At 68.7% G+C, this 57671-nt stretch carries 47 protein-coding genes and 1 pseudogene (1 of these 48 running past the window's edge); 25 read left to right on the plus strand and 23 right to left on the minus strand.

The window, feature by feature from the left end:
- Together AB4Z09_RS14740 and AB4Z09_RS14745 are read left to right on the plus strand one after the other, a co-directional pair.
- On the plus strand, window positions 1-779 hold a 779-nt coding region (locus tag AB4Z09_RS14740), incomplete at its 5' end, for an ATP-binding cassette domain-containing protein (protein ID WP_442240074.1).
- Entirely contained in the window at window positions 776-1405 is a 630-nt protein-coding gene (locus tag AB4Z09_RS14745) for an ABC transporter permease (RefSeq protein WP_442240075.1), read from the plus strand. The genes AB4Z09_RS14740 and AB4Z09_RS14745, both read left to right, overlap by 4 nt.
- Window positions 1406-1477: 72 nt before the next feature.
- Here AB4Z09_RS14745 and AB4Z09_RS14750 read toward each other — a convergent pair.
- Window positions 1478-2319, minus strand: a pseudogene (locus tag AB4Z09_RS14750) (IS30 family transposase); the annotation flags it as partial.
- Between the two features lie 420 nt (window positions 2320-2739).
- Between AB4Z09_RS14750 and AB4Z09_RS14755 the strand changes: the two are divergent.
- Window positions 2740-3108 (plus strand): hypothetical protein, encoded by a 369-nt coding sequence (locus AB4Z09_RS14755; RefSeq protein ID WP_174910731.1) that lies wholly within the window; start codon window positions 2740-2742, stop codon window positions 3106-3108.
- A gap of 240 nt (window positions 3109-3348) precedes the next feature.
- Here AB4Z09_RS14755 and AB4Z09_RS14760 read toward each other — a convergent pair whose 3' ends face one another.
- On the minus strand, window positions 3349-3471 hold the full coding sequence (locus tag AB4Z09_RS14760) for a hypothetical protein (RefSeq protein WP_302675455.1): 123 nt from the start codon (window positions 3469-3471) through the stop codon (window positions 3349-3351).
- 285 nt (window positions 3472-3756) lie between these two features.
- On the opposite strand from AB4Z09_RS14760, the gene AB4Z09_RS14765 reads away from it, so the two are divergent.
- Window positions 3757-4200, plus strand: a complete 444-nt coding sequence (locus AB4Z09_RS14765) for a hypothetical protein (protein ID WP_217487133.1) — start codon at window positions 3757-3759, stop codon at window positions 4198-4200.
- 131 nt (window positions 4201-4331) lie between these two features.
- Here AB4Z09_RS14765 and AB4Z09_RS14770 read toward each other — a convergent pair whose 3' ends face one another.
- Together AB4Z09_RS14770 and AB4Z09_RS14775 are read right to left on the minus strand one after the other, a co-directional pair.
- Window positions 4332-4916 (minus strand): DUF7822 domain-containing protein, encoded by a 585-nt coding sequence (locus AB4Z09_RS14770; protein WP_442240076.1) that lies wholly within the window; start codon window positions 4914-4916, stop codon window positions 4332-4334.
- Window positions 4917-5324: 408 nt separating this feature from the next.
- Complete coding sequence (locus tag AB4Z09_RS14775; protein WP_442240077.1) at window positions 5325-5783, minus strand: DUF2867 domain-containing protein; 459 nt, start codon at window positions 5781-5783, stop codon at window positions 5325-5327.
- A 260-nt stretch (window positions 5784-6043) separates the two neighbouring features.
- Between AB4Z09_RS14775 and AB4Z09_RS14780 the strand changes: the two genes are divergently transcribed.
- From AB4Z09_RS14780 to AB4Z09_RS14800, 5 genes are all read left to right on the plus strand, one after another.
- Window positions 6044-6970: a poly(ethylene terephthalate) hydrolase family protein gene (locus AB4Z09_RS14780; protein ID WP_254622530.1), complete on the plus strand. Its 927-nt coding sequence runs from the start codon at window positions 6044-6046 to the stop codon at window positions 6968-6970.
- 76 nt (window positions 6971-7046) lie between these two features.
- Window positions 7047-7505: a HEAT repeat domain-containing protein gene (locus tag AB4Z09_RS14785; RefSeq protein ID WP_174910739.1), complete on the plus strand. Its 459-nt coding sequence runs from the start codon at window positions 7047-7049 to the stop codon at window positions 7503-7505.
- Between the two features lie 157 nt (window positions 7506-7662).
- On the plus strand, window positions 7663-8109 hold the full coding sequence (locus AB4Z09_RS14790) for a hypothetical protein (RefSeq protein ID WP_174910742.1): 447 nt from the start codon (window positions 7663-7665) through the stop codon (window positions 8107-8109).
- 82 nt (window positions 8110-8191) lie between these two features.
- On the plus strand, window positions 8192-8710 hold the full coding sequence (locus AB4Z09_RS14795; protein ID WP_174910745.1) for a hypothetical protein: 519 nt from the start codon (window positions 8192-8194) through the stop codon (window positions 8708-8710).
- Between the two features lie 161 nt (window positions 8711-8871).
- Window positions 8872-9720: a hypothetical protein gene (locus tag AB4Z09_RS14800; RefSeq protein ID WP_174910747.1), complete on the plus strand. Its 849-nt coding sequence runs from the start codon at window positions 8872-8874 to the stop codon at window positions 9718-9720.
- Between the two features lie 83 nt (window positions 9721-9803).
- On the opposite strand, the gene mqo is transcribed toward AB4Z09_RS14800, so the two are convergent.
- Window positions 9804-11312, minus strand: coding sequence for a malate dehydrogenase (quinone) (gene mqo, locus AB4Z09_RS14805; RefSeq protein WP_174910750.1), 1509 nt, complete (start codon window positions 11310-11312; stop codon window positions 9804-9806).
- Between the two features lie 91 nt (window positions 11313-11403).
- Between mqo and AB4Z09_RS14810 the strand changes: the two genes are divergently transcribed.
- The gene (locus AB4Z09_RS14810; protein ID WP_174910753.1) at window positions 11404-12318 is read left to right on the plus strand and encodes a LysR family transcriptional regulator; all 915 of its coding nucleotides are present in this window, start codon (window positions 11404-11406) and stop codon (window positions 12316-12318) included.
- A gap of 10 nt (window positions 12319-12328) precedes the next feature.
- Here the strand turns inward: AB4Z09_RS14810 and AB4Z09_RS14815 are convergent, their stop codons facing one another.
- Window positions 12329-12913 carry a TetR/AcrR family transcriptional regulator gene (locus AB4Z09_RS14815; protein ID WP_114724487.1) on the minus strand — a complete coding sequence of 195 codons (585 nt, stop codon included), beginning with the start codon at window positions 12911-12913 and terminating at the stop codon, window positions 12329-12331.
- Between the two features lie 85 nt (window positions 12914-12998).
- On the opposite strand from AB4Z09_RS14815, the gene AB4Z09_RS14820 reads away from it, so the two are divergent.
- Window positions 12999-14054 carry a beta-ketoacyl-ACP synthase III gene (locus AB4Z09_RS14820; RefSeq protein WP_114724488.1) on the plus strand — a complete coding sequence of 352 codons (1056 nt, stop codon included), beginning with the start codon at window positions 12999-13001 and terminating at the stop codon, window positions 14052-14054.
- A gap of 64 nt (window positions 14055-14118) precedes the next feature.
- On the opposite strand, the gene AB4Z09_RS14825 is transcribed toward AB4Z09_RS14820, so the two are convergent.
- Entirely contained in the window at window positions 14119-14709 is a 591-nt protein-coding gene (locus tag AB4Z09_RS14825) for a TetR/AcrR family transcriptional regulator (RefSeq protein ID WP_217487134.1), read from the minus strand.
- A gap of 64 nt (window positions 14710-14773) precedes the next feature.
- Here AB4Z09_RS14825 and AB4Z09_RS14830 point away from each other — a divergent pair, with 64 nt between their 5' ends.
- Complete coding sequence (locus AB4Z09_RS14830; protein WP_114724490.1) at window positions 14774-15484, plus strand: lysophospholipid acyltransferase family protein; 711 nt, start codon at window positions 14774-14776, stop codon at window positions 15482-15484.
- Here the strand turns inward: AB4Z09_RS14830 and AB4Z09_RS14835 are convergent.
- The 4 genes from AB4Z09_RS14835 to bioB all read right to left on the minus strand — a co-directional run bounded on the left by AB4Z09_RS14835 (window position 15462) and on the right by bioB (window position 19767).
- The gene (locus tag AB4Z09_RS14835) at window positions 15462-17774 is read right to left on the minus strand and encodes an FdhF/YdeP family oxidoreductase (protein WP_174910755.1); all 2313 of its coding nucleotides are present in this window, start codon (window positions 17772-17774) and stop codon (window positions 15462-15464) included. The genes AB4Z09_RS14830 and AB4Z09_RS14835 overlap by 23 nt on opposite strands.
- Window positions 17775-17952: 178 nt before the next feature.
- Entirely contained in the window at window positions 17953-18507 is a 555-nt protein-coding gene (locus tag AB4Z09_RS14840; protein WP_254622531.1) for a DUF2567 domain-containing protein, read from the minus strand.
- 11 nt (window positions 18508-18518) lie between these two features.
- Window positions 18519-18767, minus strand: a complete 249-nt coding sequence (gene bsaP / locus AB4Z09_RS14845; RefSeq protein ID WP_114724492.1) for a biotin synthase auxiliary protein BsaP — start codon at window positions 18765-18767, stop codon at window positions 18519-18521.
- Window positions 18754-19767 (minus strand): biotin synthase BioB, encoded by a 1014-nt coding sequence (gene bioB / locus AB4Z09_RS14850; protein ID WP_114724493.1) that lies wholly within the window; start codon window positions 19765-19767, stop codon window positions 18754-18756. Before bioB ends, bsaP begins: the two co-directional genes overlap by 14 nt.
- Before the next feature lie 171 nt (window positions 19768-19938).
- On the opposite strand from bioB, the gene AB4Z09_RS14855 reads away from it, so the two are divergent.
- The 7 genes from AB4Z09_RS14855 (at window position 19939) to AB4Z09_RS14885 (ending at window position 26276) form a co-directional block, all read left to right on the plus strand.
- A complete protein-coding gene (locus AB4Z09_RS14855; RefSeq protein ID WP_174910758.1) occupies window positions 19939-20568 on the plus strand; it encodes a TetR family transcriptional regulator in 630 nt (209 codons plus the stop codon).
- A gap of 149 nt (window positions 20569-20717) precedes the next feature.
- On the plus strand, window positions 20718-21233 hold the full coding sequence (locus AB4Z09_RS14860; protein WP_442240078.1) for a hypothetical protein: 516 nt from the start codon (window positions 20718-20720) through the stop codon (window positions 21231-21233).
- Between the two features lie 457 nt (window positions 21234-21690).
- Window positions 21691-22539 carry an MOSC domain-containing protein gene (locus AB4Z09_RS14865; RefSeq protein WP_442240079.1) on the plus strand — a complete coding sequence of 283 codons (849 nt, stop codon included), beginning with the start codon at window positions 21691-21693 and terminating at the stop codon, window positions 22537-22539.
- Window positions 22476-23471, plus strand: a complete 996-nt coding sequence (locus tag AB4Z09_RS14870) for a 2Fe-2S iron-sulfur cluster-binding protein (RefSeq protein WP_442240080.1) — start codon at window positions 22476-22478, stop codon at window positions 23469-23471. Before AB4Z09_RS14865 ends, AB4Z09_RS14870 begins: the two co-directional genes overlap by 64 nt.
- An 80-nt stretch (window positions 23472-23551) precedes the next feature.
- A complete protein-coding gene (locus AB4Z09_RS14875; RefSeq protein WP_114724510.1) occupies window positions 23552-23977 on the plus strand; it encodes a DUF6325 family protein in 426 nt (141 codons plus the stop codon).
- A gap of 15 nt (window positions 23978-23992) precedes the next feature.
- A complete protein-coding gene (locus AB4Z09_RS14880) occupies window positions 23993-24316 on the plus strand; it encodes an SHOCT domain-containing protein (protein ID WP_114724498.1) in 324 nt (107 codons plus the stop codon).
- Window positions 24317-24371: 55 nt separating this feature from the next.
- The gene (locus AB4Z09_RS14885) at window positions 24372-26276 is read left to right on the plus strand and encodes an alkyl/aryl-sulfatase (protein ID WP_442240081.1); all 1905 of its coding nucleotides are present in this window, start codon (window positions 24372-24374) and stop codon (window positions 26274-26276) included.
- A 30-nt stretch (window positions 26277-26306) separates the two neighbouring features.
- On the opposite strand, the gene AB4Z09_RS14890 is transcribed toward AB4Z09_RS14885, so the two are convergent.
- Window positions 26307-27284 (minus strand): helix-turn-helix transcriptional regulator, encoded by a 978-nt coding sequence (locus AB4Z09_RS14890; RefSeq protein WP_174910772.1) that lies wholly within the window; start codon window positions 27282-27284, stop codon window positions 26307-26309.
- Between the two features lie 119 nt (window positions 27285-27403).
- Here AB4Z09_RS14890 and AB4Z09_RS14895 point away from each other — a divergent pair, with 119 nt between their 5' ends.
- A complete protein-coding gene (locus AB4Z09_RS14895) occupies window positions 27404-28840 on the plus strand; it encodes an amidase (protein WP_174910774.1) in 1437 nt (478 codons plus the stop codon).
- 31 nt (window positions 28841-28871) lie between these two features.
- Here the strand turns inward: AB4Z09_RS14895 and AB4Z09_RS14900 are convergent, their stop codons facing one another.
- Window positions 28872-29207 carry a hypothetical protein gene (locus AB4Z09_RS14900; RefSeq protein WP_114724502.1) on the minus strand — a complete coding sequence of 112 codons (336 nt, stop codon included), beginning with the start codon at window positions 29205-29207 and terminating at the stop codon, window positions 28872-28874.
- A gap of 186 nt (window positions 29208-29393) precedes the next feature.
- On the opposite strand from AB4Z09_RS14900, the gene AB4Z09_RS14905 reads away from it, so the two are divergent.
- Window positions 29394-30524, plus strand: a complete 1131-nt coding sequence (locus AB4Z09_RS14905) for a lipase family protein (RefSeq protein ID WP_442240082.1) — start codon at window positions 29394-29396, stop codon at window positions 30522-30524.
- Window positions 30525-30537: 13 nt separating this feature from the next.
- Here AB4Z09_RS14905 and AB4Z09_RS14910 read toward each other — a convergent pair whose 3' ends face one another.
- Window positions 30538-31134, minus strand: coding sequence for a TetR/AcrR family transcriptional regulator (locus tag AB4Z09_RS14910; protein ID WP_174910779.1), 597 nt, complete (start codon window positions 31132-31134; stop codon window positions 30538-30540).
- Between the two features lie 170 nt (window positions 31135-31304).
- On the opposite strand from AB4Z09_RS14910, the gene AB4Z09_RS14915 reads away from it, so the two are divergent.
- Window positions 31305-31880 (plus strand): pentapeptide repeat-containing protein, encoded by a 576-nt coding sequence (locus tag AB4Z09_RS14915; protein WP_442240093.1) that lies wholly within the window; start codon window positions 31305-31307, stop codon window positions 31878-31880.
- Window positions 31881-32101: 221 nt separating this feature from the next.
- Window positions 32102-32539 carry a GNAT family N-acetyltransferase gene (locus AB4Z09_RS14920; RefSeq protein ID WP_114724512.1) on the plus strand — a complete coding sequence of 146 codons (438 nt, stop codon included), beginning with the start codon at window positions 32102-32104 and terminating at the stop codon, window positions 32537-32539.
- Between the two features lie 77 nt (window positions 32540-32616).
- Here the strand turns inward: AB4Z09_RS14920 and AB4Z09_RS14925 are convergent, their stop codons facing one another.
- Complete coding sequence (locus tag AB4Z09_RS14925; protein WP_174910782.1) at window positions 32617-32898, minus strand: SDR family NAD(P)-dependent oxidoreductase; 282 nt, start codon at window positions 32896-32898, stop codon at window positions 32617-32619.
- Between the two features lie 241 nt (window positions 32899-33139).
- Here AB4Z09_RS14925 and AB4Z09_RS14930 point away from each other — a divergent pair, with 241 nt between their 5' ends.
- Entirely contained in the window at window positions 33140-35485 is a 2346-nt protein-coding gene (locus tag AB4Z09_RS14930; protein WP_442240083.1) for an ATP-binding protein, read from the plus strand.
- A 123-nt stretch (window positions 35486-35608) separates the two neighbouring features.
- On the opposite strand, the gene AB4Z09_RS14935 is transcribed toward AB4Z09_RS14930, so the two are convergent.
- Window positions 35609-36109, minus strand: a complete 501-nt coding sequence (locus AB4Z09_RS14935) for a DinB family protein (RefSeq protein ID WP_174910788.1) — start codon at window positions 36107-36109, stop codon at window positions 35609-35611.
- Window positions 36110-36326: 217 nt separating this feature from the next.
- Between AB4Z09_RS14935 and AB4Z09_RS14940 the strand changes: the two genes are divergently transcribed.
- A complete protein-coding gene (locus AB4Z09_RS14940; protein WP_174910791.1) occupies window positions 36327-36932 on the plus strand; it encodes a helix-turn-helix domain-containing protein in 606 nt (201 codons plus the stop codon).
- A gap of 113 nt (window positions 36933-37045) precedes the next feature.
- Here AB4Z09_RS14940 and AB4Z09_RS14945 read toward each other — a convergent pair whose 3' ends face one another.
- From AB4Z09_RS14945 to AB4Z09_RS14975, 7 genes are all read right to left on the minus strand, one after another.
- Entirely contained in the window at window positions 37046-37903 is an 858-nt protein-coding gene (locus tag AB4Z09_RS14945) for a hypothetical protein (RefSeq protein WP_442240084.1), read from the minus strand.
- A 598-nt stretch (window positions 37904-38501) separates the two neighbouring features.
- The gene (locus AB4Z09_RS14950) at window positions 38502-38903 is read right to left on the minus strand and encodes a DUF1801 domain-containing protein (RefSeq protein ID WP_174914770.1); all 402 of its coding nucleotides are present in this window, start codon (window positions 38901-38903) and stop codon (window positions 38502-38504) included.
- A gap of 96 nt (window positions 38904-38999) precedes the next feature.
- A complete protein-coding gene (locus AB4Z09_RS14955) occupies window positions 39000-39614 on the minus strand; it encodes a hypothetical protein (RefSeq protein ID WP_174910796.1) in 615 nt (204 codons plus the stop codon).
- An 11-nt stretch (window positions 39615-39625) separates the two neighbouring features.
- Complete coding sequence (locus AB4Z09_RS14960) at window positions 39626-40372, minus strand: Mut7-C RNAse domain-containing protein (RefSeq protein WP_442240085.1); 747 nt, start codon at window positions 40370-40372, stop codon at window positions 39626-39628.
- Window positions 40373-40433: 61 nt separating this feature from the next.
- A complete protein-coding gene (locus tag AB4Z09_RS14965) occupies window positions 40434-40817 on the minus strand; it encodes a VOC family protein (RefSeq protein WP_174910802.1) in 384 nt (127 codons plus the stop codon).
- 102 nt (window positions 40818-40919) lie between these two features.
- The gene (locus tag AB4Z09_RS14970; protein WP_442240086.1) at window positions 40920-57392 is read right to left on the minus strand and encodes an amino acid adenylation domain-containing protein; all 16473 of its coding nucleotides are present in this window, start codon (window positions 57390-57392) and stop codon (window positions 40920-40922) included.
- A 218-nt stretch (window positions 57393-57610) separates the two neighbouring features.
- On the minus strand, window positions 57611-57671 hold the end of the coding sequence (locus tag AB4Z09_RS14975) for a hypothetical protein (protein ID WP_174910808.1). The gene runs 296 nt beyond the window's last position; the window shows 61 of its 357 coding nt (coding positions 297-357); its start codon lies off the right edge, out of view; the stop codon is at window positions 57611-57613.

Below are 57671 nucleotides of genomic sequence, written 5' to 3' on the forward strand. Positions count from 1 at the left end.
TACCATACCACCAGCTGAAGCAGCCGCTGCGCACCGTCGGCGCGCTGCTCGACGCAAAGTGGGTGCACCCCAACCGGTCGGCCAAGGCACACCTGCAGTGGATGGCGGCGGCCAACTCGCTGCCCGCGTCGCGCGTCGACGAGGTGCTGCGCCTGGTGGGCCTGAGCGAGGTCGCGAACAAGAAGGCGGGCGGATTCTCGCTCGGCATGTCGCAGCGGCTCGGCCTGGCCGGCGCGCTGCTGGGCGACCCGAAGGTGCTGCTGTTCGACGAGCCGGTCAACGGTCTCGACCCCGAGGGCATCGTGTGGATCCGCAAGTTCATGCAGAGCCTCGCGGCGGAGGGGCGCACCGTTCTGGTGTCGAGCCATCTGCTGTCCGAGATGTCGCTCACCGCAGAGCATCTGGTGGTGATCGGCCGCGGACGGCTGATCGCGGACACCAGCGTCCGGGACTTCGTCGACCGCTCGTCGGATGCGTCGGTTCGGGTGCGCAGCCCGCAGCTCGACGCGCTGCGCAGTCTGCTCACCGCGCAGGGGTTCGCGGTCCGCGAGGACGCCGGGGTCGATCACCAGCCGGCACTGCTGGTGTCGGGCGTCGCGACCGACGACATCGGTGTGCTCGCCGGCTCCAACGGAATCGTCCTGCACGAGCTGTCGTCTCAGCAGGGCTCGCTCGAGGACGCGTTCATGAAGCTCACCGGTGACGACGTGCAGTACCACGCTCAGGTCGCCGGACAGCCCGTCGACGCTGCGCAGAACATGGGAGGTGCGCTCCGATGAGCGTGTTGAATGCAGAACGCATCAAGCTGACGACCACGAAGTCACCGATCGCGGTGCAGTTCGGCGCCATGCTGGTGATGATCATGTCGGCGCTCGCGGTCACCACCGAGTACCGCTTCGGTGTCATCCGCACCTCGTTCCTGGCCAGCCCGAATCGTTCGGCGGTGATCGCAGGCAAGGCGCTGCTGTTGGCGGGATTTGCGGCTGTCCTCGGCCTGGTCGTCGCCCTCGCGGCGTTCTATCTCGGCCAGGCCGCTTCGGGCCTGACCATCCCGCTCGGTGACGGCGACAACGCCCGCATCGTCCTCGGTGTGCCGATCTACTTCGCACTGGTCGCGGTCTTCGCGGTGGGTGTGGGCACGTTGATCCGCCAGTCGGCGGGTGCCATCTCGCTGGTGTTGCTGTGGCCGCTGGTGATCGAGAGCATGGCGACGGTGATCCCGAAGGTGGGCAAGTACATCGGCGAGTTCGGTCCGTTCAACAACGCCACATACTTCCTCGGACAGCAGAACGGCGGGCAGTTCGACTTCCACTGGGGTCCGTGGGGCGCGCTGGTGTACTTCGCGGCGTTCGTGGCGGTCGTCTTCGGCACAAGTCTGGTCGTGGTGAACAAGCGCGACGCCTGACACTTCCACGATCGGAAGCCCTTCCACGTCGGGTCGGGACACCGATCCTGCCGCTGAACAGGTTTGTCTGCTAGCCGCGACGACAGTAGCGAAACGCTCGGCTGGGGTGTCCCAGCCGAGCGTTCTACGTGGGCGGTTGTTGAGTTCGGTAGTGACAGCGTCGAGATGCGCGCGGGAGTGACCTTCCAGGCTAGTTCCTTTCGGGAAGTACTGGCGCAGTAGCCCGTTCGTGTTCTCGCTCGTCCCGCGCTGCCAGGGCGAACGAGGATCACAGAAGTAGACGGGAATGTCGGTGGCGGCGGTGAATTCATGGTGCAGGTTCGTCTCGGAGCCCTGGTCCCACGTCACCGACCGCTTCAAGTGCGCCGGCAGATGCCCGATGGTCCCGGCGATTGCGTCCCGGACCCGGTCGGCGGTACGGCCGTGGGGCAGGTGGACGAGCATCACGTGGCGGGTGGAGCGTTCGACGAGGGTGCCGATCGCGGACTGGTTGTTCTTCCCGACGATCAGATCCCCTTGCCAATGCCCGGGCACGGCCCGGTCGTCGACCTCGGCGGGGCGCTCGCTGATCAGGACCATGGGGGCCGCCATCCGCTGCACCCGCTGCGGCCCGCGGCGCCGCCGGCGAATCGTCCGTCCAGTACGCAGGAATCGAGCGACCTCGCGGTGCAGTTCGCCATGGCCTGCTGGTAGAGGGCCGGATAGATCATTTCGTGGCACACGTGCATCTCCGGACGGTCGGGGAAGTCCCGGCGCAGCCTGCGCATTATCTGTTCCGGACTCCACCTGACGTTCAGATATTCCTGCACCACCTGCCGTAGCGCTGGCTGCGCGGCGAGCTTGCGGGTCTTCGGCCGCGGCCGGCCGGCTGCGGCCCGGGCCTGGGCGGCGTGCGGCCGGTACCGGCCGGCTCCCACATGTTCATCGGTGGCTTGCCCGACGGTGAGCCCACACCGCGGAGATCGCTACCAAAGCCCAGCCCGCGAGAGCAGTGACCGAAGCCGGCCAGTCAAACACGAAGTGCTGAACGTGAACATCGTTGGAATGGGCATACGTACAGCTCGCGCCGACCACAGGCAGCCACGAACGCGTTGCCTTATAGACAGGACCCCCGTCGCTGACCGAGTCCTGGACACTGACACAAAGATCGGTCGCTGAACTTCCGACGCCGAGGAATGACAAGGCACCGAACCCGACCAGCACCGACACCACACCGGCCGCCGCTAGAACCGCCGGCAGCCACGACGCTCCCCTCACACGAACCCCCATCACATCGTGCCGGCCCGGGCGGAACACGTCATCTGCCCAGGTCACGAACGATATACCGTGCCATCATGCCCACAACCCTGCGCCGCGCAATCCGATACGGCGCCCGCGCCCTCGCCGCAGTGTTCGCCGCCGGGATCCTCTACACGATGTTCGTCTACCACAGCCTCAACATCTTCACCCCACCCGAACGCCTCGAATCCCTCGGCAGGACCTACCAACTCGGCAACCTTCCCCCACTCACTCGTGAAGAGATCCACCAGCGACACCCACCCAGCCACCGCGAGTACTACACCCTCGAACACGTCAGCAACCTCTGGCCCCGCCACCCCGTCTACCAATTCCAGAACGACACCATCCGAGGCCAAGCCACCACCAGCGCCTACCTCAAATGGGGCGACCACTACATCACCTACAGCCTCTCCGGCGCACCCTAAGACCCACCCGGGACATCTCGTCTCCCCTGGTCAAGGCAAAGAATCGGCCCCCACACCCGAAAGGGTGTGAGGGCCGAGCCGCACCGCGCGAACGCGATCGGTGAGACTGACAAACGGGACCGGCCCGCTTCCGACGAGCCGTCCCTCCTGCATCAGGTCTGGTCGAACAGCAGCGCCGCCGCGTCGTGCTCGACGGGACGGACCGCGATCCCCTCACGCTCGACGCCCGTGAACCCCGCGTCAGACAGGGCCGCGCCAGATCCACACCCTCCAGATCGATTCCGGGAGAGCCACGTTCACCGTCGCCCGGTGACGCGAGACCTCGGTCCACACGATCTCCACCGTCTGCATCCTCGTGTTCATCGGCCTACTCCTTCCCCCACCCGCCGTCCGGTTCCCAGCGGTCTTCGAACCATTCCGCATACCGCCGCCGGCGTGATGGGCACGTCAGGCCGGCGAACAATTGCCGTCTATGGCGGGGACCTTCAGCAGGGGCTCTCGTCACCGTGGTTGTCGATCCCCAGGTCAGGACGGCGGGGATCTGTCATCCACAACGACCTGAGTCTGCAAACCATGAATCCGGCCGTCCACCACCTCGATCCCGGTTACCCGCGTGATCCGTCGTACCCGGCGTGCACAATGACTTGCGTGACATTGAAGGAAACGCAGGGACCGGGGCACGGCGTGGATTTCGCCGCCCTCGCCGCGTATGTGAAGCAGTACCGCGCCGGTGGCTACGACGTCGACACCGTCACCGAGTCGGTGTGCGCGAAATGCGGCGGACGAGCCTTCGCGATCGGCGTAGACGACGAGGCGGGTTGTGCCGAACGTCTCTGCGTGGCCTGCGACGACGCCGTCCTGATCGCCGACAGCGTGGACCACTGGCCCGAGGCCGAACCGTCCCAGTGCGAATGCCCTTGTGGCGGGGACGAGTTCGCCGTCGCGGTCAGCTTCGCCCCGGTCGGCGACGGGAGCGACGACGTGCGCTGGGTGAGCATCGGGCTGCGGTGTCTGCGAGACGGGATGCTCGGCGTGTACACGGACTGGAAGATCGACTACAGCCCTTCGGGCCACCTGCGAGGCATGGCGTAGGCGGGACGTACCCGAAGGGCGTCGCCGGACCGAGCATCCGCGCCCGGTCCCAAAGACGCCTCGCCCATCACGGCGTCCAAGTCGCGGCGACCGCCTGCAGGAGACGCACCCCAATCGGCACCGACGCGCGGTCACGCCTGTCGCGGGCCGTCGAGCTCGATGTACAGCGTGTCGGACCAGTAGCCGAGACCGAGCTCGCGGAGGGGTTCCTCGCTACTCTCCTGCGACGGCGTGAACACCCGCTGCCAGAAGTTCGGCTTGGCGGGTGCGAGCCTGACCAACGCCGCCTCCATCTCTGTGTCGATGTCCGCCAGCCCAGCCATCAATGTCCGGCCCTGGTCAGCGAACGGCTCGTCGTCCATGTCGAAGACCTCGCCACATTCGAGGACGAAATGGTGGTCGGGTTCGGTGTGGCTGCGCAGGAACCGCAGCGCATCCTCAGCCATCGTGCCGAGGCCGGGGTGGTCGATGCGGCCGAGGAAGCCGTCGAGCCGGGCGATGCCTGGGCCGCAGCGGGCCGTGACTGCGATCAGGTCGGGGGTTTCGTCCCAGATCATCGACTGGCGGGCACGGGGGTCCACGGAGACGAGGATCCGTGGGACCAACGGTATCGCGTACGACCACTCGGAGATGCCGGCGAGGCGATGAACGCGTGCAGCTGCCGGATCTTCCTGAGGGCAAAAGGGAGTGGTGTAGAGATACGTGCGGTTGGCCACGGCCGCTTCCTGTCTGTGGTCGGATCGGTCGACGAGCCGAGTCTAAGCGCGCAGTGTCGGTCGAACCCCTAGGTGGTCGGCGGGTTGGTCGGTGGCGCGGTGGCGGGCTGCGAGGTTCAAGGGTCGGCAGGCCCGTCGAGAAAGTTCGCGGTTCCGTCGTCCGCGTAGCGGCGGTGACGCGCCGAAACCCGCAGCAGGAATCGACCGTCGTCATCATCCCCGATGACGAACAGAAGTGCCGGCACGGGGCGGCCGGATCGGCCACGGCGTGATCATCGGCAGCTGACTTTCAGTAGAACCGTCCACCGTGGTCCGGACAGAGGTTGCACCGCGTGGACGCGCTGGACGCGACGCCGTCGATCTCGAAACCATTCTGCTGCAGAAGATTTCGAACGACAGCTCTCTGAACTAGCGCGGTGTGAGCCTGGTGCACGCCCGGCGCAGCATCGACCGCACGACCACCGGGTGGACGACGCTGACGGGCGCGAAGTAGACGCGGCCGCGCCAGCCCTTCAGCCGCACAACCGTCGTCAGGCGGACGAGTCGCGTCTCGGTGTCGACCGCGACACCTGCCCGGAAGTCGAGGTGTCGGTCGTCGACGGAGATCAACGCCTCACCGTCCTGCATGCACGACACAGCGAAGATGTCGCGGCCCGCGCGGGGCACGCCGATCAGCGGGACTACCAACTGGCGGACCGCCATGGCGATACGAATCCACACCGGGGTCGATCCGCCTGCGAACACCGCCGCGGCCCACACCCGCGGATCGTCGGTGGCGCCGAGCGGTAGTGGCGCCGCGACCACGTCGACGAAGTCCGGACGGGGAATGTCCTCGAGCGCAAGGGACCAGAACGCGGGACGCGGCATAGCGCCATCGTCCCCCCGACGCCCTGTCCCGGTCCAGACCGAACCACAGCTGCCACCGGCCGTGTCGCGAAGACCGCGCTCCGACTGGTGACGGTCAGGGGACTGTCCACATGCCGGCGCCGGGCAGGGTTGTGAGAGCCGGGTATCCGGGAGAACCGTCCGCGCCGTAGCGCCCCGCTGAATCGTATGACCGCGCCAGCCGCGCGGGCTGCGTGACCCAACCTGTCGCCGGTTCGTCCGGCAGTCCCTAGGGTGGGCTCGTGAAGTTACGACGACCTCTGCCCCCCGCCACCCGACGCACCCGGACACTGCTCCTCGCCGCGATGATCGCGATGCCGATGGCGTCCGGAATCTCGGCACCGGCCCTCGCATCAGTTCCCACTGCTCCCGCGGCAGATCCCGCGGCGGCGACTCCCGCTGCTCCGGAACGGCAATCCGTCAGCGAGCGCTACGCGGCCACCGGCACCCACGCCGTCACCTCGGTGGCGGTGCCCGGATATCAGGTGTTCCATCCCGCCGACATCGCCACCAGTCCCGACCGCCATCCCGTGGTCACCTTCGGCAACGGAAGTTACGCGACGTACGAGCAGTACGAGGAGTTGCTACGCCACCTGGCCTCCTGGGGCTTCGTCGTCGTGGTCGCCGACAGCAGCGTCACCGGCGACGGGACCGAGATCCTGGCTGCAGCGCGCTACGTCCTGGCACAGAACGAGAATCCGGAGAGCATCTTTCACGATCGCATCGACGTCGCACATGTCGCCGCCGTCGGACATTCGCAGGGCGCCGGGGGATCGATCAATGCCAGCACCGACTCCGACGGACTCATCACCTCCACCGCCGTACTCGACCTGCCCGACCCCTGGTGGGCCACTCGGCCCGTCGACGTGATCGACGTGGCTCGGCTGACAGGTCCGGTGTTCTACCTGACAGGGGCCGAGGATCCGGTCTCGACGGCCATACCGCAGGCCGCCTACCACGCCGTGAGCCCGGGGCCCGCGGCCCGCGGCCGCCTGCTGGGGGTGGGGCACAACTGGCCCACCGACGGAGGTGGATTCCGCGGGTACCTCACCGCGTGGCTGCGCTTCACCCTCACCGGAGACACCGACGCCGCGCGCGCCTTCGTCGGTCCGGCACCGGAACTGTTGGCCGATCCACGGTGGGACGGGACTGCGGTCAAGGGTTGGTGAATCGACCATTCCGGGGTGCGCGGCGCTTGTCTTGGAGGTGAAGTCGAACTGATCGGATTCGGTAGTGTGGAGCCTCATGGGTTCCGGATCGGTGGCCGTCTGTGAAGTGATCGCCAACTTCGCGCAGTGGAGCGCGGACAGGCGTTTCTCCGCACTACGATCCTTGGTTCCCGAGGATGACGACGGACCCTTGCTGGCCTCATTCCTGCTCGCGGTTGCGGCCGATGTGTCAGAGGACGACTTGGTGAGGATCGAAGCGGTGCGGGTCTTCGAGATCCTTCAGATCGATGACGATTCCCTTGCCGAGAGATGCCGCACAGCGCTGATCCACCTAGCCCGGACAGACGACGATTGGGATGTCCGCAACGCCGCTGGTTGCGCGGTGTTCGACCTGCCCGGCGCCGAGCGCGAACTCGAGACGATGCGCTCCATGATCGCAGCGGAGCAGGAGGGCTTCGTGCGCGAGAATGTCGGAGCCGCACTGGACATGTTCCTCCGGCGCCGTGATTCCGCCTGGGGCGTGTCTGACAAATAGGCAGGGTTCAGGTGGGATGCTCCCATCGGGACGGGGCGATGCGACGGAGGTCGGGAATGGCCGCGACTTGCAATCGCAGTGAGGGCGAAGCGCCAGGCCGAGATTCCGGCACCGGTGTGAGGGAGGGATCAGGATGTTCGGCAGGATGGTCGGCAGGATGTTCGACAGGACGTTCGATTCGAAGAAGCTCAACGATCTGATGGAGCAGCTCAGGCCCGACCTGAGTCCGGAATCGCTCGGCGTCGGGCCCGACTTCCCGGGCGTCGCCCCGAACCCGCTCATGAGCAGTGATGCATCGAAGCGCAATGCGGAACTGCGTACGGGCGCGCTTGCGCTCGGCGTTCTCGTCGACTGGCGGGAGGTCAACAGCAATCCACGCGTGGTCCTGATGTTCGACGTGGAGACCGCCGACGGCATCTCGTTCCGCGGCATCGCAGACGAAGCCCTCACGATCACCGAGCTCACCCGACTCGCCCCAGGACAGACGTTGCCCGTGCGCTACCGGCCGGCCGTCATGGACCACTACGTCGCCCTTGCCCGGGACGCGGACCCCGCCCACGTGCAGCAGCTCTCTGACGAGATCGCGAGCCGCAAGCGGACCTGACCCGAAGCCATTGGCCGGAACACTAGTTCTATCCGCTCGACGCCTGAACGCACACCCACCTCGCGCCGGTAGCGTCGGGCGGATGGAACTCGTCGTCACGTCGGACACCGGCACGATCGGGGACCTGTACGCGCTGGCGAACGAGCTGCAGGAGGCAGGAGATGCCTTCGCCGTTGCCACGCCAGCGGTCGCCGGGACCCTCGTCCTCTGCCTGAGATGCCTGCCCGCGGACGTCGGCCGGCGGTCCTTCACGCGCTTCGAGCGCTCCGAGCCCGCGCTGCTCGTCGACCTGTGTGTGACGGAAGAAGCGGTCGACGGACTCACCACGGCGCAACAGCGCGAGGCACTCGGCGAATTGCTCCGCGAATGGATCGGAAAAGCGTCCCTGTCCCGGTCCGCACCATGGTCCCGGAACCAGCGGGCCGAACTCCGACATGGGGCGGAGCAGTTGCTGGTTCGGCTCGGCTGGCTCGTCGGTCCACGTGTCCGCGCGGCCGAGCTGTGCAGGGCCGATCACCCGTTGGACGAGATCGCCGAGGCGACGGGGCTGGACCTGGACGAAGTCGAGAATATATTCGCCGATACGACCTCGCCGGATTGACACCCACGGACCCGATCGCTGTCGTCCATGGTGATCCATCGACACACGGATGATCCCGTCCGTTCTCGCGGAGTACCGGGTTATGGATTGGTAGACATGACAGTTCGTGTCGGTTTCGCACTGATCCGCTGACCGGCGTGCGGACGCGTTAGGCTCACGAGGTGATTGCCGCACCGCGTCGCATCCCTCGGGGAGCAGAGCTGGAACCGTTGCTGCGCTGCTACGGGTACCGACTCACCCGTGCCGGGACGGTCAAAGGCGCCGACCCGTCGCGTGATCCCGAGGATGTGGTCGCTGCGGCGAGATTGGGGTGGCCCGTGCATGCGACGGAGCGGTGGACCCCGTCAGAGATCGTCGAGCGCACGACCGCGGCGGCCGACTCCCTCGATCCCGACGCGGTGCTCGCGGCCTTCGTCGCGGGGCTGGGAAGCGCACCACGTGGCCGCCAGACGGTGATCTCCTACGGTTGGGCACAGTTCCTCGACACCGCACCCAAGGGCACCGGCGGAATCCCGGACTGCGGCCTCGACCCGCTGCACGACGCGGGATACGACGTCGACGTCACGGAGACCTTGTTGCGGCTCGCGCTCGGTTGGTCATGGAACGAACTGCCCGAGAAGTACCTACCCGATCTGGAAGCCGCAGTCGCGGAGGGGCTGCCGCTGCCGAACGAAGAGGACAGGGAACGGGTCCGCGCACTGTTGGACGTCGTCCGCGCGCAGCCCCCGGGAACACGGCCCAGCGAACTGGAGAAGGCCGTTGCGCGGGCGAAGATCGTTCCCGGCACAGACAAGTACCAGCGGTACGGCATCCTCATCGGGCTCTCCGAGATCGGCGTTCTGCCCAGCCCCGTCCTTGCCCCGATGTGGGACCGGTTCATCGGCAACACCGAGCGGCACGCCGCCTACCACTCCGTCCAGAGCGGCCCGCGCTCCGACATACCGGTCCCCCTCGCAGGGTGGCGCGGCGGCCTCGACGAACGCAGAGCACAACGCCTACTGGACGTCTGACGCCGGTGCACGCGTCATCCCGTTGAGCGCACGGCGTTCGGGACTCCGGATAACGCGTCGGCATGAAGATCGGCAGGCAATCGTCATTCCGATCGCCGCAACAGACGCAGCGAGCGCCCCGTGCGTTCGAGGTTGCGGTCGACCACCTGCTGGTCACGCTCACCGGCCGCACCGAGACCCGGCATGAGCCTGCGCAGCAACGGTTCCCACTCCGCGCGCTTCTCCGGGAAGCACTTGTCGAGGACGTCTGCCATGAGCGGCGGTGCGACCGAAGCGCCCGGCGAGGCACCGAGCAGACCGGCGATGGTTCCGTCCGCACCGACGACGACCTCCGTCCCGAAGGTCAGCACTCCGATCCTGCGCCGATCCGGTTTGACCAGCTGGGCGCGCTGGCCGGCCTGCGCCACACTCCAGTCCGCCGGATCGGCCCCGGGACAGAAGCGTCTCAACTGACTGAACTTGCGTCGGCGCGAGGCGAACAGCTCGGCGATGAGATAGCGCACGAGCGGCAGGTTCTGGATTCCGACCGCCACCAGCACCGCGACGTTTCGGAACCGGATGGTCGTGAACAGGTCGGTGAGCCTGCCGCGCTCGAGGAGCCTCGTGCTGAAGGTGGCGTACGGACCGAACATCAGCGAGGCTTGGCCGTCGACGACCCGCTTGTCGAGATGCGGCACCGACATCGGCGGGGCCCCGATTGCGGCCTGCCCGTAGACCTTCGCGTCGTGCCGGCCGACCACGGCGGGGTTGCCGGTGCGAAGGAACTGGGCGCCGAGCGGGAACACCGCATAACCGCGCACCTCGGGGATCCGGGCCTTCTGCAGCAACTTCAGCGCATACCCACCGGCACCGACGAAAACGAAACGCGACCTGATCCGGAAGCGGCGCCCGGACGCACGATCAGACCCGGTGACGGTCCAGATGCCGTCCGACCCGCGCGCGAGGGAGGTCACCTCGTGCCGCAGGTGCACCCGCGCCCCACCGCTCGTCATCACCCGGACGAGCGTGTGGGTGAGCGCCCCGAAGTCGACGTCGCTACCGCCCTCGTAGCGGGTCGCCGCGACCGCCTCGGCATCGTTCCGTCCGTCCATCAGCAGCGGCGCCCACTCTCGGACGGTCTCGGGATCCTCGGTGTACTGCATCGCCGCGAACAACGGTAGGTGCCGCAACGTCTCGAATCGCTCACGCAGATAGGCGATGTCGCGTTCACCGAACACGACGTCCATGTGCGGCGTGGGATTGATGAACGATGCCGGGTCGTGCACGTCACCGTCCTCGACGAGCGACGCCCAGAACTGCCGCGAGAGGTGGAACTGGCGGCCGATGTCCTCGGCCTTCGCCGGATCACCGGCATCGGGCATGTAGTTGAGCTCGCACAGCCCGGAATGGCCGGTCCCGGCGTTGTTCCATGCGTTCGAGCTTTCGCCTGCCAGTTCCCCGAGACGCTCGAGCAGCGCGACGGACCAGTCCGGCTGCAACTTCGCCAACAGTGCACCGAGGGTCGCGGACATGATGCCGCCGCCGACGAGGACCACGTCGAGAACCTCGCCTCCGTGCCCGGTGTCCGATCCCCCGCCACTCGCCTGAACCATGCCGTGCCCCTCTCCTCGCCGGTATGTCAGCAAGGCTGCCCACGCGCAACTCATCCGTCCAATGATGATCTGGTGACTTTATGATCCGAATATGGATGAATCACTGCCCGGYGAGGTCGACGCCGTCGCGCCTTTGCTCGCTGCCTTCGATGCGGCCGCGGAAGAAGGGCACGTAACCCGCGCATCCGAACTCCTCGGCGTACCGCAGTCGTCACTCAGCCGACGACTGAAGACCCTGGAGAAGACGCTGGGCGTGCAACTGTTCCAGCCGGCCGGCCGCCGAATCGCCCTCACGTCGCAGGGGCGGGAACTGTTCGAGCGGACCCACGGCCTCGTCCGGGCACTCGACGATGCGGTCGCGGCGGTGCGCAGCAACGCGGATCCCGAGAGTGGGCTCGTGCGATTCGGTTTCCCGCTGACACTCGGCCCGGTGAGCATTCCCTCCCTGCTCGCCGACTTCCACACCACCGCGCCCCGGATCCGGCTGCACCTGACGCAGGACCACGGGAACGCCCTTGCCGCGATGGTCCGCGACGGCCGACTGGACCTGGCGGTGATGATCCCCTGCCCCGACGACCTGCCCGCCGCCGTGCTGGGACACCAGCGCCTCCTCCTGCACGTCGCTCGCGGACACCCGCTCGCCGCCCGCAGGCGCGTCGATCTCGCCGAACTCGCGGACGAGCCGTTCATCGCGAGTCCGCCGTCGTACCACCTTCGCAGGATTCTCGACTCATCCTGCGCGCGAATCGGATTCGCGCCGCGTGTGTCGTTCGAGATCACCGAGTTCGAGACGATCCGGGCTCTCGTTGCGCACGGGCTCGGCGTCGCCGCACTGCCGGCCGCCGAATCCCCGCACCCGGACCTGGTGGCAATTCCCCTGAGGGGCGTGCCCGATCGGAGCATCGGGCTCGTGACCGGCCACTACCGGCCCACTCCGGCCGTGACGCGACTCCGCGACCACATCGCCGCCCACGCAAGTGCGTTCGCGGCGGGCAAGCACCCCTAGAGCGTGCCCCCTAGCGGGGTGCGAGGTGATGCCCCAGCAGCAGACCGAGCTGGTCCTGTGCCGCAGCGAAGGGTTCACTCGACTTGAGCGCGCGACTCTGGACGATCGCACCCTCGATGACCGACAAGAGCAGTCCCGACATCGAACGCGCGGTCGAGTTGTCGAGCCCGCTCCGAACCATGCCGCCGGAGAGCAATGCCGTCCACTCGGTGAACGCGTGTCCGGCGGCGGACTGGACCGCCGGATCGAGCTCGTCCAACGCCGCCGCCATCATGAACGAGCCCAGACGGTAGTCACTGGATTCGAGAGGATCACGCCAGAATGCGAGCAGGTCGTCCAACCATCGGTCGATCGACGGCGCGGTCGGCAGCCGTTCAGCCATCGCACTCAGATGCGAACCGACGACCCTCGACACGATCCGAGTGGCCGTCTCCACGACCTCACTCTTTCCGGCCGGGAAGTGCTGATACAGCGAGTTCCGCGACGTATTGCTGCGTTTGAGCAGCTCCGCCAGTCCGGCACCGTGCACCCCGAGCTCCTGCACCATGGCAATGGTGCTCGCGAGGAGTCGAGCGCGCGGGCGTGCTGTGGTCATTCGAGCCTCTTTCGGTTGTGTGGACCGATCGGTTCATGTTAGATCTGAAGCATGTGAACCGATCGGTCCACATGGAGAGGATGCCGTGCCCGCCCCCATCGCCACCGCACAGCCCGTCGCCCACGCAGCCCTTCTGGGCCTCGGCGTGTACCGGCCGCGACGTGTGGTCCCCAACTCCGAGATCGTCGACCGCATCGACTCCTCCGACGAATGGATCCGGACCCGTTCCGGAATCACGGCCCGTGGCTGGGCCGAGCCCGACGAGACCATCGTCTCGATGAGCGTGGCGGCCGCCCGCGACGCGCTCGCCGCCGCGGGTCTGGTGGCCGAGCAGATCGACGCGGTCGTGCTGGCCACCTCGTCGCAGATGGTGCTGGGGCCGTCGGCGGGGGCGGTGGTGGCGACGGAACTCGGTATGCACGACACCGCCGCCTACGACATCTCCGCCGGGTGCGCGGGCTTCTGCTACGCGCTCGGCAACGCCGCGGGTCTCGTCCGCGCAGGGCAGGCCCGCCATGTCCTGGTGATCGGTGTGGAGCGGCTGTCCGACCTGCTCGATCCGACCGACCGGACGTGCGCGTTCATCTTCGCCGACGGTGCCGGCGCGGTCGTGGTGGGTCCGTCCGACGCCGAGGGAATCGGTCCGGTCGCGTGGGGTTCGGACGGAAGCCAGACCGCGGCGATCAAGCAGGACAAGGACTTCAAGCAGTACTTCGCCGAGGTCGAGGCAGCCGAAGCCGACGGGGGCCGCACCGAGCGGCCGTACATCCGGATGAACGGTCAGGCCGTGTTCCGTTGGGCGGTCACCTTCCTGGAGAAGGCGTGCCGCGACGCACTGGAGAAGTCCGGTGTCGCGGCCGACGACCTGGACGCCTTCGTGCCGCACCAGGCCAACAGTCGCATTACCGACGCACTGATCCGGACACTGGGACTACCTGATACCGTCGCGGTCGCTCGGGACATTGCCGAAACCGGCAACACCAGCGCGGCGTCGATCCCGATGGCCATGGAACAGCTTCTGCGTTCCGGCCAGGCCCGCCGCGGCGACACGGCGCTGCTGCTCGGCTTCGGCGCCGGACTGGCCTATGCCGGACAGGTCGTCCAACTACCCCCGATCGTGACCGGAGACGGGCTCGGATAGCGTCCCAGCCGCCCCGGACAAGGCCGGATGCGGTGCTCGGGGATCAAGAACGGGAACAGCGCCCTCAGGTCGGCGGCACCAGGTGCGCACCGATCACCCGCCCGACGAGACCCTCGAGCACGGCATCGCCGGCGACCAGTTGCAGACTCCGGTTCGCCACGAGGACAGCGGTTCCGTGCAGGGACACCCAGATGGCAAGTGCGCGATCGCCCGCGTCGGTGTCGTTCGACGCGTCCTCGACGAGCCCGTGCAGTGCGGCGAAGAGTGGCAGGGTCGTCGCGCGCAGGTTCTCCCCGGCACCCTCGAGCAGGTCGTGCCGGAACATGAGCTCGAACATCGCCGGCCGGTCGCGGGCGAACTCGACGTAGGCGATCCCGAGCGCGACGAGTCGATCTCGCGCAGGGGCACTGGATCCGTCGAGCGACGGGCGCAGCCGCACCGCGAGGTCCGAGAATCCCTCGACAGCGATCGCGGCGAGCAGCGCGTTGTGCGTCGGGAAGTAGCGCCGCGGCGCTCCGTGTGACACCCCGGCCCGCCGGGTGATCGCCCGCAGGCTGACGCCGGACGCCCCCGCCGCCTCGAGCAATTCGACACCGGCAGACACCAACTCGTCACGCAGCGAACGCACCGTCTCCATGTAGACAGTGTCTACCATCGCGCTACGATCAAGCGAGTAGACACTGTCTACTCGAGTGCGGGCGGGAAAACAGGAGGCTGATGTGTGGTATCGACTGTTCAAATACGTGCTGATCGGACCCGTTCTCCGGGTCCTCGGTCGACCGACGATCGAGGGTGCGGAGCACATCCCGACGAGCGGTCCGGTGATCCTCGCGGGCAACCATCTCGCGGTCGTGGACTCCTTCTTCCTGGTGCTGATGGTCCGGCGCCGCATCACTTTCGTGGCGAAGCGCGAGTACTTCACGGGCACGGGGATCAAGGGCAGGTTTCTCCGTTGGTTCTTCACCGCATCCGGGCAGGTCCCGATCGACCGTGGCGGTGCCGACGCCGCCGCGAGCGCGCTGCGGGCCGCGCGCGACATCCTCGAGGCCGGTGGCGTGTGGGGCATCTACCCGGAAGGGACCCGGTCGCCCGACGGACGGCTGTATCGCGGGAAGACCGGCGTGATGCGCGTTGCGCTGGCCACCGGTGCGCCGGTCGTTCCGGTCGTCGTCCGTGGGACCGACACGGTCAACCCGCCCGGCACCCGCGCGTGGCGGCCCGGCCGAGTGCGGATCACGATCTGCCCACCGGTCGATTTGTCTCGCCACCACGGCGGGCTCGGCCCCACCGACGGGTCACCCCACCCAGCGCGGTCCGCCACGGACGAGTTGATGCGCGTCCTGCACCGCCACTCGGGCCAGGAGTACGTCGAGATGTACGCCGCGGACTACAAGCGTTCCGATCGGGTCACGACGCCGCTCGAACAGTGATCCTGACGTTCTTCATGAGCGGCTGGTCACTCTGCGTGCTGTAGTCACCGATGGCGCACAGCACGTTCATCTCGGGCATGTACCCGGCCGCGCTGCCACGAGGGATGTCGTACGGAATGGCGGTGTAGCCGTGCAGGGAGCGCGTGCTGCCGTCGCGGGCGATGCTGGTGATGTCGACATCGTCGAACTTGCCGATACCGCGCTCGCGCATGTCGTCGGCGTTCATGAAGATCAGCGTGCGCAGGTTCTTCACACCACGGTAGCGATCGTTGTCGGAATAGATGGTGGTGTTCCACTGGTCGTGCGAGCGCATCGTGCAGAGGACCAGCCGGTCCTCGGCGGGGACGACATCCGGCAGTGTGGCGGTGGAGAATTCGGCCCGCCCGGAGGGGGTGTCGAAGACCAGTTCGCGGGCGGGTTGGCGGATGCGGAAGCCCAGGGGCAGGCGCACTCGTCGATTGAAGTCCTCGAATCCGTCGAGCACGTGGGACATGGTGTCGCGGATCCGGTCGTAGTCCTCGACGTACCGCTCCCACGGCGTGGCGCTGTCGGGCAGGGCGGCGCGGGCGATGCCCGCGACGATAGCCGGCTCGGACAACAGGTGCGGGGACGCGGGCCGCTTCATCCCGATCGACAGGTGCACCATGCTCATCGAGTCCTCCACCGACGTCGCCTGGACACCGGCGCGCTGCTGGTCCTTCTCGGTGCGACCGAGGCAGGGCAGGATCAGCGCATCGCGGCCGTGGACCAGGTGGCTGCGGTTGAGTTTCGTGCTCACGTGCACGGTCAGTCGGCACTTCTGCAGCGCCGCGAAGGTGTACGGGGTGTCGGGAGCGGCCAGCGCGAAGTTCCCGCCCATGCCGACGAAGACCAACACGTCGCCGCGGTGCATGGCTTCGATGGTGCCGACGGTGTCCAGTCCGTGGCGTCGGGGCGGGTCGATCTCGCAGACCGCGGCGAGCCGGTCGAGGAACTCCCCCGTCGGACGATGATCGATACCGCAGGTCCGGTTGCCCTGGACGTTGCTGTGACCCCGAACCGGTGAGGGCCCGGCGCCTTCCCTGCCGAGGTTTCCACGCAGCAGCAGCAGGTTGACGATCTCGCGGGCGGTGTCGACGCCGTGATCGTGCTGGGTGACGCCCAGGCACCAACTGAAGATGCTGCGGTCGGCCTCGCAGTAGACCAGCGCCGCCTTGCGGATATCGGCGCGAGCGACCCCGGACTGGTGCTCGATCTCCTCCCACGACGTCGCCTCGCACAGGGCCCGGTACTCCGCGAACCCGGAGGTGTGGCGCTCGATGAACTCGGTGTCGAGAGCTTTCGGGTCGGTGCGGGCCTCGTCCAGGACGACCTTCGCCATCCCACGGAGCAGCGCCATGTCGCCGCCGATGCGTGGCTGCAGGTTCAAGGTGCTGGTGGGGGTTGATCGGAATGAAGCCATGGCCAGGAACTCGTGCGGAATGATCGCGCGCCGGGCCGCGGCCTCGATCAGCGGATTGATGTGCACGATCTGAGCGCCCCGCTTGTAGGCCTCGACAAGTGAGGTCAGCATTCTCGGCGCATTGGAGGCCGCGTTGACGCCCATGACGAACAGCGCGTCCGTGACCTCCCAATCCTTCAGGTCCACCGTTCCCTTGCCCGTGCCGAGGGACGCTTGCAGGGCGCGGCCGCTCGCCTCGTGACACATGTTGGAGCAGTCGGGCAGGTTGTTCGTGCCGAGCTCGCGGGCCAGGAGTTGATACAGGAACGTTGCCTCGTTGCCGAGCCTGCCCGAGGTGTAGAAGGCCGCCTGATCGGGCTCGTCGAGTTCACGCAGGGCCCGGCCGACGAGGTCGAAGGCATCCGGCCAGCTGATCGGAACGTAGCGGTCGGTGTCCGGGTCGTACCGCATCGGCTCGGTCAGACGGCCCTGATCCTCGAGAGCGGCGTCGCTCCACCGCGACAGCTCGCCGACGGTATGCGCCGCGAAGAAGTCTCGGCCGACTCGTTTGTGGGTCATCTCCCAGGTGACGTGTTTGATCCCGTTCTCGCAGATGTCCAGGTGCAGGCCCTTGAGATCGTCCGGCCAGGCGCATCCCGGGCAGTCGAAGCCGCGGCCCTCGTGATTCATCCGCATGATGCCTCGCGGCCCGTCGAGGAACTCACCTTCTCGGGCGAGCACGCGGCCCACGCTCTTGGCGGCGCCCCAGCCGGCGGCCGGGTGGTGGTACGGCCGGAACCGGAAGGGGGCTGATTCGCCACTGCTGCCGGCCGTCGGGTCGGTCTTCTCGTTCTCGGATTCCGCGCTCATGATCGGTACGCTCCTGACGCGAACGGATCGGTCGAGGTTCGGTGACTACTCACGAAGAGCCGGATAGCACGCCAGGACGGTGCCAGCGGCGGATGCCGAGGAGTCTATCCCGAAGGCCGCCCGCCCGGACCCGATCCGACCGCGCAGGGCTCCTCGCCGAGACGATCTCCGCGACCGGCTAGCGCTCGACGGGGACGTCCGGCTTCGATTCGTCCGCGGAAAGTTCGTGATCCGAGATCCCGAGATCGTCGTACGGGCTCAGGGACACGAGGAGAAGGTAGATCAGTGCGGCCGCAAGGGGCTGCAGGATGAGCACGATCGGCGTCACCAGCCCCGGTGCCGCGGCGACGACGTCACCGACGGTCGGGGAATCGACGTCCGGGAAGCGCAGCTGCGCGACACCCATGCCCACGAGCGCCGCGACGCCCGCGCCCAGCCCGGAACCTCCCACCAACGCGGCCAGCGCGGCCGGACCCCGGGAGCGGCGCATCCCCCACACCGCGACGGCCGACAACACCCCGAGAACCGAGCCGATTCCGGCGAAGATCGCGATCGCGTCGAAGCGGTGCAGGCTCTCCGTGGTGAGCACCACGCCCCGGTCCTCGGCGACGACGAGCATCCGGACGGGCGGCGCCAGGAACGCCCACACGACACCTGCCGCGGCGCCGAGGATGGCGAGCCACCACACGATCCGCAGGGCTGCGCGCGGACGCGGGCGTCGAGATGTCGTCACATCGTGCGACGTTACCTGCGTCCGAGAAGAGCGGAGTCGAGGACGCCGTGGCGCGAGCACTTCGCCCACCACCCGTCCGGGCTGACCTGGACGATCATCCGTCGACCGCACTGCTCACAGAATCGCGGCGGCTCGAGCCCCAGTTGTGCCGCCGCGGGCACCTCGTCATCGACACCGACGACGATTCGGTGCCCGGTGAACGGGTTGTAGCGCTCGTCGCCCATCGCACCGGCCTCGCTCACAACGTCAGAGGGTGGCATTGAGTGCCTTGATCGGCATCTCGAGATCCACCAGCAGATCCAGATCGCTCTCGGCGGGACGGCCGAGGGTCGTCAGGTAGTTGCCGACGATGACGGCGTTGATTCCGCCGAGCATGCCCTGCTTGGCCCCGAGGTCACCGAGAGTGATCTCACGTCCACCGGCGAACCGGAGGATCGTCCGCGGCAGCGCGAGACGGAAGGCGGCGACGGACTTGAGGGCCTCGCTCGCCGGCAGCACATCCAGATCCCCGAAGGGTGTGCCGGGACGCGGGTTGAAGAAGTTCAGCGGCACCTCGTCGGGTTCGAGGGCGGCGAGGTTGGCCGCGAACTCGGCGCGCTGCTCGACGCTCTCCCCCATGCCGAGGATGCCGCCGCAGCACACCTCCATGCCCGCCTCGCGCACCATCCGCAGCGTGTCCCAGCGCTCATCCCACGTGTGGGTGGTGACGACGTTGGGGAAGTAGGACTCGGCGGTCTCGAGATTGTGGTTGTAGCGGTGCACACCCATGGCCGCGAGCTGATCGACCTGCTCCTGGGTGAGCATGCCGAGCGAGCACGCGATCTGGATGTCGACCTCGTTGCGGATCGCCTCGATCCCGGCGGCGACCTGGGCCAGCAGCTTCTCGTCGGGCCCGCGAACCGCCGCCACGATGCAGAACTCGGTGGCACCGGTCTTGGCGGTCTGCTTCGCCGCCTCGACCAGGCTGGGGATATCCAGCCACGCGGACCGCACCGGGGACTGGAACAGACCGGACTGCGAACAGAAGTGGCAGTCCTCGGGGCACCCACCGGTCTTGAGGCTGATGATTCCCTCGACCTCGACCTCGGGGCCGCACCACTTCATCCGCACGTCGTGCGCCAGGGCCAGCAGCTCCTCGAGCCGGTCGTCGCCCAGCCGAAGCACCTCGAGCACCTGGTCCTGCGACAGCGCTTCGCCGCGCTCGAGCACCTGATCACGGGCGGTGGCGAGAATGTCGGTCCGCTCGGGGGCCTGGGTCACTGCAACTCCTCGGGTTCGAACAGCCCGCAGGAGCGGGCCGGACGGATACAGCAACATGATCGACGTCACGAATTGAACGCCGTACAAGTTGAACGGCGTTCACGTTAGAGCTGCGGTCGATTAGTGTCAAAGGAAACCCGCTCGAACGGCCGATCGAAGTAGGAGAAGTCAGTGCAGCTACGACGCGGCGACGTCCTCGACGGCGCAATGGCGATCCTCGACGAGTACGGCCTCGCCGACCTCACGATGCGCCGGCTCGCGACCTCGCTCGGCGTCCAGCCCGGCGCGCTCTACTGGCACTTCCCCAACAAGCAGACCCTCCTCGGGGCGATGGCGGACCGCATCCTCGAGGACGTCGACGCGCCGGTGTCGTCGACGCAGTGGGACGACGGCATCGCGGAGTTGGCCCACCGCCTGCACAGCGCGCTGCTCGCCCACCGCGACGGCGCCGAACTGGTGGCCGCGACCTACGCATCGCGGATGACGTCGAACCTGGCCCGCGAGAGCTTCGTCGGTGCCGGGATCCGCGCCGGCCTGCCCCGTCCGTACGCCGAGCTCGCCGCCTACACGCTGCTGTACTTCGTGCTCGGACACACCGTCGACGAGCAGTCCCGCGCACAGTTGGAGGCGATGGGCGCACTCACTCGGTCCCCCGCCTCGCCCGACACCGAGACGGGCGCCGACCTCGGCTCCGACGACGAACTCCTCGACGGCGATCCGGCCGTCCGCTTCGACTTCGGTCTCGGCCTGTTCATCGACGGCGTCCGGGCTCGACTCGGCGAGCCTGCGGCCCGCGCCTGACCGCCTGCGCCCGCCCCTACATTCGGAAAAAATCGCAATTCCGTCTGCGCCCGAGTTCCTTTCACCGCCGAATGGCGAGGGCGGCGCCCTGCGGCCCGTTACTGTCGCCGATCATGAGTTCAGTCGAACGGTTCCAGACTCGCACCGCGGTGCGCCGGGCCGCGATGCATGTCGGTCTGACCATCGCGGGAGGGCTTTCCCCCTTGCTGCTCGCCGGTTGCACGTCGGGAGGCACGACCCCTGCACCCTCTGCGAGCGAGACGGAATCGGCGGCCGTCGACACGACCACAGGATCAGACGGATGTGATGTGGTGCCGAAGCAGCGCGACGAGCTGTACGGAAAGGAATGGCTTCTCGCTTACAAGCAGGAGCCGTCCTCGGGTGTGTCCCTCCGGCGCTGCCACTACTCGAGGAGTGCACAGGACAGAACCGATCTCGTACACCCGGCATCGGGCATCGCCGATGCCGACGAGGTACAGGAGATCATTCTGTCGCTGCCCGATTCGACCGACGTGGGCCACCGATGCGGCCCCGGGGGTGATTACGTGTTCATCTACACCTTCGACGAATACACCGTGCTCGACCAGTCCGGAACGCCAGTAGCGACGTTCCAGACAAGCGAGAACGGCCCGTGCGGAATCAACAACGTGATCCCCTCCGCATGACGCCGTGGCCCGACGATCCGCATCACCGCGGAATCCACAGCGCATGTGAAGTGTCGGACTTCGATGCCGAGCGCGGCGCGAGAGCGAGCGTGCAGACGAAGGTTGCGGCCGCGAAACCGACTGCGACACCGGGCATCATTAGTGACGCCTCCCCTGCAGACGTGGACAGCACCCACATCGAGCACATCGACATCAGCAGGAAGATCGCGGCCGCAGAACACGACGCGAAGCGCGCCCGCCGACCGCCGCCACGACCACACCTCCGCACACCGCACCCGAGCCGATCGCGATCGACATCTCCCGCCCCACCCATTCCCCCATGCGGTCATGCGTACCACAGGAGGCGTCGTCGAACCCTTCACTGGTGAAACGTCTTCGGCAGGGCGAAGGTTGCTCGTTCATCTCGGATCGCGCGCTTCACCGCTGAACCGCGTCGACGACTACTAGCGTCGGAGACATGGGACAGCCTGCCGTTACCGGGCGTCTGGTCTCGATCAATGTGGGAATGCCGCAGGACGTGCCCTGGCGCGGTAAAACGGTTCACACCGCAATCTGGAAGTCACCGGTGCCCGGGCCGGTCAGGGTTCGACGCCTCAACATCGACGGGGACGGACAGGGCGACCTGGCCGGGCACGGTGGTGAGATGCGCGCGGTCATGGTGTATCAACTCGACTCGTACGCTCACTGGCAGCAGGAGTTCGGGCGCGACGACTTCGTCCACGGTCAGTTCGGTGAGAATTTCACCGTCGACGGCCTCGCCGACCACGACGTCTGCATCGGCGACCGCTATCGCATCGGTGAGGCTGTCTTCGAGGTCACCCAGCCACGAGTCACCTGCTATCGGGTCGGGCTGCGGATGAACGAGCCTCGGATGGCCGCACTTCTCGTCGCGCATCGCCGGCCCGGCTTCTACCTTCGCGTCATCGAGGAAGGGACCGTGCAGGCCGGGCAGGACATCGTCAAGATCGCGGACGGCCCCGAATCCCTCACCGTGGTCGACGCGGATCGTCTGCTGTACACCGCGGATCATCCCCGGGAACAGCTCGAGAAGGCGCTCCGGATCGAGGCTCTGAGCCCGGGCTGGCAGACCTCGTTCCGTTCGCTTCTCCGACAGGCCGCCGTCCCGGCGGCGGCAACGTCGGGCTCAGTCCCGCCGCGGCCGGACCACCGCCCGCCTGGCCGGGTTTCCGCGGTCTGCGCGTCACCGACATCCGCCAGGAGACCCGCAACGTTTTCTCCATCGTGCTCGCCGACCCGAACGGCTCCGACCTTCCCGCCGCACTGCCCGGGCAGTACCTCACGGTGAAGATCGCGTCCGACGACAGCGGATCAGCGCCGGTGCGGAGCTATTCGCTGTCCGGTGAGCCCGGCGCTCCCACCTATCGGATCAGCATCAAGGTCGAGCCCCACGGTGTGGTCGGCAACAAGCTGCACGACGCACTGCAGGTCGGCGACGACCTCGCCTCCGCTGCACCACGAGGAACGTTCTTCCTGGCCGATGGCCAGACTCCCGTACTGCTCGTGTCCGCCGGGGTCGGGATCACCCCGGTGCTGGCGATGCTGCGTGCACTCGCAGACGAGGAATCCGGCCGCGAGGTGTGGTGGGTGCACGGCACCCGCAGCCGCGACGAACACGCGTTCGCGAATGAGGTGCGGCAGCAGCTGAACCGCCTGCCCCACAGCCACTTCCACGTCTGCTACAGCAGGCCCGCAGCCACCGACCGCCCCGGAATCGACTTCACGGACACCGGGCACATCGACGCCGAACTGCTCACCCGAATCGATCCCCCACGCGATGCCACCGCCTACCTGTGCGGACCCACCGCATTCATGAACGATGTAACCGGCGCCCTTGTCGGTCTGGGCCTCGGTCCGGAGCGGATACGCACCGAGATCTTCGGCGCGGGCCCGGGTATCACCCCCGGCATCGCGGCAACCCCGTCTGCGCCACCGCACGCTCCGCCGGGACCGCCGACGCAGGGACTCGCAGTGTCCTTCGCCCGCAGTGGCCTCACGGTGCCGTTCGACTCCACCGGATACGCGAGCATCCTCGAACTCGCCGAGGCCTGCGACGTCCCCGTTCGCTGGTCGTGCCGCACCGGCGTGTGTCACACCTGCGAAACCGCGATCATGAACGGCGACGTCGACTACGACCCCGATCCGGTGGACCCGCCCGGTTCCGGCGACGTTCTGATCTGCTGCTCGACGCCCCGCGACGACGTCGTCATCGACCTCTGACCCGGACGATCCGCTCGATGCGGACACGACATCCGTCGAACGTCCGGCGTCCGTGCGGCAATGGTGGCAGGCTCACGGTCATGGGTGACACATCGAACATCGGACCGGTCGAACTGGTCGTGCTGGCATTCCCCGGCGCTCGCGTCGACGACGCCACGGTCGCTGCGCTGCAGGACGTCGTCGACCGCGGCTACGTGACGCTGCTCGATCTCGTTTACCTCGCCAAGGACGCCGACGGGAACGTCACCCAGGTGGACGTCGACGAGGACCTCGACGACGTCGGCCTGGCAATCCTATCGATCGAGGCGAAGTCGCTCATCAGCGACGAGGACCTCGACGTCGTGCGCGATTCGCTCGAACCCGGCAGCTCCGCGGCGATCATCGTCTACGAGGAGACGTGGGCGCGACAACTCGCGTCGACGGTCCGCGGCGCCGGCGGCGAGGTCGCACTGCACGTCCAGATTCCCCGCGACGCGGTGATCTCCGCGGTCGAAGCAGCACTCTAGGAACAGGAGAGCCACATGGTATTTCGAGCCGGCCGCAGGGGTCGTCCCGGATTGCTCGGCACCGTCGCGCGCACCGCGGTCATCGCGGGCACGGCGCAGGCCACGTCCAACGCAGTGAACCGCCGCGGACAGCAGCGGGCCGCGGAGCAGCAGGCATACGCCGAACAGCAGGCCGCGGCACAGCAGGTGGCCGCCGTCCAGCCCGCGCCCCCGCCACCGCCCGCCGCGCCGTCGGGTGACGACCTGGTCTCCAAGCTGCAGCAACTCGGTCAGCTGCACCAGTCCGGTGTGCTGTCGGACGACGAGTTCGCCGCGGCGAAGGCACAGCTCCTCGCCTGAAAGATCCGACGAAACAACTGCATTCGTGTCGATGGCCTGACGAGAGGATGTCCACATGACGGAGAACGAGGGTGCCGCCCCTGCAATCGCCGCAGCCAATGCCCGGGCGTCGGCGGCGCTCCCGTTCTCCGACGATGCGGACGTCGCGGACGCGGACCGCGGCTTCGTCGCTGCGCTGAGTCCCGGTGTGGTCACGGCACCCGACGGAGCCGTGGTGTGGGACAACGATTCCTACGCTTTCCTCGCCGAGTCCTGCCCTCCGACCGTCCATCCGAGCCTGTGGCGGCAGTCGGGGCTGGTCGCGCGGCAGGGCCTGTTCGAGGTCGCCGAGCGGATCTACCAGATTCGCGGCCTCGACCTGTCGAACATGACACTGATCGAGGGCGAGACCGGCGTCGTCGTCATCGACCCGTTGATCTCGGCGGAGACGGCCGCGGCCGGACTCGCGCTCTACCGTGAGCACCGCGGTCACCGGCCGGTGACCGCGGTGATCTACACGCACTCCCACATCGACCACTTCGGTGGGGTCAAGGGCGTCACCACCGAGGAGGACGTCGCGGCGGGGCGCTGCGCGATCATCGCGCCTGTCGGCTTCGTCGAGCACGCCGTCGAGGAGAACGTCTTCGCCGGCACCGCCATGGCACGCCGGGCCGCGTACATGTACGGCGCCGCACTGCCGCGTGGACCCCACGGCGCCGTCGGGGCCGGGCTGGGGCAGACCACGTCGACGGGAACCCCGACCCTGATCACTCCCACGCTCGACATCACGGCGACCGGACAGATGGAAAACGTCGACGGGGTTCGAATCGAGTTCCAGATGACGCCGGGCACCGAAGCGCCGGCCGAGATGAACTTCTACTTCCCCGATCTGCGCGCACTGTGCATGGCCGAGAACGCAACCCACACACTCCACAATCTGCTGACGCTGCGCGGCGCCCTGGTACGGGACCCGCACGTGTGGGCGAAGTACCTGACCGAATCGATCAATCGGTACACCGCACGCTCCGACGTCCTGTTCGCCTCCCACCACTGGCCCACCTGGGGGACGGCGCGGCTCACCGACTTCCTCTCGCTGCAGCGCGACCTGTACGGCTACCTGCACGACCAGACTCTCCGACGAATCAACCAGGGCCACACGGGTATCGAGATAGCCGAGGAGATCGAGTTACCGCCCGCGCTGGTGAACGCCTGGCACACGCACGGCTACTACGGTTCGGTGAGCCACAACGTCAAGGCGATCTACCAGCGCTATATGGGCTGGTTCGACGGCAACCCGGCCCACCTGTGGGAACACCCGCCGGTGGAGTTCGCGCGGCGGCACGTCGAGTTCATGGGCGGGTCGGCCGAGGTGCTACGGAAAGCACGGGAGTCATACGCGGACGGCGACTTTCGCTGGGTCGCGCAGGTGGTGAACTACGTCGTCTTCGCCGAACCCGACAACGCGGAGGCGAAGGCCCTGCAGGCCGACACCTTCGAACAGCTCGCGTACGGCGCCGAGAACGGGACATGGCGCAACTTCTATCTCACCGGCGCGTACGAGCTACGCAACGGGCCCGTCGGAACCCCGACGGCGAGCGCCGCGCCCGACATCGCGGCCGCACTGTCGGTGGAGCAGGTGTTCGACGCGATCTCGCTGCGGATCGACGGACCCAGGGCGTGGGCGGCGCACATCGTGATCGACTGGCGCATCACCGACGAGGACGTCGTGCACCGCACACAGCTGCGCAACGGCTTGCTGGTGCACTTCGACCTCGACGCCACCGTCAGGGACTGGCCGGCCCCGGACGCGACGTTCACCCTCACCCGGCCGATGCTGCTCGGCGCGTTGCTCGGTGGGGTGAACATGGGCGAGGCGATCGCCGACGGCCGGATCGCCGTCGAGGGTGACGTCGCCGCCCTGGCGGAACTCGCCGGGTATGTCGACGAGCCCGACCCGAACTTCGCGATCGTCACCCCCTGACGAAGGCACCCACCACGACCGGACGGGCGATCAGATCGGCGTCAGCCCCCACCGCGCGGCCGTTGCCGCGGCCGCCGTGCGGTTGGGCGCCGCGATCTTGCGCAGGATCCGCTCGAGATGCGTGGCCACCGTCGCGGGGCCGATCCGCAGCCGCGCGGCAATCGCACCGTTGGAGGCGCCCGTCGGCAGCAGCGCAAGCACCTCCGCCTCCCGCCCGGTCAGTTCCATCGGCGGGTTACCCGGGCGGCACGCGACCAGGGTGCCGCCGCGCCGGACCGGCTCCATTCGCACACACAGCACCGAGCCCGCACCGACGAAGACGAAGTCTGCGGCCCGTCCCGACGCCGCGACGGCGCCGGCCAGTCGACCGCCGGTCGTGCCGGGGCCGAACAGGACGACCGGGGCGTCACCGGTCAGCGCCCGTGCCGAGCCGTCGGCATCGACGACCAGCGCGGCGTCTCCGGGACCTACCCGCGGGGACGGGCCGGGCTGTGCCAACGGGTCGAGCGCCTCCGCCAGCACGTCGCTCAGCAAGGTGACCGTGACGACGGACTGCTGGTCGAATCGCTGTCCGTCGGTGGTACTCATGTTGAGCATCCCGATGTAGCGACCGTCCCGCGTGTGGAGGCACTGGCTCAGCCCGTCGCTGTAGTTGTGCGAGCGAATGACCCGATCGAACACCGGTCCCGAACGCATCGCCTCGGGGACGTCGAAGAGTCGCATGGGAAGTCGCGTGTCCCGCAACTGCCGGAAAAGTGGGTGCCGTGGCATGCAGTTGTTCACGACGTCGACCGAATCGGCGTGGTAGCCGAGGCTCGCGCTGGTCACGTGTGCGCCTGCAACAGGGTCCCAGAACGACAGCACCGCGTGCCTGTACGGAACGGCGGCGGCGAGTTCGAACAGGACCCGACCGGTGGAGACACCAGGGGAACCCGCGTCGAGCGACCCCGAGGTCACGGCCGCCCGAAGGCACAGGGCCGCCCCCAACCGGTCAACCGTCGTGTCCATGGCGGCAGTATGCCCTACGTCACAGAAGACCCCGCCGCGTCCGTCGATCGACGGATCCCCGGACCGCACGGCGGACGTACGTTCGCTCCTCCATCGATCAACGAGCCACGGAGGATGCCATGGATATCGCCGACTACGCCGCGCGGGATGCGACCGAACTCGCGTCACTGATCGCCGCGGGAGAGGTGAGCGCCGCGGAGGTGCACGTCGCGGCCGCGGCCGCACTGGACCAGGTCGAGCCGCAACTGGGTGCGGTCGTCGGCGAGCGGTTCGCCCAGCCACTCGACCACGACGCGTCGGGACCGTTCCGGGGTGTGCCGTTCGCGATCAAGGACCTGATCACGCACGCCGCCGGGGTGCCGCAGCGCAACGGCAGCAGACTGTTCGGGCCCGGGATCGAGCATCCCCACGACAACGACCTGATGACACGGTTCCGCCGCGCGGGCCTGGCCACGATGGCGGTGACCACCTCCCCCGAATTCGGCTTCAACGCGACCACCGAGGCGCTCGCCTACGGCGGGCCCACCCGCAATCCGTGGGATCCGACGCGCAGCCCTGGCGGATCGAGTGGCGGATCGGCGGCACTGGTGGCGGCGGGCGCGCTGCCGTTCGCCCACGCCAACGACGGCGGCGGCTCGATCCGCATCCCCGCCGCGGCGTGCGGTCTCGTCGGCCTCAAGCCGAGCAGGGGCCGCACCACTGTCGGCCCCGACCACGGCGACCCCCTGCTCGGACTGGGCATCGAGTTCGCCGTCACGCGCACGGTGCGGGACTGCGCCGCGCTGTTCGACGCGGTGCACGGATCCGAACCCGGCGACAAGTACCTGTTCCCCTCGGAGGATGCGTCGTTCAGCGAACTGATCACCCGGGGCGTACGGCCGCTGCGGATCGCGTTCACCACCGTCCCGTACGACGCGAGCCGCACGGTCGATCCGGAATGTGCACGGGCCGTGACCGACCTCGCCGCCCGACTCGCGGACCTGGGCCACCACGTCGAGGAGGCGGCGCCGCGCATCGACGCCGCGGCGTTCGACAAGGCGAACCTCGACGCGTGGTGCAGCTTCCTCGGCGACATCGTGACCACGGCCTCCGAGATGGCGGGCACGGTTCCTGGCCGCGAGCACCTCGAGGCGACGACGCTGGCGTGCGCAGAGTACGGCGCTTCCCTGAGCGCACGCGACATCTTCGCAGCCGAGCACCAGTTCAACGTCGCCCGCCGGGAGGTCGCGCGGTTCCTCACCGGGTACGACGTGTTCCTGACGCCGACCACCGCACAGCCGAACGTCCCACTCGGGCAGCTCGACGCAGACGACGCCTCGCTCGACGCCCGTGGTTGGTACGACAGGATCTTCGAGTACGGCGCGTTCACCGCACTGTTCAACGCGACCGGCAATCCCGCGATCTCGCTGCCGCTCGCCGAATCCGGCACGGGCTGGCCGATCGGACTTCAGTTCGTCGGCAGGTACGGCGACGAGGCCACCCTGCTAGCTCTCGCCGCGGATCTGGAACGGGCGATGCCCTGGTCGGCTCGACGCCCAGGGATCTACGCGCACTGACGGCGATTGCTCGGACCGGACCGAATCAGCCTCACGCCACACCGTGACGGCGCTCGTTGACCAGGACACAGATGTCCTTGTCGGCGGCGGTCCGGTTCGCCGCCTCGAGCTCGCCCGCGAGCAGCAGTTCACGTTCGCGGGCAGCGAGCGCCCGAATCGCGCGGTCTAGCTCGTCGTGCTCCATCGCCCACGCCGCCGCGTGCACGGGAGACGACCTCGCGCGTCGACGTTCGCCCCATTCCTTCCACGCGAACACGATGAGTGCCAGTATCGTCAGCAGGATCGGGATCATCGCGACGACCACCAGCCACGTCGGCGCTGCGACCAACTCCCCCGAGTACTCGCCCGGATACTCTCCCGGCCCCATGAATCCACCCCCACCACCATGACAATGCCGCGCGAACTACGCTGCGCCCGTCTGCGTATCGGATAATAGACCGGCTCCTCGACCGCGGGAGCGGCACCCGAAGATGGTCGAACCGGTATGCCGGCACCTCCGGTTCGCGCAGAATGGGAGTCGGCGTACACGCGGACGAACCCCGGGAGCGGTGCGATGATCCGACTACGGCTCGGCCAAGCATTGATGGTCACCGCGCTCGTCGCTGCGGTCGTTGCCACGGCGCCCGCCCATGCACAGCAACCGACCCCGGCAGCTGCGCCGGGCACGGTGACCGCTGTGACTCCCCTGCCGCCGTCGTTCTGGATCCCCGGCGCCGTCGACGGATCGAAGCTCACCTACTGGTCCACCGGCCCACTGAACCGGCCCGCGTTGAGTACCGGCGCGGTCTTCCTCCCACCCGGTGATCCACCCGCAGGTGGCTGGCCGGTGGTCTCATGGGCGCACGGCACCGTGGGCATCGCCGACAAGTGCGCTCCTACCGTGACCGGGACGGTCGGCAGTCCGTACCTCACGCACTGGCTCTCGCAGGGTTACGCGATCGTCGCGACCGACTACGTGGGGCTGGGCACGCCGGGAATCCACCCGTACCTGGACGGTCCGTCGGAGGCGCACAGCGTGGTCGACATGGTGCGCGCTGCGCGTGCGGTCGAACCGTCCCTGTCGTCGCGGTGGGTGGCACTGGGCCAGTCTCAGGGCGGCCAGTCCGCGATGGCCACGGCGGCGATCGCGACACGCTACGCACCCGAACTGGACTACCGCGGGGCGGTCGCGACCGGGGCGCCGTCGAATCTGGAGAACCTAGCGCCGCTCGTTGGGCCGGGCTTCCCCCGATTGCCACTGACCGGCAGCACCGTGTTCGTCTCGTACATCCTGGCCGGACTCCGGGCGGCACGACCCGATCTCGACATCGATCGATACCTGACACCGCGCGGCATCGACGCCCTCGCCCGAGCCGAAACCGACTGCTACGAGGAAATGGCAACGGACCTGGACGACGTCACGATCGGCGATCTGGTGAACCGGCCGCTCGACGATCCCGCAGTGCTGGCCGCTGCTCGCGGCATGCTCGAGATCCCGACGACCGGCTACGACCGGCCCGTCTTCCTCGGGCAGGGGTTGACGGACGAGATGGTGCCGGCTCCGCTGGCGTTGAAGCTCGCGGCCGAACTCGCCGCCAACCGCCAACCGGTCACGTTCCGCACGTACCCGACGGGGCATATCGAGACGATGCGGGCTGCACTTCCCGAGAGCCTGTCCTTCGTCCGAAACCTGTTCGGGCCGTGAGTAGGTCGGATGCTCAACGCGGGGCCAGGTTCGTCAGCGCCAGAGCAAGAATGCGCTCCATGTCTTCGACCCGATAACTCGCCTCGGGCTCGCAGGCTCGGTCAGCGACCAGGTGATTGGACATGGCCAGTCCGTGCAGCAGAACCCAGAGCATCGGACCGACGTCCCGAGCCTCGCCGGCGATGAGGGTGCCGCTCTGCTGCGCCTCGACGACCAGTTCCTGGAAGTACCGATTGAAGTCGTTGGCGGCATCTTCGAGCACCCGGCTCGGCTTGATCGCATAGTCGCCGCCGAACTCGAGTCGGTAGTGGTTCGGATGTTCCCAGGCGACTCGTACGTAGGCGAGGCAAGCACGGAACAGCGGGGCGGTGGCCGGAGTGGTGTCCGCGACGACACGCTGCATCTCTGCCTTCAGGAAGGCCAGGTTCTCGGCGGCCACCGAACTGAGGAGGTCGTCCTTGTCCTGGAAGTGCCGGTACGGAGCCGTCCGCGACACGTCGGCCGCGGCACCAACCGCCCGCAAGGTGACGTGAGCCGGTCCACCCCGCGCCAAGAGTTCACTGGCCGCGGCGATCAGGGCACGGCGCGTGTCTCGGGTTCTTTCCTGCACGCCCAGAGAATAGGAGGAGGTTGACGCTGTCAACAAGTCGAGTTAAGTTGACGCCGTCAACTAGACGGTGGTGGTCGAACCGTCCGGTCGAGATGCCGAGCACGGTCGGCCCGACGCATGATCCGGGCCAACGCCGACCGGCTACTACGTTCGTCCGATACGGGGGCTCAATGACATCCACATCGCAGGCAAATCCGCTCGACCTACTCYGCTCGGATGTTGCGACCTGGAATTCCCTACGGAGTTCCAGCGATTCAGAGACGGTCAGCCTCGTCGACGCCGACCTGGCGGGTGTGGGCCTGGCGGGCGCAAATCTGACGGGCATCGATCTCACCGGCGCAGACATGTCCGGAGCCGACCTCACGGATGCCGAACTCGCAGGCGCGAATCTGACTTCCGCCGAGTTTGTCGGCGCCAACCTGACGAGGGCCGATCTCACCGGCGCAATCGCGCATGACGCCAATTTCACCGGCGCGTATCTCACCCGGGCGAACCTGCGGGACGCCGACCTGACGATGGCCTATCTGACGAGAACCTACCTCGCACATGCAGATATCACCGGCGCGAACCTCTCGGGCGCGTACATGACCGGCGCATACCTCGGGGAGGCCGATCTGACGGGCGCCACCCTGATCGGCACCTATCTGGGCAAGGCCAACCTGACCGGCGCGAACCTCGTTGACGCCGTCCTGAACGGTGCCGATCTGACCGATGCGACCTTGCCGGACGGCACAGTGGCCGAGTGACGGCGGGCGTATCTTCCCCGTCGGCATCCTGAAGAGACCGTAGGACTCGAAAGAGTCCGTGACCTCGTTTCGTAGGCATGGCCGGCTGAATCTGTTGATCATCGGAAGTAGTGGTGAGCTCGGCCCACAAGGCGTGGACCGTCCTGGATATGGAACCCTCGCGAACCCTGCGAAATCTGGTTCTGCGAGACGGGCGGCAGACGCCGGATAGGCTCCCGGACATGGACGTCCGAGTGGAGATCATCCGGGAGGCGAGTCAAGGGATCGTAGATGCCTTCAGCAGGTTGCTGCCGCAGTTGTCGTCGACCGCCAAGCCCCTCGACTACGAAGCGATCGACCGGATGGTGACCTGTGATGCCAACACCGTGCTCGTCGCCCGAACATCTGATGCGGTCGTCGGCACCCTGACCCTGGTGCTGTTGCCCCTGCCGTCCGGTGCGAGGGCCCGTATCGAAGACGTTGTCGTCGACGGTGCGGCGCGAGGCCAGGGAGTCGCTGGACTTCTCACTCAGGAGGCCCTGCGGATCGCCCGGGAGGCGGGTGCCCGGACAGTGGATCTCACCTCCCGACCAGATCGTGCAGCAGCTAATCGACTGTACGAGCGTCTCGGCTTCCAGGCCCGCAAGTCCAGGGTCTACCGCTTTCCATTTGACGACTGACAGCCAACCGCCGACGGCCCGCTGCGGCGCCCGTCTGTTCGAGAAGCCGCAGATGCCGGAATAACGCCCCCACCTCTTCATATGGGGTGGCAGGCCCGCAACAGTGGCAGGGATGCGAACGGGCCGGCCATGAAAGAGCGCTCGACTTGGTCGAGGTCGACATCCAACAGATCGCCCAACTCGCTGAACACCGCGTTGCTCACGAGAATGTCTACGCCGCCGAACAATTCGACAGTCCTGGACACAAGCGGATCGAGTGCGTCATGATCGCTCACATCGCAGGCGATCGGCTCGGCGCGCACACCCGAATTGGTCAACTCCGCACAAGTGTCCACCAGCTTGCTCTCCGTGCGCCCCACTACCGCGATGTTCGCCCCTCCTTCGCCAAGCGACAGCGACGCGCTGCCCTACGCCCTGGCCCGCGCCGGTGATCAGCGCGACTCTGCCATCAAGGGTGCCCATCAGCGCTCAACCGGTGGTTCCAGAGACTTGTCGGGGCCCGCGTTTCACCTCGGCTACAACGTGACCACGAACGGCCGGTCGGGAACTGCCGAGGGTAGTTTTCATATGCATGAGTTTCGCGAGATGAGATGACGTTCGATGACGACCTCCGTGAAAGCCGAGCGCGGAAACCTGCCGGCGGAATCGACCAGTTTCATCGGCCGGCGCCGTGAGCTGGCCGAGGCGCGGCGGTTGCTGTCGGCCTCGCGGCTGGTGACCCTGACCGGCATCGGTGGGGTCGGCAAGACCAGGCTGGCGGTGCGGACCGCCGAGGACTCGCGGCGAGCATTTCCCGACGGGGTGTGGTTTGTCGCGCTCGGCGAGCTGCACGATTCGATGTTGTTGGCCGAGACCGTGGCGGCCACGCTCGGACTCGCGGATCAGCCGGGCCGGTCGTCGTCCCGGCACCTGATCGATCACCTCTCCACCACCCGGACGTTGTTGGTGCTGGACGACTGCGAGCATGTGCTCGATGCCGTCGCGGAGTTGGCGGAGGCGCTGCTGCGAACGTGTCCGGAGCTGCGAATCCTGGGGACGAGCCGCGAGGTCCTCGGGGTGGTCGGGGAACAGGTGATGCGGGTGCCACCGTTGACGGTTCCGGACGCGCAGCGGATCCCGTCACTCGAGGCGCTGCCCCAGTACGAGGCGGTCACACTGTTCGTCACGCGGGCCACCGCGGGCCGTCCGGACTTCGCGCTCACCGAGGCCAACTGCGCGGCAGTGGCGGGAATCTGCAGCAGGCTGGACGGGCTGCCATTGGCAATCGAGCTGGCGGCGGTGCGGATCCGGGCGATGTCAGCCGAGCAGATCCTGCAACGCCTGACGGACCGGTACCAGTTGCTGACTGCCGGTTCTCGGGTCGCACCGACCCGCAAACAGACGTTGCGGGCGTGTGTGGACTGGAGCTACGACCTGTGCGAGGAACGGGAGCAGAAGCTCTGGACCTGGCTGTCGGTGTTCGCCGGCAGCTTCGAACTGGATGCCGCCGAGGGCATCTGCCCAGACGAGCTGGTTGCAGACGACTTCCTGGATGCGGTCGCCTCGCTCGTGGACAAGTCGATCCTGGTCCGGGAGCAGGTCGGGGAGGTTGTGCGCCTCGGCATGGCCGAGACGATCCGCGTGTACGGCAGGGAGAGGTTGCGCGAATCCGGCGACTACGCCTGGTTCCTGCGGCGGCACCTCGACTGGTACGAACGACTGGTACTGCGGGCCGCGTCCGACTGGATCGGCCCCCACCAGACGCAGTGGATCGCCCGACTCGATCGGGAACAGCCGAACCTGCGCGATTGCCTGGCGTTCAGTCTGACGGACGCGGTCGTCGCTTCCGATCCGGATATCAGCGCGCGCATCGTCAACGCCATGTTCCTGTTCTGGTCGTGCCGGGGTCTGCTGACGGAGGCCCGGCATTGGATGGGCCGCTGTCTGACGAGCTCCGACACCATGCAGGCCGAGGAGCGCGTGGTGATGTCGTACTTCGACAGCCTGTTAGCTGGTATGCAGGGCCAACTCGACGAGGCCGCGGCGAGGGTGACGGAATGTTGCTCGCTCGCAGAGCAATTGGGAGATGCCGAGTCGATCGAGATCGCGAACTACGCGAACGGGTATCTGGCCGTGTTCCGTGGAGACCTCGCCGCGGCGGTCGAGCCGTTCCGGGCCGCACTCACGAGCGACCCAGATCTGGGTCGATCCTGGCGCCGGACCGCCATACTGCTGGGTTCCCTTCCCTCCCTTGCACTCGTCAGCGGGCTGCTGGGGGACGAGGGGACGGCCGTCGCCTGTCACGAGCGGGTACTCGAGATCACGACGCCGCTGGGTGAGTCCTATTTCCGGGCGTACTCGTTGTGGGCTCTCGGCGTGATAGCGCTCCGGGCAGGAGAACTCGATCGGGCAGCAGCCCTGACGGAACAGGCGTTGCGGCTGATCTGGCAGATCCATGTCCAGGTCATGACCGGCTGGTGCCTGGAGTCGTTGGCCTGGATCGCGATCCGAGGCGGCAATCCGAAAGGTGCCGCGGTCCTGATGGGCGCCGCCGAGACCCTCGCGCGGACGGCGGGAAGCGCCTCGGTAACCCTCCCCTACCTGCTCGGCTACCACGACAAGTGCGCGCAATCCACCCGCGAGGCACTCGGGGACCGCGCCTACGGCGTGGCCTTGCGCACCGGTGCCGACATGAGCCTCGGCGAGGCCGTCGCCTACGCACTCGGCGACCACACCGCCGACCAGCCCCGGACGACACCGGTCACACCGGTGTTGACTCGCCGCGAGACCGAGGTGGCCGAACTCGTCGCGAAAGGCCTGACCAACAGGGAGATCGCCTCCATGTTGGTGATCTCACCCCGCACCGCCCAGGGCCACGTCGAGCACATCCTGACCAAGCTCGGGTTCACCTCGAGGACGCAGATCGCGGCCTGGAGTGCCGAGAACCAGCAGCATCGACAACTCTGATCCGAGGCTCTGATCCGACGACGGGGAGATGCCGTGACGCCCTGGACGTGCCCGGCCGCGACGTTGGTAGCGGGCGTGGCGGCCGGGTACAACTCGGCGTCGGTCCTGGAGGGTTCGTTGAAGTCAGCGCCCGGTGGTGCTGTCGATCAGTTCGCGGAGGATGTCGGCGTGGCCGGCGTGGCGGCCGGTCTCTTCGATCATGTGGGTCAGTGCCCAACGGACGCTGGGGGTTGGGCGTCCCGGTCGCACCCGCGGAACGGGTGAGCCGAGGTCGGGGCACTCGTCGAGAATCTTGTTCGCGGCTGCGACGGTCTCGCGGTAGCGGGCAACGACATCGACCACGCTGTCCGTTGGCACGGCCCGGAACGTCGCCTGCCAGTCGGTCACGTTGTCGCCGAGGAACATCGCGCGCTCTACGAACGTCAGGTGATTGAGCAGTCCGAGCAGGTTCGTGCCCGAGGGCACTGCTGCTTGTCGCACCTGCGGTTCGGGTGCGCCGTCAACCTTCGCGGCAATCGCCGATCGGAGGTAGTCGAGGAAAGCACGGAGGGTCTCGGTCTCGCTGTATCCGGATCGCGGCGGTGGGGTGTCGCTGCGGCGCTTACGCGGCGAGTTGGTGGGCACGGTGGCCTCCTTCCTGGGTCTGGTCAGGCGGTACGGCGGATGAGGAGGGCGAGATCGGTCACCTCGGCGGTTTCGCCATCCCGTCCGGTCGCGATCCGGCGGGGCTGGCCCGCATCCGTGGTTCTCATCAAATTGCTCCTCTGGTCGGGACACTCCCAGTCTCGCCGGGAACGCATCGAACCGGCACGCAATCTTGCGGTTCTGGCAAGGTGGTCTCGTGGATCGCGAAACGGACGATGTTCTGGACGTGGTGGGTCCGCGGCTGCGTGCGCTGCGCCGCGAACGCGGCCTCACCCTTGCTGACCTCGCGGTGAGCACCGGGGTGTCGGAGAGCACGCTGTCGCGGCTCGAGAGTGGGCAGCGAAGGGCGACGCTGGAATTGCTGCTGCCTCTCGCCCGTACCTACGACGTTCCGCTGGACGATCTCGTCGGGGCCCCGCGCACCGGCGACCCCCGGATCCACCTGAAGCCGATCCGACGGGCCGGGATGATCTTCGTGCCGTTGTCCCGGCGGCCGGGTGGGGTGCAGGCGTTCAAGATGATCATCCCGGCTCAGCCGGAACCGCTCGAACCGACATCGAAGACTCACGACGGTTTCGAATGGCTGTATGTGCTCAACGGTCGCCTGCGGCTCGTGCTCGGCGATCGTGACATGACGTTGCCGCCCGGTGAGGCCGCCGAGTTCGATACGTCCCTACCGCACTGGCTCGGCAGTGCGGACGGCGGCGTGGTCGAACTGCTGATCCTGTTCGGCCCGCACGGAATGCGTGCGCACGTGGGCGCTGACCCGCATCGTTCCTCTCGCAGTGCGATCCAGCGATGAGCGCCACCTCGCCCGCGCAGGCCTTTGAAGCTGGGATGCGGTAGGCGCGCCCAATTCCGGTGCGCCGGTGAAAAGTGTGCCGTATCCCGCATCGGTGAGTGGCTCTGTCCGCCCTAGTCCGCGGTCTCGGTTGGTGGGTGCACGGTCCGCGGGCGCGTGGGGTCGACGGTGATGGCAGCGACGATGTCGGCGTTGATCGGGTCGGTGTAGGGATTCGGCGTCGCGTCGTGGACGACGCCGATTCTGCTCGGGCCGGACAGGTCGACTGTCGAGGCGTGACCCGTCTGTCGGTTGATCCGTCGTAGTTCCTCCGGGCCGGCAACGCTCCATTTGGTTCCGCCGGTATCGAGCGCCACGTCGGCTCTGGTCGCAGCTGTACTGACCGTGCGCTCCAATTCAGGATGGGTGACGGGCGCCAGGCGGCGGTTCGTCTCGTCGAGAACTTGGAGACGATGAAGGTCGGGTCGGGTGCGTATGACTCCGTGTCGTCGATCGCTGGACAACCAGCCCCTCGACTGACCTACGACGTAGAGCTTGTGCAGGTGGACGGCAGTGACCCTGCCGCCTTCGGTGGTGTAGCGATCGAGGTTCAGTCCGCCATCGTCGGTGAGGGTGCAGCGGTGGATGTCGTGCGGGGACGTGATCCAGCAGCCGTCATCGCCGTCGGCGTGTACTCGTCGCGTCCACTTTTCGTCCGGGACCTCGAGAGGCAGGGGCAAGGTGTATCGCACGATGTTCGGCGGACCCCCAATCGATGTGTCCACCCGAAGGAGTATCGGATCGGACGCGTGCATGACCCACACGATGTTGTCGTGGACGGCGATCGCACCGGCATTGAAGGCTGGTTTGCAGTCCGGCCTGGCATTCAGGTCCAGTTCGACGAGGACGCCGGCCGCGACGAAGTCGCCGTCCTGGGCCGAATCGGTCGGCCACCAGTCGACGTCGGTTGGGAATGTGCCCTTTTCCGACAATCGGTCCGTACCAGGGACCTGAGCCCAGCCATTGTCGAGTGGCCGAACTCGCCGCTCGACGAGGTGGATTCGACGCACGCGGCCGTGCACTCGGCCCGGCCTGTCGGTTCGGCTCCCCATCTCGAGGTCTGCGCTGAAGATCCCGGTGAGGGTTACCGGTCCGCGGACGGCACGGTCGGTCCACCATTGACTGCTCCACCCATCGCCGTAGACGAGATGCAGCCAACGAAGTCCACCATCACGGTCGGTCCACGGTGCTCGGCCGTACGCCGGACGAGCGATCGCCGTTCGTGTTTCGTCGCACATCGAGGGGGCTTCTTCGACTGAAGTGAATCCCAATGACACGTCGACGAAGTCGCCGACCGCAGCGCGGGGAAACGACCCATCGCCGATGAGCCATCCGGGGACGAATACACGCAAGGTTCGAGGACGTTGAATTGCCTCGTGCACTTGGTAGTTCATGTTGTTCCCGACGCACTAGGAGTCCGCGCGGCGAAGCGTGCGGGCGTCGGGTCACCGCGCCTGACGGTACAGCCATCGGCCCGACTGTGTCGCATCCGGCTCCCGCCACCGTTCCAAGTTACGGACCGGGTCGCGCCTAGGACATGTTCAGCTCCGCCGCGGCGCGCACGAGCGCCGTGAAGGCCTTGTCGTCGATGCTGTCGCCTTCGTGGAAATCGATGGCACGCCTGGTGTTGCCTTCGAGGCTGGAGTTGAACAGGCCCGCTGGGTCGTCCAACGAGGCGCCCTTGGCGAAGGTCACCTTCACGATCTTCTTGTAGGTCTCTCCCGTGCAGATCATGCCGGCGTGCGACCACACCGGGACGCCTCTCCACTTCCATTCCTCGACCACATCGGGGTCGGCCTCCTTGACGAGACTCCGGATCCGGGCGAGCATCTCGCCCCGCCAATCGCCCAGCTCGTCGATTCTCGCGTCGATCAGCCGAGAGGGATTGTCTTGTCCTGCACCTGCACCGGAGCCGCTTTTCGCTTGGTTCATGGTTGCCAGTCGCTCTCTTCGCCGTGGTGGTCTCTCGCCGATCACTCGAGTATCCGCGCCGGCCGTCGTGAATGCATCGCGAATCGTGTCGGCGCGTCAGTCCAGCAGGTCGGCGGCGTTCTTCTCGAACCAGTCCTGCGGATGCACCGACCTCGTTCGATCGAGAGTCCCGTGGGTGCGTTCGATGACGGGCCGGAAGCGGCGGGCCGGAACGTCGAGGTGGATCCAGTCGAAGGCGCGCAGCGTCGGATGGGCGAGGATGCGGTCGACGTCCTCGTCGGACACCGGAACGTCCTTGACGATCAACAGTTCCTCGAGGTTCGGTGCTTCCAGTACGGGGGCGAGTGACGAGAGGTTCTTCATCATGCCGAGCTCGACGCGGCGCAGATTCGTCATGTTCGCGAAGGACGGCAATCTCCCCACCCGTGATTGCGCGTACAGGCTCAGCAGACGCAGTCCTTCGCACTCCGGCAGCGCATCCATCTCGGTTATCCCGCGCACGCTACTCATGTGCAGGTAGACCAGCTGATCACAGCCGTGAACGGCATCAGCGTTCGTCCCTGTCCCGCCGCGGATGTCGAGCCATCGAAGCCCTCGAAGCCGGCTGTAGAAGTCCGGAGGTGTGCGCACCGCGTTCGCCCTGATCCGACGCACCCCGCGATGCACCGCGATATCGGATTCCGACAACGTCACGCGCTCGAGCATCAGCATGACTTCGGATGCTAGAACCACACCCCGATCTCTGCCAGTCGCGCCCGCAGACGCGCGAGATGCCCACCCGGCCAGTACAACTGTCCGCAGTCGTGGCAGCGGCTGAAGCGTTTCTGCTCCCGCAGTACCCCGCCGGGCACACGGCCTCGCGCCAGCGCGGGAGTCGCCGGTCCGATCAACCCGTTGCAGCGGGCGCACCGCGTGAGCGGCGCGATGCGCCCCTGCAGCCGGAACCGGTCGAGTACCTCACGCAGTTGCCGCCGCGAATCGGTCTCGTGCAGGAATCCGCCGTGCACGAGTGCGGCCCGCCTGAGTAGACCGACGTCCCGGGTCAGCAGGATTCGATCTTCCGTGCGGGACAGCGCAAGAAGCTCGTCGTCGTCGCTGTCGTTCCGGTAACGGGTGTCGAAGCCGAGCAGTCGCAGGTAGCGCGCGAGGTGACCGAGGTGCACGTCGAGCACGAATCGCGGCTGCTGCAGCGGCGGGCGCAGCGGCGCGATCCCCGGCAATTCCAGCGACTGGAACGCCGGATACACCGCGACCCGTTCCCCACCGGCGAGACGGTGGTCGAATCCCACGGGGCTGCCGTCGACGAGGATCAGATCGACCTCGGTGTGCGGGACGCCGAGTGATTCGATCCGGTCCTTGACCGACGGCGTCCCGTCGAAGGCGTGCTCGAAGCTCCGCTTGCGTTGCGCGGGCGCCAGAAACTCGTCCAGCTCCCCGTAGAAGCGGAACTCGCACCGACGTCGATCCATCACCAGGCACCGCACGGAACGGGGCGTCGTTCGCCCGCCTACCCTCGCCGCACCCGACCGCCTAGCGGCCGGAACCGTACGGGCGGGTGATGATCTCGAGGTTGTGTCCTGCCGGGTCGTGGAAGTAGACGCCGCGGCCACCGTCGTTCCGGTTGAACGTGCCCGGCCGGGACTTGTGCGGATCGGCCCAGTGCTCCATCCCCCGTTCTACGATCAGGCCGTAGATGCGGTCGAAGTCCTCCTCGCTCACGAGGAACGCGTAGTGCTGCGGCAGGACGTCGATCGGCGGATCCGCGAAGTCCAGGGTGACTCCGTTCTCCAGTTGCACTGCCAGGAACGGACCGGCCGGAACCGGATCCGGCAGGCCGAAGAGCGAGGTGAGAAAGAACGCGGACACGTGCTTGTCCTGCGCGAAAACGATGGTGTGGTTGAGCGAGATGGCCATGGATGACCCCTTGTGATACGACGCCTCCATGCCTGACGCAGTCCGTCACCGGCACGCGACGCTGCGCACCATCAAAGCACCGATCGCGGTTGCCCCGCAAGATCATCGGAGATCGCCGTCCAGGCAGGCACCGACGATCGGCCCGATCTCCGCGAGCGCCTCGGGCGTGGTGAGCCGGTTGTGCGTGTGACCGACCGGGTAGACCCGGACGGCACCGGTCACGAAGCGATCCCACGGCGTCTCTTGCCGTGCCGATCCGCCGTCGGCGGCGACGTAGACGAGGTCGCCGTCGAACACCGCGGGCCGGTAATTCTGTCCCAGCCCGACGGTGTGGACGTAGTCGTCGTAGAGCCGGCGCAGGTCGTCGGCGGTCAACGACGCGTACGGTCCGCCGCTCTCGTGCAGCAGTTGCGCGGCGCGCTCCGGGGTGAGCTCGCCATCGCCGACGGCGGGCTCGTCGACGCCCGCGAACTCGGCGAACAGCATGCCCAGCGTCGGTGTCCGGGACGCCTCGGGAACCGAGTCGGAGGTCTGGGTGTCCAGCATGATCAGCGTCCCGACGTCCTCGCCGAGTTCGCGCAGTCGCACCGCCATCGCGTGGGCGATCGCACCGCCGACGGAGTACCCGAGCAGGTGGTATGGACCGTGGGGGCGTACCCGACGAATCAGCTCGACATACTCGCCGGCCAGTTCCTCCATGGACCCGGGATCGTGCCCGACATCGACCGTGCCGGGCGACTGCAGGCCGTACACCGGACGCGCTGTCGGCACGTACGGAACGAGTCCCGTGTAACACCCCACCAATCCGATCGCCGGATGCACACAGAACAGCGGGGCGCCGCCGTCCCCGGCCCGCATTCTCAACAGGTTGCCCATACGGTCCGGCGTCCCGGCGTCACCCGCGGTTCGCCGCGCGATCACCGCCGGCGTCGGGTCACCGAACACCCACTGCATCGGCAGTGCCCGACCGAGTCGCGACTGCACCTCGGCGACCACCCGCACGGCGCTCAGCGAATTGCCGCCGAGCTCGAAGAAGTTGTCGTCGATGCCGACCCGCTCGGCGCCGAGGACGTCGGCGAACACCTCGCACAGCACCCGCTCGACGTCGGTGCGCGGCGGCCGGTACTCCCCCGCCGTGAACACCGGCGCGGGCAGCGCGCCGCGGTCGAGCTTGCCGTTCGAGTTCATCGGCACCTCGTCGAGGATCGTGATCGCCGACGGCACCATGTACGCCGGCAACGATGTCGCCGCGAACTTCCGCAGCGCAGCGCCGTCGACGACACCGTCCGGGGTGAGCCGGACGTACGACACCAGCACCGTCTCGCCGTTGGGCGCATCGTGGCCGAGGGACGCGGCGAACTCGACGTCCGGGTGCGCGGTGAGGGCGGCGTCGACGTCCCCGATCTCGATGCGCAGGCCGCGGATCTTGATCTGGAAGTCGGTGCGCCCCACGTACTGCAGGCCGCGCCCGCCGCACCGGCGCACCAGGTCCCCGGAGCGGTACATTCGCGACCCGGCGCCGTCGAACGGGTTCGCGACGAACCTCTCCGACGTGAGCGCCGGCTGCCCCCGATAGCCCCGGGCCAGGCACGGGCCGAACAGGTACAGCTCGCCCTCGCCGCCGTCGGGCACCGGACGCATCCAGCAGTCCAGGACGACGGCGCCGACACCGGACCGGGGCACCGGTCCCCCCATCGTGATCGGCGTCCCGGGCTCGAGGGACTCGCTGGTCGTCACGCACACCGTGCACTCGGTGGGCCCGTACGCGTTGAGCAGGCGCGTGCGGGGCGCCCACGCGTCGACCAGTTCCGCGCCGAACAGCTCGCCGCCCACCTCGATCACCTGGACGTCGGGCAGCGATCCCGGCTCGATCGTCCCGCACACCGCGGGGGTGACCAGCAGATGCGTGATCCGCTCCTCCCGCGCGTAGGTCGCGAGTTCGGCGCCCGCGTACACGTCGGGCGGTGCCACCACCAACGTCGCGCCGGCGCCGAACGCGAGCATCAGTTCCAGGACCGAGACGTCGAAGCTCGGGGAACACACGTGCAGGATCCGCGATTCCGCGCTCGCCCCTTGATGTTCCACCTGTGCGACGGTCAGGTGCGGCAGACCGGCGTGCGTCACCACGACGCCCTTGGGCGCGCCGGTGGATCCGGACGTGTAGATGAGGTAGGCGGGATCGGCCATCCGGATCGGGTGGGTGCGTTCGTCGTCGCGGATCGGCGGTGCCGGATGGTGTTCCAGGTCGAGGCCGTCCAGCGGCAACCAGTCGAGTCCGCCCGGTAGCACGTGGGCACCGGTCGCGGTCAACCCCACCCGGGCGCCGCAGTCCCCGAGCATGTACTCGATGCGTCCCGGCGGCAGCTTCGGATCGATCGGTACGGGCGCCGCACCGCTCTTCGCGACCGCCCACGTGGCCGTCACCGACTCCGCCGAGCGCGGCACCGCGACCGGCACGAAGTCCTCCGGGCCCACACCCCGGTCGAGCAGCACCCGCGCCAACCGGGTGGAACGCTCGTCGAGTTCACGATAGGTGGTATCGATTCCGTTCCAGCGCAGCGCGATCGCGCCGGGATCGCGCGCTACCGCGTCCTCGAGAATCTGCGGCCAGGTCCGCGGCGGGACCGACGCCGACTCCGCCACGTCGACGAGTTCGGCGCGCCGCTCGTCGCCGAGCAGATCGATGCGTCCCACCGGCGTATCGGGGCGGTGCGCCACGGTCTCCACGACTCGACCCAGCCGCTGCGCGAGATCCGCGACGTCGACCGGCGCGAGCGCCTCCGGCGAGTACCGCAGGCGCATCCGCAGTCTCGTGTCCTCGAACGCCATCAGCGACAGCGGGTAGTGCGTCGAGTCGTTGCCGACCACTCCGGTCACACGCAGTCCGGTGCGTTCGGTGAGGCGCGCGAGCGCGCCGGGATCCATCGGGTACGACTCGAACACCATCGCGGTGTCGAACAGTCCGCCGAAGCCGGCCGCCTGCTGAATCGCGGTGAGACCGCGGTACTCGTGCGGCATGAGCGCGGTCCGTTCCCGCTGCAGCCGCGCCAGCAACTGGCGCACGGTCTCGTCCGGATCGAGCCGCACCCGCACCGGCACCGTGTTGATGAACAGACCCACCATCGCCTCGGCGCCGGCGATCATGGGCGGTCGACCGGAGACCGTGGTGCCGAACACGACATCGGTCCCGGCGCTCATCTCGCCGAGGAGGATTCCCCACGCCACCTGCAGCACCGTGTTGACGGTCACGCCCGCCGCCTCCGACGTCCGCACGAGCGCCTCGGCCGTCGGATCATCCAACGGCACGGTCTCACTCGCGCTCGCCGACAGCTGCCGACCCACCGCGTGGGGGGCCGCGAGTGTGGGGCCGGGCAGCCCCGACAGTGCCCTCGCCCAGGCCCGTCCCGCGGCGCCGACGTCACGGGAGACCAGCCACGCGAGGTAGTCCCGGTACGGCGGGGCCGTCCGGTCGAGGGGTGCGCCCCCGGTGGCGTACAGGTCGAACAGATCGGCCACGAGCAGCGGCGCGGACCAGCCGTCCAGGACGATGTGATGGTTGGTGATCACCAGTCGGTGGGTTCGCTCGCCGACGTCGATCAGCAGGAAGCGGATCAGCGGGGCGCCGCGCATGTCGAAGTGGTTGCCGCGGTCACGGTCGATCACGGTGTCGCTGTCCGCACGGGTGGCGACGGTGATCGCCGACCAGTCGACGGGGACGTGGTCGAGCAGCACCTGCACGACGCTGCCGTCGTCGTGGTTGTCGAACACCGTCCGCAGGCTCGCGTGCCGGTCCATCAGCGCCTGCGCCGCGGCGGCCATCCGGCGTTCGTCCAGGTCACCGTCGAGGTCCAGGACGAGCTGGACGTGGTAGGCGTCGACGGCCTCCTGCGCGAGCAGCGCGTGGAAGAGCAGCCCCTCCTGCAGCGGTGTCGGTGGCCACACGTCGACGACACCGCCGTGCGAGCGCTCCCAGCGGGCGATCTCCGCCCGCGTCGCGGGAACCAGGTCCAGGTCCGACGGGGTCAGGCCCCCGCACGACGGGTCGCTCAGGTGCGCGGCGAGGTCGCGGATTCCGTTCTCCCACAACGTCACGAACTCGCGCGTCGCGTCCGCGCCGAGCACGCCGCACGCGTACCGGATCTTCGCGGTCAGCTGCGGCCCCGCCGGACCGTCGGCGATATAGGCGTCGACCGCGAGCGTGGTCGGCACCGGGCCGCCGCTGCCGGAGTCGGACGCGGAGTCCGCACCGACCGCCGTGACCCCGCCCGCGGACGCGTCCCCCGACAGCCGTCCCAGGTAGTTGACGGAGATCTGCGGCGTCGCGAGAGCGGCGAGGGTGGGACCGGTATCGGGATTGAGATACCGCAGCAGCCCGTAGCCGATGCCGTGTCCGGGGACCGCGCGCACCTGCTCCTTGACGGTTCGCAGCGCCTCTCCGAGGTCGGCCGGGTCCACGTCGGTCAGGTCGAGCCGGATCGGGTACGCCGTGGTGAACCACCCGACGGTGCGTGACAGATCGACCCCGGGAACCGCGTCCTCGTCCCTCCCGTGGCCTTCGACGGACACGACGGCGCGCACCCAACGGCCGACCCCGCCCCACCGGTTCCACCGCGCCGCCGCGATCGCCGTCGCGCACAGCACGGCATCGGCCGGCGTCGCCCGATACGCCTCGGGCAGGCGCTCCAGGAGCTGACGGGTGACCTCGACCGAGTGGCGCACGTCGAGTTCGCCGACGGCGGTATCGGCGGCCGGATCGAACCGGTGGTCCCCGAGCACCGGATCCGGCGGCACGAGCGTGTCCGTCCACCAGTCCATCTCGGCGACGCGTTCCGGTGCGGTGGCCGACGCCGCGAGTTCGTGCGCCCACGTCCTCATCGACGTACCGACCGGGGGCAACTGGGGTGTCCGACCGGTACGGATCTGCTCCGACGCCGACACGAGGTCGGGCAGCAGGATCCGCCACGACACCCCGTCGACCACCAGGTGGTGGATCGCGACCGACAGTCGGCCCGCCCGGTCCGGGCCCGCGTCGCACCACACCGCCTGCACCATCATCCCGTTCGACGGGTCGAGCCGACCGACCGCCGCGGTCCGTTCCCGCGCCGCCACCGCGTCGACGGCACCGTCGTCGGCCGCATCGGAACAGTCCACGCGGCGCAGGCACTCGCCGGCCGCCACCGCGCCCGGTTCGGGGATCTCGAGGTGCAGATCGGTGCCGGCGCCGACGCGACGGGCCCGCAGCATGTCGTGACGGTCGAGCACCTCCTGGAAGGCGCCGGCGAGGTCGGCGGCGGACAGTTCCGCCGGGACCGCGACCGTCACCGACTGCGAGAAGTGGTCCCAGTTTCCGCCGCGCTCGGCCAGCCAACGGACGATCGGTGTCGGCTCGACCGGCCCGATGCCGCCGCCGTCGATCTCCCCCAGCACCGGGTGTCCGCCCGCCTCGACCCCGGCCCGGATCACCGCGGCCAGGCCCGCGACCGTGGGGTGTTCGAAGACGTCCTGGGGGGTGAGCCCGAACCCGCGCTCGCGGGCCCGCGACACCAGCGAGATGACCGTGATCGAGTCACCGCCGAGCACGAAGAACGAGTCGTCCGCCGCGACCTCCGGCACCCCGAGTGCCTGCGCGAACAGCCCGGCGAGCGCTTCCTCGACCGCGCCGGCCGCGCGGCGGCCACCCCCGGCGAACGCCGCGAAGTCCGGTTCGGGCAGCGCCTTCCGATCGATCTTGCCGTTGACCGTGACCGGGAGATCGTCGAGCACCGTCACCGCCGCGGGCACCATGTAGGACGGCAGCAGCGCCTCGACCTGCCGACGAACCTCGACCGGGTCGAGCGTGCGGCCCGGAGTGGGGACCACGTATCCGATCAGCCGATCGCCGCCGCCATCGACGCTGCCACCGGCCCCGCGTTGCGCCACGACCACGGCCCGGGCCACCCCCTCGCACCGCAGCAGGGCGGACTCGAGCTCGCCGAGTTCGACGCGGAAGCCGCGCACCTGGACCTGGAAGTCGGTGCGTCCCAGGAACTCCAGTTGCCCGTCGCCGCCGCGACGGCCGAGGTCCCCGGTCCGGTACATCCGCCGCCCGCCGCCGCGGCCGTCCGCGACGAACCGTGCCGCCGTCAACCCCGGGCGTCCGACGTAGCCGCGCGCCACGGCCTCACCGGAGAGGTAGATCTCGCCGACCACGCCGTCCGGGACCGGATGCAGCCGTGCGTCGAGCACGTGCAGGCCGACCCCCGGGATACCCCGGCCGATCACGGTGCCGGGGATGCCGGCCAGGCCGCCGCGCTCGAGCGCGGCGGCGCTGTCGATGACCGTGGCCTCGGTGACCCCGTACATCTCGAACACCCGACCGGCGTCGTCCGGGCGGCGGGCATACCAGCGGGACACCTGCTCGAGGGCGAGCTCCTCGCCGCCGACGAACACGTAACGCAGGGGCAGATCGGCCGTGTCGCGGTCCACCAGCTGGTAGAACGACGCGGGGGTCTGATTGAGCACCGTGATCCGTTCGCGGCGCAGCAGGTCGACGAAGTCCGCCGGGGTCCTCGCCGTCAGCGGGTCCACGAGCACGGCCGTCGCACCGGTCGACAGCGGACCCCACACCTCCCACACCGCGACGTCGAAGGCGAACGAGTGGAAGATCGTCCATGCGTCCGACGAGCACAGGTCGAACAGCGTCGTCGCGTTCACGAGAAGGGCGACCGCGCTGCGGTGCGTCACCTGCACGCCTTTCGGCCGTCCCGTCGATCCCGAGGTGTAGATGACGTACGCGGCGTTGTCCGGGCGCAGCGCCGCGGCGCGATCGACGTCGGTCAGCGGCGCCGGCGAGAGTCGTTCGAGTTCGGCACGGGTCGCGTCGTCGTCGAGCAGCAGCATCGGGGCGGACACTGCRCCGAGCGCGGCGGCCGAGTCGGTGGTGGCCACCACGCACGTGGGCTCCGCGTCACCGAGCACCAGCGCGATCCGCTCCGCGGGCGAACCCGTGTCGACGGGCAGGTAGGCCGCGCCCGCCGCGATCGTCGCGACGATCGCCACCATCATGTCCGTCGACCGCGGAAGCGCGAGGGCCACCACGGTTTCCGGCCCCGCGCCACGATCCACGAGGAGCCGCGCGAGCCGGTTCGCGGATGCCGCGAGGTCCCCGTAGCTGAGCCGGGTGTCACCCGACACCACGGCCGTCGCGTCCGGGTGCTCGGCCGCGGCGGCGGCGAACACGTCGGCGAGCGTGTCCGACGCGGGCGGGGTGCCGCCGATGACCGCCGACACGATCGCGGTCCGCTCGCCGGAGGTGAGCAGGTCGACGTCGCCGACCGGGTGGTGCGGGTCCACCGCGGCGGCGTCGAGGATCCGGTGCAGGCGCTCGGCGAACCCTCGGACGGTGCCGAGGTCCCACAGGTCGGTGGCGTAGGTGACGTCGAATCGCATGCCGTCGGGGGCGCCGTCCGAACCGAACGACTCCGACACGCTCAGCTGCAGATCGAACTTCGAGACCCCGAGGTCCCGCTCGACCGGTTCGACGTCCAGGCCCGGCAGCCGCAGGTAGTCGGACATGTCGGTGCGGTACTCGACGAGCACCTGGAACAGCGGCGCATACGACGTCGACCGGGTCGGGGCCAACTCGTCGACGAGCCGCTCGAACGGCAGGTCGGTGCGCGCGAAGGCGCCGAGGTCCACCTCACGCACCGCGGCGAGCACGTCGGCGAATCCGGCGCCGGTGTCGATCGGAGTCCGCAGCACGAGGGTCCCGACGAACATGCCGACCACGTCGTCCAGCCCGGCCTCTCCCCGGCCCGAGACCGGGGTGCCGATCACGATGTCGGCGGTGCTCGACAGGCGCGCGACGAGTACCGCGAGGGCGGCGTGGGCGACCATGAACATCGTCGAATTGCCCCGGTGCGCAAGGTCGGCCAGGGCAGCGTGCGTCCGCCGGTCGACATCGAAACCGACGACGGCACCGCGCAGCGACTGCCGCGCTGGGCGCGGCCGGTCGGTGGGCAGCGGGACCAGGTCGGGGATGCCGTCGAGCGTCCGGCGCCAGTAGTCGAGTTGCCGCGCATAGCGCGACGTCGGATCGTCGGGCGACCCGAGCAGGTCACGCTGCCACAGGGCGTAGTCGACGTACTGCACGGCCGGCGGCGGCCAGTCGGGCGTCGCCCCGCGTCGACGCGCTTCGTACGCGCGCATCACGTCCTTGCCCAGCGCCGTCATCGAGAAACCGTCGGCACTGATGTGATGCGCCACCACGGCCAGCACGTGCTCGGACCCGGACACCCGCACCAACTCGGCCCGCAGCGGCACCCGATCGCTGACGTCGAAGCCGGTCGACGCGAGCCGCAGCAGGTGCGCGTCGAGGTCGGCGCGCAGCACCGCCAGCACCTCCGGTTCGGGGACCTCGCCGATGTCGACGATCCGCTGCGTCGGCACGCCACCGACCAGCGGGTACATCGTGCGCAGACTCGAATGGCGGCACACGACGTCCCGGACGGCGGCGGCGAGCGCCCGCTCGTCGAGGTCACCGCGCAGGCGCACCGCCATCACGATGTTGTAGGCCGGCGACGACGTGTCCAGTTGGTTGATCGACCACATCCGCAGCTGCGCCGACGACAGCGGCAGCACCTCGGGCCATTCGTACGGCCGCAGCACCGGTCGGTGCTCGGCGCCCGCGCCGCCGTGTTCCACCCGCGCGGCGAGCCCGCRCACCGTGGGGGCCTCGAAGATCGCGCGGACATCGAGGTCGGCGTCGAGCGCGGCATTGAGTCGGCCGGTGACCCGGGTGGCCATCAACGAGTTGCCACCGAGGTCGAAGAAGCTGTCGTCCAAGCCGATTCGGTCGATCCCCAGCACGGCCCGCAGGTGCGCGGCGACGATCGTCTCGATCGGGGTGAGGACCGCGGCGCTCGTGGCATCGACGAGGCGCGGGAAGTCCGGGGCGGGCAGCGCCTTCTGGTCGAGCTTGCCGGCCGGGGTCAGCGGCACCTCCGCGATCGGCACGATCAGCGCCGGAACCATGTGCGCCGGCAACCGGCCCGCGAGGTGGCGGACCAGTTCGTCGGGGTCGACGGCGGGGTCGTCGCCGGAGCGGACGTACGACACGAGGACGGTCTCCCCGGACGGCGCGGTCCGGCCGAGGGTCGCGGCGAACTCCACCGCCGGATGCTCGGCGAGGGCCGTGTCGATCTCGCCGAGTTCGATGCGGAATCCGCGCACCTTGACCTGCAGGTCGCTGCGACCGAGGTACTCGAGTGCGAGGTCGGGGCCGTCCTGCCGCCAGCGGACGATGTCGCCCGTCCGGTAGAGGCGGTCACCGGGCATGGTGCCCTCGTCCTCGTCCGTGGGGTCGTCGGTCGCCGCCACGAACGGGCTGGCGACGAACCGTTCCGCGGTGAGACCGGGGCGCAGGTGGTAACCACGCGCGATCGCCGGACCGCCCAGGTACAGCTCGCCGGGGACGCCGATCGGGACCGGCTGCAGGCGCGCGTCGAGCACCAGTTCCACGAAACCGAGGGTCGGGCCACCGATGGTGACCGGGTCGTCCGGGGCCAACGGACCGGCGATGTTCGACATGATGGTGCCCTCGGTGGGCCCGTAGGCGTTGAACATGTCGCGTCCGGACGCCCACCGGCCGATCAGTTCGGGCGGGCACGGCTCCCCCGCCACCGCGAGGGAGCGCAGTGCATCGAGCCCTTCGGGATCGAACGACCCGAGGACACTCGGGGTGAAGAACGCGTGTGTGTCCTGCCCGGCGGCCAGCTGCCGGGCCAGATCCTGGCCGCCGTAGACGTCGGGCGGGGCGATCACCAGGTGCGCGCCCGACCCGAACGCCATCAGCAGCTCGAACACGGACGCGTCGAAGCTCGGCGACGTGAACTGGGAGACCCTCGAATGGGAGGTGACGGTGAGGCTTTCGCGCTCCTGGACCACGAGGTTCGCGAGACCGCGGTGGGTGAGCACGACACCTTTCGGCACGCCGGTCGAGCCGGACGTGTAGATCAGGTAGGCCGGGTTGTCGATCCGCAGGGGCGCCGCGCGGTCCGCGTCGGTGACCGGATCGGCCGGGTACCGCTCCAACCGGTCCCGGTAGTCGTCGGAGTCGATCTCCCGCCACCCGATCCGCCCGGACAACCGCGGGCGCCGGTCGTGCACGGTCAGCCCCGCCGCCGCTCCCGAGTCGCGGAGCATGTGGTCGATCCGCTCCGGCGGATAGGTGGGGTCGACGGGGACGAACGCCGCCCCGGCCTTCGCGACCGCCCACACCGACTCGACGAATTCGATGGACCGGGTCAACCCCAGCGCGACAACGCTTTCCGGTCCGACGCCGTCGTCGATGAGCAACCGGGCCATGCGCGAGGATCGGGCGTCGAGGTCGGTGTAGGAGACGGTGCGATCCCCGCACGACAGCGCGGGCGCGTCCGGATCGATCGTTGCCGCGTCGGTGAGGATCCGCGCCAGCGTCCGGTGACGGCCACCGCGGCGGCCGAGCACGGGTGCGAGACGGTGGTAGTCGGCGTCGGACAGCAGTCGCAGCCGGGCCAACGTCTGCTCCGTGTCGTCGGCGAACGCATGCAGCACCCGCTCGAGCCGATCGGCCACCGCGTCGACCTCGACCGCATCGAAGAGGTCGGGCGCGTAGTCGATCCGGATCTCCAGCCCACCGTCCACCGACGCCGCGAGCGCGAACGGATAATGGGTGGCGTCCCGCACGGCGACGTCGGTCACCCGCATCCCGGCGAAGTCGGTGTCCGCGGTCAGGCCGGCCCGGTCGACCGGGTACGACTCGAAGACGGTGATGGTGTCGAACAGGGCGGCCGCACCGGTCGCACGTTCGATGTCGGCGAGCCCGACGTGCTCGTGATCGAGCAGCGACGTCTGCTCGGCGTGCGCGCGGTCGAGGAGTTCGCCGAGCGTCTCGGCGGGATGCAGGCGCACCCGCACCGGAATCGTGTTGATGAACAGGCCGATCATCGACTCGATACCGTCGATCTGCGGCGGCCGCCCCGACACGATCGCGCCGAAGACGACGTCGTCACGCCCTGTCCACGCCCCCAACACGATTCCCCACGCCGCCCGCACGATGGTGCTGAGGGTGACACCGCGCTCGCGGGCGACCGCCTCGAGTCGGGCCGTCGCCTCCTCGGTGAGGATCAGCCGCTCCGCCCGTGGCACCGTGGGCAACTGCCGACCACGCTCGAGCGGTCCGAGCAGCGTCGGCTCGTCGACCCCTGCCAACGCGTCGACCCAGCGCTCCGTCGACGCCGCGAGGTCGACACTGCCCAGCCAGGACAGGTACTCCCGGAACGACGGCGGCACCGGGACGGCCCCCGGGTCGGGTGCGACGTACGCCTCGAGAAACTCGCGCACCAGCAGGGGCACCGACCAGCCGTCGAGCAGGATGTGGTGGTACGTCAGCACCAGACGGTGCGCGTCGGCGCCGGTGCGGATCAGCAGCCCCCGGAGCAGCGGCGACACGCTCATGTCGAAACGTCGGGCCCGATCGTCGGCCAGGACCTGCTCGGCGGCTTCGGGGTTCTCGAGATCGGCTACCGCCCACGGCAGCTCGACGCGCTCCGGCACCAGCTGCACGGGGTCGCCGTCCGGCCCGGTGGCGTACGAGACTCGAAGGATCGCATGACGATCCAGAAGAGCCTGGACGGCGCGGCGGACCCGGTCGGCATCGACCGATCCGCCCAGCACGATCTCGAGCTGCACCAAGTACGGGTCGTGCTCGTCGCCCGTCAGCTCCGTCTGGAACAACAGCCCGGCCTGCAGCGGCGACAGCGGCCACACGTCGGCGAGCCCCGCCTGCGCCTCCTCGAGACGTTCGACGGTCCCCTGGTCGAGGTGCACGAGCGGCAGATCCGACGGAGTGAGGCCGCCGGCACCGGGCCGGACGGCGGCCGACGCAAGTGCGCGGCACGCCGATCGCCACAGCTCGGCCAGGTCCTGGACGTCCCGGTGATCGAGCACGCCGCCCGGGTACGCCAGTGTCGCCCGCAACGTCGGGCCCCGCTCGGTGTCGACGATGATCAGGTTGATGTCGAGGGCGGCGGTGGCCGGCATGTCCGGTTCGACCGAGGAACCCAGGTCCCCGAGTTCGTCGACCGGGAGCCAGTCCCCACCCACGCCGTGCGGCGCCACGGCCATCCGCCCGAGGTAATTGATGCTGATCTGCGGGGTCGGCAACCCGTCGAGGGGTCCGGGGGTGCCGTCGACGCGGGCGCCCAGGTAACGCAGTACGCCGTAACCGATTCCGTGATCGGGCGCCCCACGCAACTGTTCCTTGACGAGTTTGAGCGCCTCACCCGCGACCGGCCCCCCGGCGAAGGCGGCGTCGAGATCGATTCCCGCCAGGTCGAGCCGCACCGGGTGGGTCGTCGTGAACCACCCGACGGTCCGCGACAGGTCCGCACCCGACACCACCTGGTCCTCGCGGCCGTGTGCCTCGATCGTGAGCAACGTCGACGAGTCGGACGCGGTGCCACGCCGGTGGCGCCAGGTCGTCAGCGCCAGGACCAGCGCGGTGACGACGGCGTCGTCGACACTCCCGTGCACGCTCTCCGGTACCGCGGTGGACAGTGCCGCGGTCACGGCCTGTGGGAGGTCGACGGCGACGGTCTCGACCGTGTCGGCCACGTCGAGGCGCGGATCCAACGGGCGGCTGCCGAGCAACGGGTCGGGGCCCGCGAGCACGCCTCGCCAGTAGTCGATCTCGGCGGCGTGATCGCCACGTGCACGCTCGTCGAGTGCGTGCGCCCACGTCCGCATCGACGTCCCCACCGCCGGCAGTCGCACCGTCCGACCGGCCCGCGCCTGCCCCCACGCGGAGGCCAGGTCCGGCAGCAGGATTCGCCACGACACACCGTCGACCACCAGGTGGTGGGACACCAGCACCAGCCGACCCGGCCGACCCGGGCCCGCGTCGCACCACACCACCTGCAGCATCCGGCCGGCCGTCGGGTCGAGCCGGTCGACCGCCTCGGTGCGCGCGGCGACCAGTGCCGCGACGAAGTCGTCCGTGCCGGGATCCGCGGCCACCGGGATCCTGTGCACGACGTCGCCCGCGGCGACGGCCCCGGGCGGCGGGACCTCGAAGGCGGCGATGTCGATGTCGATGCCACCGACGTATCTGGCGCGGAGCATGTCGTGGTGGTCGAGGACGGCCTGTACCGCGGTCCGCAGATCATCGCCGGCCAGCCCGATCGGCAGGACCACGCACACCGACTGCGACAGCCGGGTCCAGGACCCTACGTGGTCGACGAGCCAGCGCACGATCGGTGTCGCCGCCACCGATCCGACACCGCCGCCCGACAGTTCCTCGAGCGCGGGAGCGCGCCCGGCGGTGTCGGTGGCCACGGACGCCAGCCCCGCGACCGACAGCCGCTCGAAGACGTCCCGCGGGGTCAACGCGAGACCGGCGGTACGTGCGCGGGACGCCAACTGGATCGCCATGATCGAGTCGCCGCCCAGCGCGAAGAACGAGTCCTCGGCGCCCACGGATTCGAGCCCGAGGACCTCGGCGAACAGCCCGGCCAACTTCTCCTCGGTGACCCCGGCCGGCGCCCGGCCGACCCCCGACGAGGAACCGAAGTCCGGTTCCGGCAACGCCTTCCGGTCCACTTTCCCGTTCACGGTCAGCGGCAGCCGCTCGAGAACCGTCACCGCCGCCGGCACCATGTAGGGCGCGAGCGTGCCGGTCACCTGCTCCCGCACCGCCGCYGGTCCCACCACCGCACCCGATTCCGGGACGACATACGCGACCAGTCGCACGAGCTCTCCCGGCGCGGCGCGTCGAGGCACCACCACCGCGTGGGCGACACCGGGGCACTCCACGAGCGCCGCCTCGATCTCGCCGGGCTCCACGCGGAAACCACGCACCTGGACCTGGAAGTCGCTGCGCCCCAGGAACACCAGCCTTCCCTCGTCGTCGAGACGGGCGAGGTCCCCCGACCGGTACATCCGGCTGCCGTCGCCGGAGAACGGGTCGACGACGAATCGCTCGGCGGTGAGCCCGGGGTGGCCGCCGTAGCCGCGGGCCACCTGCGCACCGCCCGCATAGATCTCCCCGACGACACCGACCGGGACGGGACGCAGGCGACGGTCGAGCAGATACAGTCTGACGCCGGGAAGCCCCCGGCCGACGACGTTGCCGCCGCCCGACGCAGCCAGCGCCGACGTCATGGGCATCGAACTGAGGAAGACCGTGGTCTCGGTGATGCCGTACACGCTGACCAGGGCGGACCGGTCCCCGGCATGGCGGTCGAGCCACGGCACGAGGCGCCGCTGGTCGTACTCGTCGCCCCCGACGAAGACCCGGCGCAGGTCGGGCAGTGGTGCGGGGGCATCCTGCTCGACCTCGGCCAACTGCAGGAACGCGGCGGGTGTCTGGTTCACCACGCTCACGCGCTCACGTCGGAGCAGATCGAGGAACGCGTCCGGGGTTCGCACGGTGTCCCGATCGACCACCACGAGTGTTCCGCCGATGGTCAGCGGCCCCCAGATCTCCCATACCGAGAAGTCGAACGCGAAGGAATGGAACATCGTCCACACGTCGGCCGCGGTGTTGTCGAACTCGAGGTTCGCATTGGCGAGCAGCGCCGCGGCACTGCGATGACTCACCTGCACGCCCTTGGGCCGGCCGGTCGAGCCCGACGTGTAGATCGAGTACGCCAGGTGGTCCGGCCGCAGCGGCCGGATCCGTTCCCCCGCGGTCACCGGCGCGGTCGGCAACCGCGCCAGCTCGGCGCGTGTCGCGCGCGTGTCCAGGGCGACGACGGGGGCGTCCAGCCCGTCCAGTCCGTCCAGTTCCTCTGCGAGCGCGGCGGTCGTCAGCACACATGTCACCCGCGCGTCCGCCAGCACGTAGTCGCGGCGTGCACGGGGCGATGACGCCTCGATCGGCACGTACGACCCGCCTGCGGTCAGGACCGCGAGCAGCGCGACGATGAGCTCGGCGGACCGGTCCGACACCACCGCCACCCGCGACTCCGGCCCCACTCCGAGCGTGATGAGTTCGCGTGCAAGCTGATTCGCCTCGCCACACAGCTCGCGGTACGTCAGCTCGGTGTCGCCGAACACCACCGCGGCCCGATCCGGGTCCAGCTCCGCGGAGTGGGCCACCAGCTCCGGCAACGTCCCGCCGCCCGACACTCCGGGAGTGTTCCACTCCGCCAGCAGCGCGGCGGTCTCCGCATCGTCGACGATCGGGAGCTCGCCGACGGGGGCCTCGGGAGCGGCGGTCGCCAGCGCGCGCAGCAACCTGGTGAACCGGTCGTAGTGCCGGCCGAGTGCGGCGTCGTCRTACAGGTCGGGATTGGCCTTGAAGTCCAGGCGGATCGGGCCGGAGGTGCCGTACCGGTAGACATTGACCAGCAGGTCCTCGATCGGACCGGACGAGAGCACCTCGAGCGAGGTCCGGGTGTCACCGAGGCGCAGCTCGGTCGGGAACATCATCAGGTTGAGCAGCGGGCCCGAGAACCCGCGGCCGGACCCGTGCTCCCCGCGGTCCCGGCGCAGATCCTCGTGCCGGTAGCGCTGATGGCGCAGCGCGCCGGACAGGGCCGCCGCGACGGCCGCCACCAGTTCCGAGACCGTGGTGCCGGTACCCACCGACACCCGCAGCGGCACCACGTTCGCGAGCGTCCCACCGGATCGCCGCAGAACCGCAGTCGTCCGGGACGAGACCGGCAGGCTCAGCACGATGTCGGACGCACCGATGTGGCGTGCGGTGTAGGCGACGATCGCCGACGCGACCAACACCGGGAGCGTGACCCCGTATCGTTCCTGCGCGGCTGCAAGAGCGTGGGCGACCGCGGGTTCGATCTCGGTGCCGACGTCCCGGCTGTGGGCCCGCGCCGGCGCGGCGTGCTCGGCGAGGCTGCACCGCTCCGGCATCCCTGCGGTCTGCTCACGCCAGTAGTCGCGATCCGACTCCCACCGCGTCGACCCGACGTACTTTGCCTCGGCGGCGTGGACCTTCTCGAGACCGTCGGCCGTGTTCGGTGGTGGCTCACGGCGCTCGACTGCCGCGTTGTAGAGATCGGCCATCCGATAGACCAGCGTCGCCGCGCCGACACCGTCGAGCACGATGTGGTGCGCGCGTGAGTACCAGAAGTAGCGGTCGTCGGCGATCCGCAGGAGTGCAGAGACCGCCAGACGGTCCCGGAACAGATCGATCGGCGTGCCGATGTCCGAGCGCATCCATTCGCGCGCCGCCGCCTCCGGGTCGGGTTCACCCCGCAGGTCCACCAGCCAGGTTCCGGTGTCGACGTCGGGATCGACGATCTGTTGCGGCCGGGAATCGTGCGGAACCAGACGAATCAGACCCGAACCGAATTCGCGGGCCGCTTCGGAAGCGGCCCGCGAGAGCAGTGGGACGTCGAGCCGTCCTCGGATGTCGATGAACTGGGCGACCGCCATCGGCACGCCGGGGTCGAGTTGTTGTGCGAGCCACTGGCCCATCTGTGCGGGCGTCAGAGGCATCGGATCCGAACCCCCTGCGCCGAACCCGTACGCCCCCATGCGATCACCGGCGTCCGTCGCGCCGGGCGCCGTGTCGACTCGAAATGGAAGCTCCATCAGCAGGATTGCGGCTTCACACGGACCGAGAGGTCCGGTTGTCGGGCTCCGGACCCGACGCCGTCACCTCAGCCGGTGCCGGGTGAGCCGATCGTCCGCGCCCGAACGCCGAGTGCGCTCGCCGACACGGGATTTGCGTCGATGTTCGTCATTGCAACAACGATACGTCGGTCCGCCGCGACGGAGCGAGTGACGATTTCGTGTCGATCCCGGTCAACTCACCACTGCGGTCCCGCGACCACCAGGAACACGACGCCGGCCGTCACACCCAACGCCCCG

The sequence above is a fragment of the Rhodococcus sp. TAF43 genome (assembly GCF_052113525.1).
In the GTDB taxonomy this organism is placed as follows: domain Bacteria; phylum Actinomycetota; class Actinomycetes; order Mycobacteriales; family Mycobacteriaceae; genus Prescottella.

Bases quoted from the DNA above. Each gene is read 5' to 3' on its own strand.
- AB4Z09_RS14745 (WP_442240075.1), top strand. From the start codon at position 776: ATGAGCGTGTTGAATGCAGAACGCATCAAGCTGACGACCACGAAGTCA.
- AB4Z09_RS14755 (WP_174910731.1), top strand. From the start codon at position 2,740: ATGCCCACAACCCTGCGCCGCGCAATCCGATACGGCGCCCGCGCCCTC.
- AB4Z09_RS14760 (WP_302675455.1), bottom strand. From the start codon at position 3,471: ATGAACACGAGGATGCAGACGGTGGAGATCGTGTGGACCGAGGTCTCG.
- AB4Z09_RS14775 (WP_442240077.1), bottom strand. From the start codon at position 5,783: ATGCCGCGTCCCGCGTTCTGGTCCCTTGCGCTCGAGGACATTCCCCGT.
- AB4Z09_RS14785 (WP_174910739.1), top strand. From the start codon at position 7,047: ATGGGTTCCGGATCGGTGGCCGTCTGTGAAGTGATCGCCAACTTCGCG.
- AB4Z09_RS14790 (WP_174910742.1), top strand. From the start codon at position 7,663: ATGTTCGACAGGACGTTCGATTCGAAGAAGCTCAACGATCTGATGGAG.
- AB4Z09_RS14795 (WP_174910745.1), top strand. From the start codon at position 8,192: ATGGAACTCGTCGTCACGTCGGACACCGGCACGATCGGGGACCTGTAC.
- mqo (WP_174910750.1), bottom strand. From the start codon at position 11,312: ATGGTTCAGGCGAGTGGCGGGGGATCGGACACCGGGCACGGAGGCGAG.
- AB4Z09_RS14815 (WP_114724487.1), bottom strand. From the start codon at position 12,913: ATGACCACAGCACGCCCGCGCGCTCGACTCCTCGCGAGCACCATTGCC.
- AB4Z09_RS14825 (WP_217487134.1), bottom strand. From the start codon at position 14,709: ATGGTAGACACTGTCTACATGGAGACGGTGCGTTCGCTGCGTGACGAG.
- AB4Z09_RS14835 (WP_174910755.1), bottom strand. From the start codon at position 17,774: ATGAGCGCGGAATCCGAGAACGAGAAGACCGACCCGACGGCCGGCAGC.
- bsaP (WP_114724492.1), bottom strand. From the start codon at position 18,767: ATGCCACCCTCTGACGTTGTGAGCGAGGCCGGTGCGATGGGCGACGAG.
- AB4Z09_RS14865 (WP_442240079.1), top strand. From the start codon at position 21,691: ATGGGACAGCCTGCCGTTACCGGGCGTCTGGTCTCGATCAATGTGGGA.
- AB4Z09_RS14875 (WP_114724510.1), top strand. From the start codon at position 23,552: ATGGGTGACACATCGAACATCGGACCGGTCGAACTGGTCGTGCTGGCA.
- AB4Z09_RS14880 (WP_114724498.1), top strand. From the start codon at position 23,993: ATGGTATTTCGAGCCGGCCGCAGGGGTCGTCCCGGATTGCTCGGCACC.
- AB4Z09_RS14885 (WP_442240081.1), top strand. From the start codon at position 24,372: ATGACGGAGAACGAGGGTGCCGCCCCTGCAATCGCCGCAGCCAATGCC.
- AB4Z09_RS14890 (WP_174910772.1), bottom strand. From the start codon at position 27,284: ATGGACACGACGGTTGACCGGTTGGGGGCGGCCCTGTGCCTTCGGGCG.
- AB4Z09_RS14895 (WP_174910774.1), top strand. From the start codon at position 27,404: ATGGATATCGCCGACTACGCCGCGCGGGATGCGACCGAACTCGCGTCA.
- AB4Z09_RS14900 (WP_114724502.1), bottom strand. From the start codon at position 29,207: ATGGGGCCGGGAGAGTATCCGGGCGAGTACTCGGGGGAGTTGGTCGCA.
- AB4Z09_RS14905 (WP_442240082.1), top strand. From the start codon at position 29,394: ATGATCCGACTACGGCTCGGCCAAGCATTGATGGTCACCGCGCTCGTC.
- AB4Z09_RS14920 (WP_114724512.1), top strand. From the start codon at position 32,102: ATGGACGTCCGAGTGGAGATCATCCGGGAGGCGAGTCAAGGGATCGTA.
- AB4Z09_RS14930 (WP_442240083.1), top strand. From the start codon at position 33,140: ATGACGACCTCCGTGAAAGCCGAGCGCGGAAACCTGCCGGCGGAATCG.
- AB4Z09_RS14950 (WP_174914770.1), bottom strand. From the start codon at position 38,903: ATGAACCAAGCGAAAAGCGGCTCCGGTGCAGGTGCAGGACAAGACAAT.
- AB4Z09_RS14955 (WP_174910796.1), bottom strand. From the start codon at position 39,614: ATGCTGATGCTCGAGCGCGTGACGTTGTCGGAATCCGATATCGCGGTG.
- AB4Z09_RS14960 (WP_442240085.1), bottom strand. From the start codon at position 40,372: ATGGATCGACGTCGGTGCGAGTTCCGCTTCTACGGGGAGCTGGACGAG.
- AB4Z09_RS14965 (WP_174910802.1), bottom strand. From the start codon at position 40,817: ATGGCCATCTCGCTCAACCACACCATCGTTTTCGCGCAGGACAAGCAC.